The 56,603-nt window shown below is 57.4% G+C and carries 55 protein-coding genes and 1 pseudogene (1 of these 56 cut by a window edge); 36 read left to right on the plus strand and 20 right to left on the minus strand.

Annotated elements, in window-relative coordinates:
- Together OS190_RS05850 and OS190_RS05855 are read right to left on the minus strand one after the other, a co-directional pair.
- A protein-coding gene (locus OS190_RS05850) for a Bax inhibitor-1/YccA family protein (protein ID WP_267157724.1) crosses the window boundary here: on the minus strand, nucleotides 1-33 show its 5' portion. The gene continues 744 nt to the left of window position 1, outside the view; only the first 33 of its 777 coding nucleotides appear in the window; its start codon is at nucleotides 31-33; its stop codon lies beyond the left edge, outside the window.
- Between the two features lie 125 nt (nucleotides 34-158).
- Nucleotides 159-383, minus strand: a complete 225-nt coding sequence (locus OS190_RS05855) for a DUF1127 domain-containing protein (RefSeq protein WP_267157725.1) — start codon at nucleotides 381-383, stop codon at nucleotides 159-161.
- 122 nt (nucleotides 384-505) lie between these two features.
- Between OS190_RS05855 and OS190_RS05860 the strand changes: the two genes are divergently transcribed.
- From OS190_RS05860 to OS190_RS05875, 4 genes are all read left to right on the plus strand, one after another.
- Nucleotides 506-1,381 (plus strand): LysR family transcriptional regulator, encoded by an 876-nt coding sequence (locus tag OS190_RS05860; RefSeq protein ID WP_267157726.1) that lies wholly within the window; start codon nucleotides 506-508, stop codon nucleotides 1,379-1,381.
- 421 nt (nucleotides 1,382-1,802) lie between these two features.
- Nucleotides 1,803-2,177, plus strand: a complete 375-nt coding sequence (locus tag OS190_RS05865) for a helix-turn-helix domain-containing protein (RefSeq protein ID WP_267157727.1) — start codon at nucleotides 1,803-1,805, stop codon at nucleotides 2,175-2,177.
- Nucleotides 2,178-2,231: 54 nt separating this feature from the next.
- The gene (locus OS190_RS05870) at nucleotides 2,232-3,029 is read left to right on the plus strand and encodes an inositol monophosphatase family protein (protein ID WP_267157728.1); all 798 of its coding nucleotides are present in this window, start codon (nucleotides 2,232-2,234) and stop codon (nucleotides 3,027-3,029) included.
- A gap of 102 nt (nucleotides 3,030-3,131) precedes the next feature.
- Nucleotides 3,132-4,463, plus strand: a complete 1,332-nt coding sequence (locus tag OS190_RS05875; RefSeq protein WP_267157729.1) for an 8-oxoguanine deaminase — start codon at nucleotides 3,132-3,134, stop codon at nucleotides 4,461-4,463.
- Here the strand turns inward: OS190_RS05875 and guaD are convergent.
- The gene (gene guaD / locus OS190_RS05880; protein ID WP_267157730.1) at nucleotides 4,460-5,755 is read right to left on the minus strand and encodes a guanine deaminase; all 1,296 of its coding nucleotides are present in this window, start codon (nucleotides 5,753-5,755) and stop codon (nucleotides 4,460-4,462) included. The genes OS190_RS05875 and guaD overlap by 4 nt on opposite strands.
- Nucleotides 5,756-5,907: 152 nt before the next feature.
- Between guaD and mgtE the strand changes: the two genes are divergently transcribed.
- From mgtE to OS190_RS05905, 5 genes are all read left to right on the plus strand, one after another.
- The gene (gene mgtE, locus OS190_RS05885) at nucleotides 5,908-7,308 is read left to right on the plus strand and encodes a magnesium transporter (RefSeq protein ID WP_267157731.1); all 1,401 of its coding nucleotides are present in this window, start codon (nucleotides 5,908-5,910) and stop codon (nucleotides 7,306-7,308) included.
- Entirely contained in the window at nucleotides 7,305-7,871 is a 567-nt protein-coding gene (locus OS190_RS05890; protein ID WP_267157732.1) for a 5-formyltetrahydrofolate cyclo-ligase, read from the plus strand. Before mgtE ends, OS190_RS05890 begins: the two co-directional genes overlap by 4 nt.
- A gap of 85 nt (nucleotides 7,872-7,956) precedes the next feature.
- Complete coding sequence (locus tag OS190_RS05895) at nucleotides 7,957-8,679, plus strand: hypothetical protein (protein ID WP_267157733.1); 723 nt, start codon at nucleotides 7,957-7,959, stop codon at nucleotides 8,677-8,679.
- A gap of 75 nt (nucleotides 8,680-8,754) precedes the next feature.
- A complete protein-coding gene (locus tag OS190_RS05900) occupies nucleotides 8,755-9,567 on the plus strand; it encodes a TIGR00282 family metallophosphoesterase (RefSeq protein ID WP_267157734.1) in 813 nt (270 codons plus the stop codon).
- Nucleotides 9,568-9,656: 89 nt separating this feature from the next.
- A complete protein-coding gene (locus OS190_RS05905; RefSeq protein ID WP_267157735.1) occupies nucleotides 9,657-11,429 on the plus strand; it encodes an SLC13 family permease in 1,773 nt (590 codons plus the stop codon).
- 76 nt (nucleotides 11,430-11,505) lie between these two features.
- Here the strand turns inward: OS190_RS05905 and OS190_RS05910 are convergent, their stop codons facing one another.
- On the minus strand, nucleotides 11,506-13,278 hold the full coding sequence (locus OS190_RS05910; RefSeq protein ID WP_267157736.1) for an SLC13 family permease: 1,773 nt from the start codon (nucleotides 13,276-13,278) through the stop codon (nucleotides 11,506-11,508).
- 139 nt (nucleotides 13,279-13,417) lie between these two features.
- Between OS190_RS05910 and OS190_RS05915 the strand changes: the two genes are divergently transcribed.
- Complete coding sequence (locus tag OS190_RS05915) at nucleotides 13,418-14,173, plus strand: YebC/PmpR family DNA-binding transcriptional regulator (RefSeq protein WP_267157737.1); 756 nt, start codon at nucleotides 13,418-13,420, stop codon at nucleotides 14,171-14,173.
- A 66-nt stretch (nucleotides 14,174-14,239) separates the two neighbouring features.
- Here the strand turns inward: OS190_RS05915 and OS190_RS05920 are convergent, their stop codons facing one another.
- Together OS190_RS05920 and OS190_RS05925 are read right to left on the minus strand one after the other, a co-directional pair.
- On the minus strand, nucleotides 14,240-14,485 hold the full coding sequence (locus OS190_RS05920) for a hypothetical protein (RefSeq protein WP_267157738.1): 246 nt from the start codon (nucleotides 14,483-14,485) through the stop codon (nucleotides 14,240-14,242).
- A gap of 98 nt (nucleotides 14,486-14,583) precedes the next feature.
- Entirely contained in the window at nucleotides 14,584-15,471 is an 888-nt protein-coding gene (locus tag OS190_RS05925) for a LysR family transcriptional regulator ArgP (protein WP_267157739.1), read from the minus strand.
- Nucleotides 15,472-15,563: 92 nt separating this feature from the next.
- On the opposite strand from OS190_RS05925, the gene OS190_RS05930 reads away from it, so the two are divergent.
- The 7 genes from OS190_RS05930 to OS190_RS05960 all read left to right on the plus strand — a co-directional run bounded on the left by OS190_RS05930 (nucleotide 15,564) and on the right by OS190_RS05960 (nucleotide 23,426).
- Nucleotides 15,564-16,163 (plus strand): LysE/ArgO family amino acid transporter, encoded by a 600-nt coding sequence (locus tag OS190_RS05930; RefSeq protein ID WP_267157740.1) that lies wholly within the window; start codon nucleotides 15,564-15,566, stop codon nucleotides 16,161-16,163.
- A gap of 37 nt (nucleotides 16,164-16,200) precedes the next feature.
- Nucleotides 16,201-17,103: a DMT family transporter gene (locus OS190_RS05935; protein ID WP_267157741.1), complete on the plus strand. Its 903-nt coding sequence runs from the start codon at nucleotides 16,201-16,203 to the stop codon at nucleotides 17,101-17,103.
- A 76-nt stretch (nucleotides 17,104-17,179) separates the two neighbouring features.
- Complete coding sequence (gene betI / locus OS190_RS05940; RefSeq protein WP_267157742.1) at nucleotides 17,180-17,755, plus strand: choline-binding transcriptional repressor BetI; 576 nt, start codon at nucleotides 17,180-17,182, stop codon at nucleotides 17,753-17,755.
- Nucleotides 17,752-19,260: a choline-sulfatase gene (betC, locus tag OS190_RS05945; RefSeq protein ID WP_267157743.1), complete on the plus strand. Its 1,509-nt coding sequence runs from the start codon at nucleotides 17,752-17,754 to the stop codon at nucleotides 19,258-19,260. Before betI ends, betC begins: the two co-directional genes overlap by 4 nt.
- A 52-nt stretch (nucleotides 19,261-19,312) precedes the next feature.
- Nucleotides 19,313-20,770 (plus strand): betaine-aldehyde dehydrogenase, encoded by a 1,458-nt coding sequence (betB, locus tag OS190_RS05950; RefSeq protein WP_267157744.1) that lies wholly within the window; start codon nucleotides 19,313-19,315, stop codon nucleotides 20,768-20,770.
- 256 nt (nucleotides 20,771-21,026) lie between these two features.
- On the plus strand, nucleotides 21,027-22,685 hold the full coding sequence (gene betA / locus OS190_RS05955; protein ID WP_267157745.1) for a choline dehydrogenase: 1,659 nt from the start codon (nucleotides 21,027-21,029) through the stop codon (nucleotides 22,683-22,685).
- Nucleotides 22,686-22,766: 81 nt separating this feature from the next.
- Nucleotides 22,767-23,426 carry a thermonuclease family protein gene (locus tag OS190_RS05960; protein WP_267157746.1) on the plus strand — a complete coding sequence of 220 codons (660 nt, stop codon included), beginning with the start codon at nucleotides 22,767-22,769 and terminating at the stop codon, nucleotides 23,424-23,426.
- Nucleotides 23,427-23,515: 89 nt separating this feature from the next.
- Here OS190_RS05960 and OS190_RS05965 read toward each other — a convergent pair whose 3' ends face one another.
- The 8 genes from OS190_RS05965 to OS190_RS06000 all read right to left on the minus strand — a co-directional run bounded on the left by OS190_RS05965 (nucleotide 23,516) and on the right by OS190_RS06000 (nucleotide 29,353).
- On the minus strand, nucleotides 23,516-24,916 hold the full coding sequence (locus tag OS190_RS05965) for a helix-turn-helix transcriptional regulator (RefSeq protein ID WP_267157747.1): 1,401 nt from the start codon (nucleotides 24,914-24,916) through the stop codon (nucleotides 23,516-23,518).
- A 167-nt stretch (nucleotides 24,917-25,083) separates the two neighbouring features.
- On the minus strand, nucleotides 25,084-25,353 hold the full coding sequence (locus OS190_RS05970; RefSeq protein ID WP_267157748.1) for a hypothetical protein: 270 nt from the start codon (nucleotides 25,351-25,353) through the stop codon (nucleotides 25,084-25,086).
- Nucleotides 25,347-25,712 (minus strand): helix-turn-helix domain-containing protein, encoded by a 366-nt coding sequence (locus OS190_RS05975; protein WP_267157749.1) that lies wholly within the window; start codon nucleotides 25,710-25,712, stop codon nucleotides 25,347-25,349. The genes OS190_RS05970 and OS190_RS05975 overlap by 7 nt, the downstream gene beginning before the upstream one ends.
- Before the next feature lie 139 nt (nucleotides 25,713-25,851).
- Nucleotides 25,852-26,793, minus strand: a complete 942-nt coding sequence (locus OS190_RS05980; RefSeq protein WP_267157750.1) for a phage protease — start codon at nucleotides 26,791-26,793, stop codon at nucleotides 25,852-25,854.
- Nucleotides 26,790-27,221 carry a hypothetical protein gene (locus OS190_RS05985; protein WP_267157751.1) on the minus strand — a complete coding sequence of 144 codons (432 nt, stop codon included), beginning with the start codon at nucleotides 27,219-27,221 and terminating at the stop codon, nucleotides 26,790-26,792. The genes OS190_RS05980 and OS190_RS05985 overlap by 4 nt, the downstream gene beginning before the upstream one ends.
- Before the next feature lie 12 nt (nucleotides 27,222-27,233).
- Nucleotides 27,234-28,130, minus strand: coding sequence for a Mu-like prophage major head subunit gpT family protein (locus OS190_RS05990; RefSeq protein WP_267157752.1), 897 nt, complete (start codon nucleotides 28,128-28,130; stop codon nucleotides 27,234-27,236).
- 546 nt (nucleotides 28,131-28,676) lie between these two features.
- Nucleotides 28,677-29,087, minus strand: coding sequence for a regulatory protein GemA (locus tag OS190_RS05995; protein ID WP_267157753.1), 411 nt, complete (start codon nucleotides 29,085-29,087; stop codon nucleotides 28,677-28,679).
- Entirely contained in the window at nucleotides 29,084-29,353 is a 270-nt protein-coding gene (locus OS190_RS06000; RefSeq protein ID WP_267157754.1) for a hypothetical protein, read from the minus strand. The genes OS190_RS05995 and OS190_RS06000 overlap by 4 nt, the downstream gene beginning before the upstream one ends.
- A 592-nt stretch (nucleotides 29,354-29,945) precedes the next feature.
- Between OS190_RS06000 and OS190_RS06005 the strand changes: the two genes are divergently transcribed.
- Nucleotides 29,946-30,473, plus strand: a complete 528-nt coding sequence (locus OS190_RS06005; RefSeq protein ID WP_267157755.1) for a helix-turn-helix domain-containing protein — start codon at nucleotides 29,946-29,948, stop codon at nucleotides 30,471-30,473.
- Between the two features lie 152 nt (nucleotides 30,474-30,625).
- On the opposite strand, the gene OS190_RS06010 is transcribed toward OS190_RS06005, so the two are convergent.
- Complete coding sequence (locus OS190_RS06010; protein ID WP_267157756.1) at nucleotides 30,626-31,861, minus strand: multidrug effflux MFS transporter; 1,236 nt, start codon at nucleotides 31,859-31,861, stop codon at nucleotides 30,626-30,628.
- Between the two features lie 171 nt (nucleotides 31,862-32,032).
- Here OS190_RS06010 and OS190_RS06015 point away from each other — a divergent pair, with 171 nt between their 5' ends.
- From OS190_RS06015 to OS190_RS06045, 7 genes are all read left to right on the plus strand, one after another.
- The gene (locus tag OS190_RS06015; protein ID WP_267157757.1) at nucleotides 32,033-33,565 is read left to right on the plus strand and encodes an acyl-CoA carboxylase subunit beta; all 1,533 of its coding nucleotides are present in this window, start codon (nucleotides 32,033-32,035) and stop codon (nucleotides 33,563-33,565) included.
- Nucleotides 33,566-33,884: 319 nt separating this feature from the next.
- Entirely contained in the window at nucleotides 33,885-34,274 is a 390-nt protein-coding gene (locus OS190_RS06020) for a DUF6497 family protein (RefSeq protein WP_416237374.1), read from the plus strand.
- 214 nt (nucleotides 34,275-34,488) lie between these two features.
- A complete protein-coding gene (locus tag OS190_RS06025; protein ID WP_267157759.1) occupies nucleotides 34,489-34,635 on the plus strand; it encodes a hypothetical protein in 147 nt (48 codons plus the stop codon).
- A gap of 84 nt (nucleotides 34,636-34,719) precedes the next feature.
- Nucleotides 34,720-35,067 carry a hypothetical protein gene (locus OS190_RS06030; protein ID WP_267158309.1) on the plus strand — a complete coding sequence of 116 codons (348 nt, stop codon included), beginning with the start codon at nucleotides 34,720-34,722 and terminating at the stop codon, nucleotides 35,065-35,067.
- A gap of 322 nt (nucleotides 35,068-35,389) precedes the next feature.
- Complete coding sequence (locus tag OS190_RS06035) at nucleotides 35,390-35,596, plus strand: hypothetical protein (RefSeq protein WP_267157760.1); 207 nt, start codon at nucleotides 35,390-35,392, stop codon at nucleotides 35,594-35,596.
- Nucleotides 35,597-35,701: 105 nt separating this feature from the next.
- Nucleotides 35,702-37,747, plus strand: a complete 2,046-nt coding sequence (locus OS190_RS06040; protein WP_267157761.1) for an acetyl-CoA carboxylase biotin carboxylase subunit — start codon at nucleotides 35,702-35,704, stop codon at nucleotides 37,745-37,747.
- Nucleotides 37,748-38,659: a restriction endonuclease gene (locus OS190_RS06045; RefSeq protein ID WP_267157762.1), complete on the plus strand. Its 912-nt coding sequence runs from the start codon at nucleotides 37,748-37,750 to the stop codon at nucleotides 38,657-38,659.
- Between the two features lie 189 nt (nucleotides 38,660-38,848).
- Here OS190_RS06045 and OS190_RS06050 read toward each other — a convergent pair whose 3' ends face one another.
- Nucleotides 38,849-39,304 (minus strand): DUF4174 domain-containing protein, encoded by a 456-nt coding sequence (locus tag OS190_RS06050; protein ID WP_267157763.1) that lies wholly within the window; start codon nucleotides 39,302-39,304, stop codon nucleotides 38,849-38,851.
- A 99-nt stretch (nucleotides 39,305-39,403) separates the two neighbouring features.
- Here OS190_RS06050 and OS190_RS06055 point away from each other — a divergent pair, with 99 nt between their 5' ends.
- From OS190_RS06055 to OS190_RS06080, 6 genes are all read left to right on the plus strand, one after another.
- A complete protein-coding gene (locus OS190_RS06055; protein WP_267157764.1) occupies nucleotides 39,404-40,420 on the plus strand; it encodes a hypothetical protein in 1,017 nt (338 codons plus the stop codon).
- On the plus strand, nucleotides 40,377-42,512 hold the full coding sequence (scpA, locus tag OS190_RS06060; protein ID WP_267157765.1) for a methylmalonyl-CoA mutase: 2,136 nt from the start codon (nucleotides 40,377-40,379) through the stop codon (nucleotides 42,510-42,512). The genes OS190_RS06055 and scpA overlap by 44 nt, the downstream gene beginning before the upstream one ends.
- A gap of 43 nt (nucleotides 42,513-42,555) precedes the next feature.
- Complete coding sequence (locus OS190_RS06065) at nucleotides 42,556-43,170, plus strand: VOC family protein (protein WP_267157766.1); 615 nt, start codon at nucleotides 42,556-42,558, stop codon at nucleotides 43,168-43,170.
- Nucleotides 43,171-43,233: 63 nt separating this feature from the next.
- Nucleotides 43,234-43,914 (plus strand): molecular chaperone DjiA, encoded by a 681-nt coding sequence (locus OS190_RS06070; RefSeq protein WP_267157767.1) that lies wholly within the window; start codon nucleotides 43,234-43,236, stop codon nucleotides 43,912-43,914.
- Nucleotides 43,914-44,942, plus strand: coding sequence for an endonuclease/exonuclease/phosphatase family protein (locus OS190_RS06075; RefSeq protein WP_267157768.1), 1,029 nt, complete (start codon nucleotides 43,914-43,916; stop codon nucleotides 44,940-44,942). Before OS190_RS06070 ends, OS190_RS06075 begins: the two co-directional genes overlap by 1 nt.
- 46 nt (nucleotides 44,943-44,988) lie before the next feature.
- Complete coding sequence (locus OS190_RS06080) at nucleotides 44,989-45,357, plus strand: hypothetical protein (protein ID WP_267157769.1); 369 nt, start codon at nucleotides 44,989-44,991, stop codon at nucleotides 45,355-45,357.
- On the opposite strand, the gene OS190_RS06085 is transcribed toward OS190_RS06080, so the two are convergent.
- From OS190_RS06085 to OS190_RS06100, 4 genes are all read right to left on the minus strand, one after another.
- Nucleotides 45,358-46,953 carry a Ppx/GppA family phosphatase gene (locus OS190_RS06085; RefSeq protein ID WP_267157770.1) on the minus strand — a complete coding sequence of 532 codons (1,596 nt, stop codon included), beginning with the start codon at nucleotides 46,951-46,953 and terminating at the stop codon, nucleotides 45,358-45,360. It abuts the gene before it with no gap.
- Nucleotides 46,954-47,046: 93 nt separating this feature from the next.
- Nucleotides 47,047-49,221 (minus strand): RNA degradosome polyphosphate kinase, encoded by a 2,175-nt coding sequence (locus OS190_RS06090; RefSeq protein WP_267157771.1) that lies wholly within the window; start codon nucleotides 49,219-49,221, stop codon nucleotides 47,047-47,049.
- 63 nt (nucleotides 49,222-49,284) lie between these two features.
- Nucleotides 49,285-49,965 carry a P-loop NTPase family protein gene (locus OS190_RS06095; protein ID WP_267157772.1) on the minus strand — a complete coding sequence of 227 codons (681 nt, stop codon included), beginning with the start codon at nucleotides 49,963-49,965 and terminating at the stop codon, nucleotides 49,285-49,287.
- 1 nt (nucleotide 49,966) lies between these two features.
- The gene (locus tag OS190_RS06100; RefSeq protein WP_267157773.1) at nucleotides 49,967-51,061 is read right to left on the minus strand and encodes an AI-2E family transporter; all 1,095 of its coding nucleotides are present in this window, start codon (nucleotides 51,059-51,061) and stop codon (nucleotides 49,967-49,969) included.
- A 139-nt stretch (nucleotides 51,062-51,200) separates the two neighbouring features.
- Between OS190_RS06100 and pepT the strand changes: the two genes are divergently transcribed.
- The 5 genes and pseudogenes from pepT to OS190_RS06125 all read left to right on the plus strand — a co-directional run.
- A complete protein-coding gene (gene pepT, locus OS190_RS06105; RefSeq protein ID WP_267157774.1) occupies nucleotides 51,201-52,436 on the plus strand; it encodes a peptidase T in 1,236 nt (411 codons plus the stop codon).
- A 174-nt stretch (nucleotides 52,437-52,610) separates the two neighbouring features.
- Entirely contained in the window at nucleotides 52,611-53,951 is a 1,341-nt protein-coding gene (gene proS / locus OS190_RS06110; protein WP_267157775.1) for a proline--tRNA ligase, read from the plus strand.
- A 57-nt stretch (nucleotides 53,952-54,008) separates the two neighbouring features.
- Entirely contained in the window at nucleotides 54,009-54,515 is a 507-nt protein-coding gene (locus tag OS190_RS06115; protein ID WP_267158310.1) for a DUF2937 family protein, read from the plus strand.
- 50 nt (nucleotides 54,516-54,565) lie between these two features.
- Entirely contained in the window at nucleotides 54,566-55,849 is a 1,284-nt protein-coding gene (locus OS190_RS06120) for a lipoprotein-releasing ABC transporter permease subunit (RefSeq protein ID WP_267157776.1), read from the plus strand.
- A pseudogene (locus tag OS190_RS06125) lies at nucleotides 55,842-56,375 on the plus strand (ABC transporter ATP-binding protein); the annotation flags it as partial. The gene OS190_RS06120 and the pseudogene OS190_RS06125, both read left to right, overlap by 8 nt.
- Between the last annotated feature and the right edge of the window lie 228 nt (nucleotides 56,376-56,603).

The following is a 56,603-nucleotide window of genomic DNA, read 5'->3' on the forward strand; positions in this document are numbered from 1 at the left end:
GGCTGCGGTCCGGATTGTATTCACGTCAGCCATTCATGACCTCCAATTGGCAAAAGTGTCGTTTCCCGCGCCAAGTTCACGCGGTCTCCCGTCAAATATCGGAATTCGAGGCACATATTACAAGGTTTAACCTGCCCGTATGACGCAGGAATGTCGGTTTATTTGATCCATTGCGCCGGTGTGTGCCAAAATGGGCGCTTTGCCTCTGTTTTTGCGGTGGTTTCGCTGATCCCGATGTCGTCCAGTTGATGCGGATCCAATGCCGCAAGCTGCCTGCGGCTGCGGGCGACGGCAGATGCGATATTGATGCGCTGGATCAGAGAGGGGCGTGCCGGTTGGCAGATGGCAGTCTGAACGACGACGGACGAAGGGGAGAGCCGCATGGTATGACCTTTCAGTAAATGTGATGTTTTCGCTCTTTTCATTTCGATACTTGATATGTCTTGCAAAAACATAAATAAGGAAAGAGAATGTTTGTTGGATGATGCATCACGAAAGTTGATATATGAGAAATTTGGACATCACGACCCTGCGGTCTTTTGTGGCCGTGGCGGATTCTGGTGGCGTCACACGTGCTGCCGGGTTCCTGCACCTGACGCAGTCGGCGGTGTCGATGCAGCTCAAGCGGTTGGAAGAAATGCTGGATCTGCCGCTGCTGGACCGAAGTGGGCGCACCATTGCGTTGACCGCATCAGGCGAACAATTGTTGGTTTATGCCCGTCGGATGGTGGCGCTAAATGATGAATTGATCAGCCGGTTGACCCATCAGGCCTTTGAGGGAGAAATCAAATTGGGTGTGCCACATGATGTGGTCTATCCGGCCATTCCCCAAGTGCTGAAACAGTTCCACTCCATATATCCAAGGGTCAAGATTCAGCTGGAAGCCTCCTATACCCGTACGCTGAAAGACCAGTTTGCCAAGGGCGAATGTGCAGTGATCGTAACGACGGAAACCGGCGTTGATCAGGGAGGGGAGGTTCTTGGGGCCAAGCCTTTGGTTTGGGTCGGTGCCCCCGGTGGAACGGCGTGGCGCCAACGCCCGCTGCCGCTTGCCTTTTGCCGCTATTGTGTATTTCGCGCCCAGATCGGTGTCGCGCTTGACGCTGCCGGGATTGATTGGGAAATGACAGTGGATACCGAAAGCGATCGCACGATCGAGGCAGCGGTCAGCGCCGATCTGGCGGTGCATGCGATGATCGAGGGAACGCAGCCCCCTTATCTGGAAGTGATCGATCATGGCGGCGCATTGCCCGCCTTGCCGATCCAGCAAATCAACCTTTATGGCGCGTCGGAAGGAGGAGGCGAGGTGCATAACACACTTCTGGACCTTCTCCGCCGTGCCTTTTCAGGTACGGAAGTGCAAAGGATACGCGCAGTCTAGGGGCGAGTCGGGTGCCGTTTCTGCCCAAAATAGCTTGTATCGGCAAATTCCAGCCGATCCCGCCAATCCGCATCAAAGCGCGGGCGCACGCTGGATTGAGAGCGCCGGCTTGCGAAAGGCCACTACCTATGGGAGAAAAGTATCCATTTGAAACAACGCTTGGCGGCATCTTTGAGGGATCTTCCATCTTAGCGGGTACTTTGGTGTGAAACCCCTGAACCTGCGTCGACATCCAATGATAAAGGGTGTCTTAAGGTCCAAAATTAAATTATTGGGACATTTTGATTTGCGCCGCCCATCGTGCGTTGTACAGTGCTCGGAATGGTTAAACCTGTTAACAGTGCGGAGTGGACGATGGTCGTTTCGATAAAACCGGAGTCCACGAGTAAATCGGAAATTTTAGTAAGAAGGTTTGTACGCTATGCCTCATAAGGTTGATGTATTTGTAGGTCAGAAGATCCGGCAACGGCGGTGGCTGACCGGAATGACGCAACAGCGGCTGGCGGAATTGGTGGGTATCAAATTTCAACAGATTCAAAAATACGAAACCGGTGCAAACAGGGTCAGCGCCTCCAGGTTATGGGACATCGCTGACGCCCTGGGCGTTGATGTTTCCTTTTTTTTCGAAGGGATCAAATCTGAAGAGGAACAAACCACTGCGGGCGTTGAAAACGTCCCCGTTGATCTCATGGGGGACAAGGAAGCGATGGATTTGATCCGGTCCTATTATTCCATACCCGAAGATCAGCGCCGGCGCTTGTTCGAACTCGCCCGTGTATTAAGTGATGTGGCCTAGCCCCGGACAGCGATTGCACAACACATCGAATACCTGCCCCGGAACCTGATTTTGATGCCTCACCCTTCCTATGATGCTGATGTACGGCGTGTTGCCTGGATGATGGCCGATGCGGCAAGAAAGGTAATACTGCCCTATTTTCGCGGTTCGGATCTGGCGACGGAAAACAAATTGGCGGGCGGTTACGATCCTGTCACACTGGCAGACCGCGCCGCTGAACAGGTGATGCGTGAGATTCTTGCGGTTGAACGTCCAGATGACGCGATCCTGGGCGAGGAGTTCGGCATCAAGACGGGTACATCCGGCCTGACATGGGTGCTGGACCCGATTGACGGCACCCGCGGTTTTGTTAGCGGTACACCGACCTGGGGGGTTCTGATTGCGCTGTCGGATGCGGATGGACCTTTTTACGGCATTATTGATCAACCCTATATTGGCGAGCGGTTTGAAGGTGGACCGGAAGGTGCGTCCCTGGCCGGTCCATTGGGTGAACGTGCCTTGCAGACACTTGCACCCCGCGATTTGACCCAGGCGATCATTCTGACCACCTTTCCCGAGGTTGGCATGCAGACCGATCATGATGGATTTCATGCCGTCGCCTCAAAGGCTCAGCTGACGCGCTATGGGATGGATTGTTATGCCTATGCGTTGTTGGCGGCGGGGCAGGTAGATCTTGTGATCGAGGCGGGTTTGCAAGCCTATGACATTCAGGCGCCCATCGCGGTGGTGCGGGCTGCCGGCGGGATCGTGACCGACTGGCGCGGCGGCCCGGTTCATGATGGTGGCCGTGCCCTTGCAGCGGCAAACCCCGAGATTCATGCGCAGGCTCTGGCGATCCTGCAAAAATATTGACGCCGCGAGGAGGCGCAAATAAGCTTGCCCTGTGCAGGTTCTTCCCGTTTTCCGTCTGTACGTCAGGTAACCTGAAATGGGCATCGCGGAGAGGTGTCCCTTATGGCTGAAACGCTCATTCGAAATGCAGACATTATCGTTACAATGGACGATAGCCGTCGTGAAATCGCGCAGGCCGACCTTCGGTTGACCGATGGCGTGGTCAAGGAAATCGGCCACGATTTACAAAGCAAGGGTGAAGTGATTGACGCGCAGGGCTGTGTGGTGACACCGGGTCTGGTCAATACGCACCACCATCTTTATCAATCACTGACCCGTGCCGTGCCATCTGGGCAGGACGCCCTTTTGTTCGGCTGGCTCAAGACACTCTACCCCATCTGGGCGCGGATGACGCCAGAACATTTTTTCGTTTCTGCGCAGGTCGGACTGGCCGAACTCGCCCTGTCGGGATGTACGTTGAGTGCTGATCATCTCTATCTGTATCCAAATGGTGCGCGGCTGGAGGATACGATCCATGCTGCAGCGGAGCTGGGTCTACGGTTTCACCCCACACGCGGTTCGATGAGCATTGGGGAAACTGCCGGAGGTCTGCCGCCGGATGACCTTGTCGAAGACGAAAACGTGATTCTTGAGGATTGTATCCGGTTGGTCGATGCCTTTCATGATCCCGGCGAAGGTTCGATGTGCCGTGTTGGTCTTGCGCCTTGTTCGCCGTTTTCCGTCAGTACGGATCTGATGCGAGAGACCGCGCTTCTGGCGCGAGACAAGGGAGTGAGGATGCATACTCATCTGGCTGAAAACACAGAAGATATTTCCTATTCTCAAGAAAAGTTCGGCTGCAGGCCTGGCCATTATGCAGAAAACCTTGGCTGGGTCGGAGAGGATGTCTGGATGGCTCATTGTGTCAAGCTGGACGCGTCTGAAATCGCGCTGTTTGCAGATACAGGGACCGGCGTTGCCCATTGCCCCTGTTCGAATTGTCGTCTTGGTTCCGGCATCGCGCCGGTGCGCGCCATGCGTGATGCCGGGGTGCCTGTGGGGCTTGGTGTCGATGGATCTGCCAGCAATGACGCCGGTAACCTGCTGACTGAAGCGCGTATGGCTATGTTGTTGCAAAGGGTTGCCAATGGCGCAGACGCCATGAGTGCGCGCGAAGCGCTGGAAATCGCGACACGGGGCGGGGCCGACATGCTGGGGCGGCCTGACTGCGGCCGCATTGCGCTGGGATGCCGTGCCGACGTTGCGATCTGGGATGTGAGCGGCATCGAAGCGGCGGGGTCCTGGGATCCGGCGGCCTTGCTGCTTGCCGGGCCAACCACAGTGCGCGACTTGTTTGTTGAGGGCCGCCAGATCGTGCGTGACGGCCATGTCACGATGCTGGATCTGGGCGCAGTCATTGCACGTCAGAACGCCCTGGTGCGGGCATTGGCCTAACCGGTCAGGTCACCTGCGACCCAGACGTCAGCAACGGCGCGGTCATCCCCCATCATGATGGTGGCAAACAGGCTTTCCCAATGGGATTTTGCCTGTGCATGGCGCTGTGCGATCGCGGGGGTCGAGGACAGGTTCAATACTGTTACATCCGCCTCGTACCCCTGTGCGATAGAGCCGATCTTGTCGCTCAGATGCAGGCTGCCCGCCGACCCGGCGGTTGCCAGCCAGATCAGTTGCGCCGCGTGCAACGGCGTGCCGCGAAGCTGGCCAATCTCATAGGCTGCGGCCATGGTGCGCAGCATTGAAAAGGATGATCCGCCGCCGGTGTCCGTGGCCAGGCCGATGGGGATATGACGGGCGGCAAGACCGGCCATGTCAAACAGGCCTGACCCGATAAATGTGTTCGATGTCGGGCAATGCACAAGCGCGGCGCCTGTCTCGGTGATGCGGTCGATCTCGCGGGGTTCGAGATGGATCGCATGGCCAAAGACGGCGCGTTCACCGATCAATCCCTGTGCTTCGTAAGTGTCGAGATAATCCCGTGCCTGTGGGTGCAAATCCGACACCCAGGCAATTTCGTCCGTTTGTTCGCTGAGATGGGTTTGCATCAGACAATCGGGATATTCGCGCCAAAGGGCACCGAGAGCGGCAAGTTGCTCTGGCGTCGAAGTGGGGGAAAAGCGCGGAGTAATCGCATAGGTTGCACGCCCTTTGCCGTGCCATCTGTCAATCAGGGCCTTACTGTCGTCATAGGCGGTTTGCGCGGTGTCGCGCAGGCCTGCAGGGGCGTTGCGATCCATACAGGTCTTGCCGGCGACAATACGCAGGTTGCGTGTTTGCGCCGCCTTGAAAAGGGCGTCGGCGCTATGAGGGTGGATCGTGCAGAAGGAAGCAACCGTGGTGGTGCCATGGGCAAGGGTCAGATCAAGGTAGCGTGCAGAAATGGCGGCAGCATAGGTTGGATCGGACAGCCGCATTTCCTCGGGGAAGGTATAGTCGTTTAGCCAGTCTATCAGGCGTTTCCCCCAGGAGGCGATCATGGCAGTCTGGGGATAATGCACATGTGCATCCACAAAGCCCGGACAGATCAGGTGATCCGCCCCATAGGAGGTCACCGCCGCCTCTGGATAGGCTTGTTTCAGCGCTGCTGCCTGTCCGACCTGGGTGATGATGCCGTTGGCGATCAATACCGCGCCGTCGGTGTCAATGCGCACAACGTCCTCCCAGGCTTGCTGCAAGGGATTGCCGTCGAAACATAAGGTCGGGCCGGTCAGGAGGGTCATATCTGTCATGGCGTGATCTTAGGCGGGGTGCGGGCAGGCGACAATGGGCATGGTGCGCCAGCCTGCACAAAGTCGACATTGGCGGAGCGCCGGTCGGTTAGCACATTGTTCTTTTTCAGGGGCTTGCCTATTGTTCCTGCAACCAGCAGGAGGCACGTAAGATGTTAGATAGTGATACTGAAACGGCTGTAACCTCCGAAGACGAAGACGCAAAGAACTACAAACTGGACCGGCGTACAGTTGCGTCTGTTCTTTATGCTGTCGAAATTGATGATCGTGACCGTTTGATCGAATTGATGGAGCCGCTGCATGCGGCAGACATTGCGGACCTGCTGGAACAGATCAACGCCTATGATCGCAGTCGTCTGATCCGGTTGTATGACATGGAATTTGACGGCGAGATCCTGTCGGAACTTGACGAATCCATCCGCGAAGAAGTGATCGCGGTGCTGACACCGCAGGTGTTGAGCCAGGCAGTGCGTGAGTTGGACAGCGACGATGTTGTTGACCTGATCGAAGACCTTGAGGACCATCAGCAAGAAGCGATTCTGGAGGTTTTGGAAGACGCTGATCGGGTCGCGGTCGAACAATCCTTGTCCTGGCCTGAATATTCCGCGGGCCGCCTGATGCAGCGCGAGGTGGTCAAGGCACCCGAACATTGGACTGTAGGGCAGGCAATTGATTATCTGCGCGCAACCCCGGAAGAAGATCTGCCGGCCCAGTTCTATCACATTGTGATGGTCGATCCGCGCTTTCACCCAGTTGGCAACGTTACACTGGGCAAACTGATGCGCTCCAAACGCGCAACGATGCTCAAGGATATTCTTGAAGATACCTTTCAGATCATTCCTGTGATGCAGGACGAGGGCGATGTGGCCTATGCGTTCAACCAATATCACCTGATTTCGGCACCGGTTGTAGATGACGAAGGGCGGCTGATCGGGATGATCACCATTGATGATGCCATGGCGGTGCTGGACGAAGAACACGAGGAAGACATTCTGCGTCTTGCCGGTGTTGGCGAAAGCTCTCTCTCGGACCGCGTAATCGAGACGACCAAGCAGCGCTTGCCATGGCTTGCGGTGAACCTGCTGACCGCGATTGCGGCGTCGATGGTGATTTCCCAGTTCGAAGTCGCGATTGCACAGATCGTAGCCCTGGCGGTGCTGATGCCGATCGTTGCCTCCATGGGGGGCAATGCCGGCACTCAAAGCCTGACAGTGGCCGTGCGCGCCATCGCAACCAAGGATCTTACCGGATCGAACGTCTGGCGCGTGATCCGGCGTGAATGCCTGGTGGGGCTGATCAATGGCGCGATTTTTGCGGTGGTGATGGGGATCGTCGGCGTGATCTGGTTCGGCTCTCCGGCGCTTGGTTATGTGATCGCGTCTGCGATGGTGATCAATATGGTGGTTGCGGGATTTGCAGGCACAGGCATTCCGATCCTGCTGGAACGGATCGGTATTGATCCGGCGTTGGCGTCAGGTGCCTTTGTAACGACGGTAACGGATGTTGTCGGGTTCTTTGCCTTTCTGGGATTGGCGGCTGCGGTGCTGTTGTGACCGATCTGAAACAGATCAAGGAAGCCGCTCGTAAAGCGGCATTTGCACGGCGCAGGCCCTTGTTTGAAAAGGCAAATGCTGCTCAGGCAGGGTATCTGAGCGAAATTTTGGCGGGGTATCGGGGTGTGCCACTGTCCGGCTTCATGCCGATCCGTACCGAGATTGACCCCGTGCCCGCCATGGCCGAAGCCTCAGCCCATGGTCCTGTGGGTGTTCCCGTGATCGAAGGTGCTGATCAGCCTTTGAAATTTTCGCAATGGACCCCGGACGCGCGAATGGTGCCGGGGGCCTTTGGTGCGCAAATCCCTGATGTCCCAGTGTATTTCGAGCCTGAAATCCTGATTGTGCCGTTATTGGCATTCAACCGTTTAGGCGGGCGTCTGGGCTATGGCGGCGGATTCTATGACCGCACCCTTGAGATGCTGCGCGCCAAACGAGCAACCCTCGCCATCGGCTTTGCCTTTGCGGGACAGGAAGTTACGGATTTGCCTCTGGAAAGGACCGATCAACCGCTCGATCTGATCGTGACAGAAGCCGGTGTGATCGAGGTGCCGGCGCATTGATTGCTCAGCGGTGTCTTGACGGGTGCGGCGGAATTTCATTTCCTGATTGTAAAAAATTAATTTTAGCAACAATCGGAGACTGAAAATGAGCTTTTTTGATGTTTTTATAGATTCAGTTAAGCCGCAAACGGCCAAGGATTTTGAAACTGTCTACAAGGTCGGCAAAGCGCTCGACAAGATGGGTCCCAAGTCCAGCGCAAAGAATGTCGAAGAACTGCAAAGTGTTCTGAAAAAAGGCTGGATTGAGAAGGCCGAAAAACAGATCAAACTTGAGTTGAAACGTTTTCAGACAGCGCTGAAGGCCAAAACCATCTGGCCGGAAGAAAAGATCGATGCCTATGAGAAAAAGGTGATTTCCGCCTACAAGAAAGAAAGCAAGAAAGGCTTGCAACCCATCGATTGCAAGCAGACCATTGCCGCCATTCGTCCCCTGTTGAAAGAGATTTCCAGACACGAGCAGGCGCTGCGCGACATTGCTTATCTGTCCAAGAAATCAATCGCGACAGCCGCCGGCATGGAAAAAGACTATCGCCTGCGCAAGGAATATTCCGCCGAACTTGCCAAGCAGTTCAAGCTGTTGACCAAAGTGGCGGTCTTCGGGGCGATGCAGGCAGAAATGCTTACTTATTATCTACATTGCATCGAACTCAAGAAATTATATGCGGAGGCGGAATCCTGCGCCAAAAAGCTTGGCAAACGCGTGGCGGAGGACGCCAAGGAAGCCAAAAGCCGGGCAGAGATGACCAGGGAACAATTCAACTACACCAGTCGTTCCTGTTATTGGGAAGACCTTGAAGGGCGCATCTGACCACGGGTAAAGGTCTGGGTAACCGCCCAAATCTGTACTTGCGTGCATGCGGGTCTGGCCCTAGCTGTTCTTCTCATGAAAATACTCTTTCTCGGCGATGTCATGGGCCGCGCTGGCAGGCGCGCTGTTTCAGAAAACCTCCCGCGTCTGCGCGACGCATGGAAGCTGGATTTTGTCGTGGTCAATGGCGAAAACGCCACTTCTGGCATGGGGCTATCGGGGGCGCATGCCAAGACTCTGCTGGAGGCGGGGGCGGATTGCCTGACGCTGGGTGATCATGCCTTTGACCAGAAGGACATGCTCAGCTTTATCGAACAGGAACCGCGCATCATTCGCCCACTCAATTTTTCCAAGACCGCACCGGGCAAGGGCGCAAAGCTGTTTACTGCCCGGAACGGACGCAAGGTTCTGGTGACACAGGCCCTGGGGCAGGTGTTTATGAAACGTCCCTATGACGACCCGTTCTCAGCGCTGGATGCGGTGCTCAAGATCCATCCGCTTGGCGGCATGGCTGCGGCGATCATCGTTGACATACATTGTGAAGCGACCTCGGAGAAAATGGCAACCGGGCATTGGTGTGACGGACGTGCCTCTTTGGTTGTGGGGACCCATACGCATGTGCCGACATCGGATGCAATGATCCTCAAGGGCGGCACTGCTTATCTGAGCGATGCGGGGATGTGTGGTGATTACAATTCTGTCATCGGGATGGACACGACCGAACCTTTGCGCCGTTTCATTACCGGCATGCCGAAAGACCGTTTCACACCGGCCAACGGAGAGGCGACCCTTTCGGGAGTCTATATCGAGACAGATGACAAAACCGGCCGTGCCACCCGTATCGTTCCCGTGCGCGAGGGGGGGATGCTTCAAAACAGCGGTCCGTGACTTTGCTTTGACAAGCCGCGTGCTTGTCGCCTAAGCGGCGATGAGCGACATTTCAATCAAGTCGCATAGCGCAGGTCGAGGTTGCATTGATGAATTTTCTGCCCCTTTCGGACACCGGAAACGCGGTTCTTGCGCTCACTGTTGTGGTGATCATGTTCGTGCTTTTCCTGCGCGAGAGCTTTCCAACCGAAGTCGTGGCTCTTGCCGGTGCTGCGGTCCTTCTTGTAACGGGCATATTGCCCTATCAGGACGCGCAGATGGTGTTGTCCAATTCGGCACCCTGGACGATCGCAGCGATGTTCATTGTGATGGGGGCACTGGTGCGCACGGGCGCGCTGGATGTGCTGACGCAACTGGCCGAACGATACGCCCGAACCAATCCAAAGATGGCGGTGATCGGCGTGATCCTGTCGGTGATGGCGGCAAGTGCCGTCATGAACAACACACCTGTGGTTGTGGTGATGATCCCGGTGGTCGTGCAGTTGAGCAAAACCCTGGGTACAAAGGCGTCCAAGTTATTGATTCCGTTGTCCTATGCCGCAATCATGGGCGGATCGCTGACCCTGATCGGCACCTCGACGAACCTGCTGGTGGACGGGGTGGCCCGTTCTCAGGGGATGGAGCCGTTCGGGATCTTCGAGATCATGCCGATTGGTTTGGTGGTCTGTGCCTGGGGATTGATTTATATGGGGCTGTTCGCCCGCAAGCTCTTGCCAGATCGCGACAGTATGGCCTCCATGTTGTCGAACCGGTCGAAAATGAAGTTTTTTACCGAGGCGGTAATTCCTCCGGATTCCAACCTGATCGGGCGTGAGGTGCTGGATGTGAAGCTGTTCAAGCGCGAGGGGGTCCGCTTGATCGATGTGATCCGGGGCGATCAATCCTTGCGGCGTAACCTCAAAGATGTGTCTCTTGAGATTGGTGACCGCGTGGTCCTGCGCACGGAAATGACGGAATTGTTGAGCCTTCAGGCGACCAAGGAATTGAAGCGCGTCGATCAGCTGTCAGCGGTCGAGACCACCACAGTCGAAGTGCTGATTACACCGGGGTGCCGTATGGTGGGACGGACGCTCGGCTCGATCCGGTTGCGGCGGCGTTATGGCGTCTATCCGCTGGCGGTGCATCGGCGCAACCAGAATATCGGCCTGCAACTGGATGATCTCATCGTGAAGGTGGGTGATACGCTGCTGCTGGAAGGGGCGGCTGAGGACATCAACCGTCTGGCGGTTGATATGGATATGGTGGATGTGAGCCAGGCCTCTGCGCGGGCCTACCGGCGCGGCCATGCCCCCATCGCCATTACTGCCCTGGTTGGCATTGTCGTGCTCGCCGCATTCAATGTGGCACCGATCCTGATGCTGGCGGTCATTGCTGTCGCCCTGGTGCTGGTCACGGGGTGTATTGACGCCGAAGAGGCCTTTACCTTTGTTGACGGACGTTTGCTGGCCTTGATTTTTTCGATGCTGGCGGTGGGGGCGGGTTTGCAGAATTCAGGGGCGATTACGCTGCTGGTCAATGGCATTGCGCCGACACTTGGCAACTTGCCGCTGACCGTCGTGATCTTCTGCGTGTTCCTGCTGACCACGGTGCTGACCGAAATCGTCTCTAACAATGCAGTTGCCGTGATCATGACACCGATTGCAATCAGCCTTGCTGCGGCGCTGGGTATTGATGCACGGCCCCTGGTGGTGGCGGTGATGATTGCGGCGTCCTGTGCCTTTGCCACGCCGATCGGATACCAGACCAATACGCTGGTTTATGGTCCGGGTGGCTACAAGTTCACCGATTTCATGCGTATTGGTGTGCCTTTGAACCTGAGCATGTCCTTGCTGGCCAGTGCTGTCATTCCAATGGTTTTCTAGCGCCCTGGTCTGAACGGGAGCGCTTGTCGAGAGTGCGGACGGTATATAAGGCCAAAAAGAGGAGGGGGAAGTGCCCTTAAAGCGGCCAGAACACCAGGATTGCGGGGATCGAAACCGCGACAACGATGATTTCGAGCGGCAGCCCCATACGCCAGTAGTCGCCAAAGGAATAGCCGCCCGGACCAAGGATCAAGGTGTTGTTCTTGTGTCCGATCGGGGTGAGGAAGGCGCTGGAGGCGGCCACTGCAACGGCCATCAGGAAAGGATCCGGAGAAACCCCCAGGGTCTGGGCCATCTGGATGCCGACGGGGGCTGCAACGATGGTTGTCGCGGTGTTGTTAAGGACATCGGACAGGGTCATGGTCACCACCATCAAGACGGTCAGCACGATCCAGGGGGCCATGCCCTGGGTCAGCCCGATCAGCGCCCCCGCGATCAATTCGGTACCGCCGGAGGTTTCAAGCGCCGCGCCAAGGGGGATCATGGACCCCAGGAGCACCACGACCGGCCATTCGATGTGGGAATAGAGTTCGGAGAGGGGCACGATTTTCACGAGCACATAGGCGATAACAACAAGTCCGAGGGCGACCGGCAGGTAAATCAGTCCCACACTCGCAGCCATGACGGCGGCACCAAAAAGACCGATGGCCAGCCATACCTTGGTGTTTTCCGTCACCGCCAGCCCGCGATCCGCAAGGGGGAGGACATCAAGCCACTCCGTCACATCGGCCGCAGTGTCACGTGGCACCAGCAGCAATAGAATATCGCCTGCTTTCAGCTCGGTACCGCGCAAACGTGACGTGATTTTGCGGCCCTGGCGGGAGATGCCCATCAGGACGGTGCGCCGGCGCCATGCCAGGCCGACCGCCTGTGCGGTGCGTCCGTTCAGCCTCGAGGATTCCGTGACGACCACCTCTATGATCTCAACACCTTCGCCCCCTGCCTTCAGGAGTTCCTCGCGGTCAGTATCGGCCAAAGCGAGCTTGAGCGTGCTGCGAAATTCGTCCAGGGCATCCGGAGTCGCGTCCAGCACCAGCGCATCCCCTGCCTGCAGGATCACGGAGCGCGCCTGGCCGTAGCGGCGTTTGCCATCGCGGATGAGACCGAGGATTGACACGTCGGCGCTGTCGGCGTCGGGATAGAGTTCCTTGACCCGTTTGCCGATGTGTTTGCTGTCCTCGGGAATCACCAGCTCGGCAATATATTGCGACAGGTCTTCGGTGCTGATCGAGGCATCATCGCGGGCCGGGATCAACCGCCAGCCGATCAAGGCGACAAACGTCAGCCCGGCGATGGCGGCAACCCCGCCGACGGGGGCGAAATCAAACATGCGAAAGGGTTCGCCCAGTGATTCCTGTCGTATCGCGGCGATGATGATATTCGGTGGCGTGCCGATCAGGGTGACCATGCCGCCGAGGATGGTGGCAAAGCTGAGCGGCATCAGGCTGAGGCCGGGGACGCGGCCCGCCTTGCGTGATGTCTGGATGTCGACGGGCATCAAGAGCGCAAGGGCTGCGACGTTGTTCATGAAAGCCGAGAGGATGCCGCCGACGGCGCCCATCAAGGTGATATGGGCACCCAGAGAGCGGGAGGCATCGACAAGCGTGCGGGTGATCAGCAGCACCGCACCGGAGCGCACAAGGCCGGCGGATACGACCAGCACCAGCGCAACCACCAATGTGGCGGGATGGCCGAAACCGGCAAAGGCGTTTTCGGTCGGGACAACGCCGAGAACGACGCCCAGCATCAGAGCGCTGAAGGCGACCAGATCATAGCGAAACCTGCCCCAGAGCAGCATGCCAAAAACCGCGCCAAAGAGGGAGAATAGGATGATTTGATCAGTGCTCATGCCTGCACCATCTTTGGTATCAACTTCCAGGGCAAGAGGAGAATGGTGTCAGGACACAACGACTTGACTCCGACTTGTCCGCCAAGCGGTGCTGGCCTATAGAGGCGGAAATCGCAGGAAATCCACCAAGAGGTATATCATGGCCGGCCACTCCAAATGGGCAAATATCCAGCACCGCAAGGGGCGTCAGGACAAGATTCGCGCCAAGCTGTTTTCAAAATTCAGCAAGGAAATCACCGTTGCAGCCAAGATGGGCGACCCTGATCCAGATAAGAATCCGCGCCTGCGGCTTGCGGTGAAAGAGGCCAAGTCGGCTTCGATGCCCAAGGACAACATCGACCGTGCGATCAAGAAATCAGTTGCGGGCGAGGGCGAGGATTACAAGGAAATCCGTTATGAGGGCTATGGTCCCAACGGGGTGGCGGTTATTGTCGAGACAATGACCGACAACCTGAACCGGACCGCGTCGACGGTGCGTTCGACCTTTACCAAGAATGGCGGCAATCTGGGGGAAACCGGCAGCGTCGGGTTCATGTTCGACCGCAAGGGCGAAGTCAGCTATCCGCTGGAAGTGGGAGACAATGACACCGTGATGATGGCCGCGATCGAAGCCGGTGCCGAAGATGTGGAAAGCACTGAAGACGGTCACGTGATCTGGTGTGCCGATACGGAACTGAACGATGTGGCCACGGCGCTTGAGGCCGAGCTGGGCGAATCGGAGTCGACCAAACTGGTCTGGAAACCGACAACCACCACCGAATTGGATCTGGAAGGTCTGCAAAAGCTGATGCGGCTGGTGGATGCCCTGGAAGATGACGATGATGTGCAGCGTGTCACAACGAATTTTGAAGCCTCTGACGAGGTGATGATGCAGTTTGAAGAGTCCGCCGGGTGATCATTTGAAACTTGAACTGCCGCTCTTGCGGCGCGGCAGTTCGGGAAGGTGCAGGGCCTCTGGCATCTAGCCAGACAGGCGGGCGCGACCGACCCAGGGAAACCCCCTCCAGCGGCGGCGCGGGTTTTGTTCGGTCGGTTTTTGCTGGGCGAGGCTGGCCAGTACTTTTTTGACCTCATTCAGCCGGCTGCGCGCGGCGGTGCTGCCGGCGGATGCCTGAACATCCAGAATCTTGGATTGGGTATGAAGGGCGGCTTCAATGACGGCCAATTCCTGATCACTGACAATCAGATCATGTTGTTTGCAGAACATATTGTTTTCCTTCATCTCTGGAGCCCATGTAGGCGCTTGCCTGCGCAGATGCTAGGGACAGCAACGCAGATCACATTGATTTGTGGCGGTTTTGTGGTTTAGCGCTGCAATGGGCGTAATTGTTTCAACCCGATGCGCAAAATTTCGCGGGTCAGGGGCGCGAGGGCCGGAGCCATTGCGCGGGTCACTTGCCAATACAGTGGCACATCCATCGGCAAGGTGGCATCGAGCGTGACCAAGCGGCCGCTGGCCAGATGGTCGCGGATCAGGCTTTCGGGGATCATACCCCAGGCCATACCGGTGAGCGCGGCCTTGTCGAAGGCGGGGGTGGAAGGCATCTGATGTGTGGGCGGGTATAGAGACCTGCCGGTTTTTGCCGTAATCCAGCGGGCCTGAAGCTGATCCTTGGAGGTAAATGTCAGCATCGGGGCAGAAGCAAGACATTCGGCAGTTATCCCCGCCGGGAAATAGCGCGCCATGTAGTCAGGGCTGGCAACGGCACTGTAGCGCAGGGCACCAAGGGGGTGGAGATCGCAGCCCGTGACGGCCTTGTTCTTGCCTGTAACGGCGGCGCTGACGGCCCCGCGGCGCAGCCATTCATCTGCGGTATCCTGATCGTCGATGCGGAGATCGAACAACATGGCAGGTGCCGCCGCAAGGGCAGGGACCAGCCATGTGTCCATACAGTCAGCAGGCACGGCAAGGGTCAGCCGGGCGGGCAAGGCGGCCTCTTTGGCGATGTCGCCAAGAGCTGCTGCCTCCAGCAAGGCAACGTCTTCGGCATGTTTTGCCAGCCGCGTGCCCAAAGGCGTCGCCGTGCAGGGCTGGCTGCGTGTGACGAGGGTTGCGCCAATCCGTTCCTCCAGCGCCTTAAGCCGTTGCGAAATGGCTGAGGGTGTCACGTTCAGGCTTGCCGCGGCGGCCTCAAAACTGCCCAGGCGCAGAATGGCGGAGAGGGCGGCAAGCTGTGTGGGGTCGATCGGCATAAGATTTTCTAATCTTGAGTTACTATCTTTAATTTGATTAATGAGCTATCCCCCCGGTAGTCAAGTGGCAGACTTAAAACAGGATTTTGCTGATGCTTGCTTCGTTCCTTCCCGGTTTCGCTCTCAGCTTGACTCTCATCCTTGCTATCGGGGCGCAAAATGCCTTTGTCCTGCGACAGGGGCTGCGCCGCGAGCATGTGTTCTGGGTCTGCCTGACCTGCGGAGTATCCGATGCGCTCTTGATCGCGGGTGGTATCGCGGGATTTGGCGCATTGGCGCAGGCTGTCCCCGGGTTTGAAACCGCCATGCGCTATGGCGGGGCGGGGTTCCTGTTCTGGTACGGGGCGCAGAATGCACTTTCCGCCTGGCGCGGCGGCGAGGCCTTGGACACGTCCGGCAAGGCGTCACATGGTCTTGCCCGCACGATACTGACCTTGCTCGCCATTACCTGGCTCAATCCGCATGTCTATCTTGATACCGTGGTGCTGATCGGCTCGATCTCGGCGCAATATCCGGACAGGATGGTCTTTGGTGCCGGGGCCGTGCTGGCGAGTGTGACCTTCTTCTTCGTGCTGGGCTATGGCGCACGTCTGCTTGTCCCACTGTTTGCCAGGCCTGTCAGCTGGCAAATCCTCGATGGCCTCATCGCGCTCACCATGTGGGCGATTGCCGCAAAACTATTCTTGATGTGACCTTGCCCTTTCTGCGGGCGCGGCTCACTAATAGGACATGACAACTGCCCTACCTCACCGCCCGCTGACCGGCATCTTCTGGATGCTCGTAACCGGATTCTTTTTCATCATGGTCACGGCCCTGGTGAAATTCATGGGTCCGCGCCTGCCTGCCGCAGAAGCAGCCTTTTTGCGCTATGCCATGGGTCTGATGTTCCTGATCCCGGCGTTCGGTGCCTTGAAGGCGGCGCATTTGACGCGGCGGCAATGGACCTTGTTCGGCATGCGCGGTCTGTGTCACGCGATGGGCGTGATCCTTTGGTTCTTTGCAATGACCCGCATCCCCATTGCCGAAGTCACGGCGATGAACTATCTCGCGCCGATCTATGTGACGGTCGGCGCGGCGCTTTTTCTTGGCGAACCGCTCGCCTTGCGACGGATTATTGCGGTGATCCTGGGTTTGCTTGGGGCGGCGATCATCCTGCGCCCGGGCTTTCGTGAGGTCAGCGCAGGCCATATCGCAATGCTGATTGCAGCAGTGGTTTTCGCAGGGTCCTACCTGATCGCCAAGGTGCTGGCAGATGAGGTGCGTGCCGGCGTGGTTGTCGGCATGATGTCGGTATTTGTCACCTTGGCGCTGGCCCCCCTGGCGCTGTCTGTCTGGATCATGCCCACCGGACAAGAGATTTTGATCCTGTTGGTTGTTGCCTGTTTCGCGACGGCGGGCCACTTTACAATGACGCTTGCCTTTGCGGCTGCGCCGGTAACGGTGACGCAGCCGATTACCTTCTTGCAATTGGTCTGGGCCACGGCCCTGGGGGCATTGGCATTTGCCGAGCCGGTGGACATCTGGGTCATTCTGGGCGGTTTTGTGATTCTCAGTTCGGTAACCTTCATCACCTGGCGCGAGGCCATGTTGAAGCGTGAGATCACTCCGAATGCTAACGCGACCAAGGTGTGACGAAACGTTCTTGATTGACTAGTCAATAAAAGCCGAACTACCCTTGTGGCGGAACGCTCAAGGACAGGATTCTCTGATGCCCAAGGTTGGAATGGAACCCATACGCCGCTCGGCTCTGGTGCAGGCGACGATTCAAGAGATCGGCGCAGCGCATTCCCTTGATGTAACCGTCGGCCAGATCGCAAAACGTGCCGGCATGTCGACGGCACTTGCGCATCACTATTTTGGAGGCAAAGACCAGATCTTCCTTGCTGCCATGCGCTTTATTCTGGCGGAATACGGCGACGAGGTGCGTGCCCGTCTGGCCGAAGCCCGCAGCCCGCGGGACCGTGCCGCCGCAATCATCATCGCCAGCTTTGACGAAACCTGCTTTGCCCCGGCCACCGTGACCGCCTGGATGACCCTCTATGCCGCGGCACCGACGAACCAGGACACCAGGCGTTTGTTGCGGCTCTATCAAAGACGCCTGCGTTCGAACCTCACCCATGCCCTGCGCCCGATCAGTGCAACACCCGAAGCGGATTCCGACACGATTGCCGCCTTGATTGACGGGCTGTATCTGCGTGCCGCCCTTTCCGAACGCGGCACAGCCTCGGCGGCGCGGGCAAGTGCCCTTTCCACGCTGCAGCTCTTGCTGGATGCCTCGTCATGAGCAAACCCAACATTCTGATCCTGATGGTGGACCAATTGAATGGCACGTTGTTTCCGGATGGTCCGGCGGACTGGCTGCACGCGCCGAACCTCAAGCGGCTGGCGGCGCGGACTACCCGTTTCGCAAATTGCTACACGGCCTCGCCGCTCTGTGCTCCGGCGCGGGCGGCCTTTATGTCTGGCCAACTGCCAAGCGCCACGGGCGTCTATGACAATGCCGCCGAATTCGCCTCCTCGATTCCTACCTATGCACATCACCTGCGCCGGGCGGGCTATCAGACCTGCCTGTCGGGCAAGATGCATTTTGTCGGCCCCGACCAGATGCACGGGTTTGAGGAACGGCTGACCACGGATATATACCCGGCTGATTTCGGCTGGACCCCTGATTACCGTAAACCGGGCGAGCGGATTGACTGGTGGTATCACAACATGGGGTCGGTGACCGGGGCCGGTGTTGCGGAAATCTCCAACCAGATGGAATATGATGACGAGGTTGCCTATCACGCGACCCGCAAGCTCTACGATCTGTCACGTGGTGCCGATACACGGCCCTGGTGCTTGACGGTCAGCTTCACCCATCCCCATGATCCCTATGTTGCACGCAAGAAATACTGGGATCTCTACGAAGATTGTGCGCAATTGCTGCCCGAGGTTGCGATGATGGCCTATGAGGATCACGACCCACATTCACAGCGTATCCTCGATGCCAACGACCGCGACAATTTCGACATCACCGAGAATGACATCAAACGCGCCCGCCGCGCTTATTTCGCCAATATCAGTTATCTTGACGACAAGATTGGTGAGATTTTGCAAACTCTCGAAGAGACCCGACAGGAGGCGATCATCGTCTTCGTCTCCGATCACGGTGACATGCTGGGGGAACGCGGCCTCTGGTTCAAGATGTCCTTTTACGAAGGATCGGCGCGCGTGCCGATGATGATCTGTGCGCCACAGATGCAAGCCGGCCTGCAAACCACCCCGGTCAGCAGCATCGACATCTGTCCGACTCTCTGCGCGTTGGCCGGCGTATCGATGCAGGAGGTCATGCCCTGGACCACCGGCCAGTCCCTGGTGCCGCTGGGGCAGGGCGGGGCACGCAGCGAACCTGTTGCGATGGAATATGCCGCCGAAGCCTCCTATGCCCCGATGGTCTCCCTGCGCTATGGAAAATGGAAGTACAACCGCTGCGCCCTCGATCCTGATCAACTTTTTGATCTGGACGCAGACCCGCATGAGTTGAGCAACCTTGCCGACCACCCCGACCATCAGGGTACCGTCACCTCGCTGCGCGCCAAATCCGAGGCCCGTTGGGACTTAGCCGTTTATGACGCGGATGTGCGTAAATCGCAGGCGCGCCGCTGGATCGTCTATGAGGCATTGCGTCAGGGGGGCTACTTCCCCTGGGATCATCAACCGCTGCGCAAGGCCTCGGAACAATATATGCGCAACCACATGGATCTGAACGTGCTGGAAGAAAGCAAACGCTTCCCGCGCGGCGAATAACCCCTTCATCTTGCCCCTAAACCTCCCGCCGGAGGCATGAAAGTTCTTACCGATGCCCTATGATACACAACCCCCCGCCAGCCATTTTATCAACGGTTCCTACGTCGAAGACACGGCTGGCACTCCGATCGAGGTGATCTATCCCGCGACGGGGGCAAAAATTGCCACGGTCCATTGTGCGACGCCAGCCATCATCGAACAGGCGATCATCAGCGCAAGGCAGGCCCAGGTGGCTTGGGCTGCGCTCAGCGGCACGGAACGGGGCCGTATTCTGCGCAGGGCCAGCGACATGCTGCGCGCATGTAACCACGACTTGAGCGTGCTGGAAACCTATGACACCGGCAAACCCTATCAGGAAACCTCAGTCGCAGATGCGACTTCCGGAGCGGATGCGCTGGAGTATTTCGGCGGCCTGGCGGCAACCCTGACCGGCGAACATATCCAGCTGGGCGAGAACTGGGTCTATACACGCCGCGAAGCGCTGGGCCTTTGTGTCGGCATTGGTGCCTGGAACTATCCCACCCAGATCGCCTGCTGGAAGGGAGCACCGGCGCTGGCTTGTGGAAATGCGATGGTTTTCAAACCATCTGAAACGACCCCGCTTTGTGCATTGAAGGTCGCCGAGATTCTGCATGAGGCCGGATTGCCGGCAGGGGTATATAATGTCGTGCAGGGCATGGGGGAGGTAGGCCAGGCGTTGGTCACGGACCCACGCGTCGACAAGGTTTCGTTGACCGGATCGGTCCCGACGGGGCGACGGGTCTATGCGGCAGCAGCCGAAGGGATCAAGCATGTCACCATGGAGTTGGGCGGCAAATCCCCGCTGATCATCTTTGACGATGCGGATATTGAAAACGCCGTAGGCGGGGCCATTCTGGGCAATTTTTACAGCTCGGGCCAGGTCTGTTCCAACGGCACGCGGGTATTCGTGCACAAGGCCATCAAGGAGCAATTCTTGACCAGGTTGACCGAGCGGCTGAGCAAGGCTGTGATCGGTGATCCCATGGACCCCGAAACCAGCTTTGGCCCGATGGTATCAGAGCGGCAGATGAGAGTCGTGCTGGGCTGTATCGAAAAGGGACAGGCCGAAGGCGCGCGTCTGGTGACAGGGGGTGGGCGGATAGACCGCGAGGGCTTCTATCTGCAACCTACGGTTTTTGCCGATGTGACCGATGACATGAGCATTGCCCGCGAAGAGATTTTTGGCCCCGTGATGGCGGTGCTGGATTTTGAAGACGAAGACGACGTGATGACCCGCGCCAATGACACCGAGTTTGGCCTTGCGGCGGGTGTCTTTACCAAGGATCTGACCCGCGCTCACCGCGTTGCTGCGCGGTTCGAGGCGGGCACCTGTTACATCAACACCTATAACGATGCGCCGGTTGAGGCCCCTTTTGGCGGGTCCAAGAATTCCGGTGTCGGGCGGGAGAATTCCAAGGCAGCGATTGAACATTATTCGCAGCTGAAATCGGTTTTTGTGCGCATGGATGATGTGGAAGCGCCGTTTTGAGGGGGCGTGACCCAAAGGAGCGCTGACGCGCATTACATTTTGGTGCGGATGAGAGGTGAGCCCGGATTCGAGGGGCCTGTGCGGGGTTTGAGGATTTGGGAAATTTGCTGAGAGGTGCTTGAGGCCACAGTCTGTGGCTCAAGACACCTGATCAATTTTGAAGGTGCGATTCCCCGCAGCCTCAAGGACAAGCCGGGCAAGCCCGGTGCGCGAAGGGCGCATCCTTGACCCTGCGCGGAATCACGGGAGTGGTGAGATGAAGGCGGAATTTTTAATTGTCGGGGCGGGTTCGGCGGGCTGTGCGATGGCCTATCGTCTGGCCATGGCGGGGCGCAGGGTTATCGTGATTGAACATGGTGGCACGGATGCGGGTCCGTTCATCCAGATGCCTGCTGCCTTGTCCTATCCCATGAACATGAAGCGTTACGATTGGGGCTACAAATCCGAACCGGAACCGCATCTGGGCGGGCGGCGTCTGGTCTGTCCACGGGGCAAGGTGATTGGTGGATCCTCCTCCATCAACGGGATGGTTTATGTGCGCGGCCATGCGCAGGATTTTGATCATTGGGAAGCAGAAGGTGCCCATGGCTGGGGCTTTGCCGATGTCCTGCCCTATTACAAGCGCATGGAAAACTGGCATTCGGGTGGTCATGGCGGTGATCCGGCATGGCGGGGTCACGACGGCCCGTTACATGTGAGCCGGGGTAGGCGGGCCAATCCGTTGTTCGAGGCCTTTGTCCGATCGGGAGAACAGGCAGGGTATCAGGTGACGGATGATTACAACGGTGCCCAGCAAGAAGGTTTTGGGCCGATGGAGCAGACCGTCTGGAAGGGACGGCGCTGGTCTGCGGCCAATGCCTATCTGCGGCCGGCGCAAAAGACCGGCAATGTGCAGCTCGTGCAGGGGCTGGCGCAGCGGATCGTGATTGTCGATGGCCGGGCCACCGGGGTTGAAGTGTTGCGGCGGGGGCATTCCGAGGTAATCGAGGCGGAGCGTGAAGTGGTGCTTGCCGCGTCTTCGATCAATTCCCCCAAGTTGTTGATGTTGTCGGGGATTGGTCCTGCGGCGCATCTGTCTGAACACGGCATCGAGGTCGTGGCCAACCGGCCCGGTGTGGGAGCGAACCTGCAGGACCATCTGGAAATGTATATACAGATGGCGGCCTCCCAGCCGATCACGCTCTACAAGCATTGGAACCTTTTGTCCAAAGCCCTGATCGGCGCGCAATGGTTATTTACCAAAACGGGCATGGGAGCGTCGAACCAGTTTGAATCCGCCGGTTTTATCCGTTCGAAAGCGGGGGTGCCCTATCCAGACATCCAGTTTCATTTTCTGCCGATTGCTGTGCGCTATGACGGGCAGGCAGCGGCAGAAGGACATGGGTTTCAGGCCCATACAGGGCCAATGCGTTCGCGCTCCCGCGGGACGGTGACCCTGCGTTCGGCGGATCCTGCCGCAGATCCGGTAATCCGGTTCAACTATATGTCCCATCCGCAGGATTGGGAGGAATTTCGCACATGTATCCGCCTGACGCGTGAAATTTTCGCCCAGGAAGCGTTCAAGCCTTTTGTAAAACACGAAATCCAGCCTGGCGCGGCCTATCAGACCGATGCGGAGTTAGATGAAGTGATCCGCGAGCATGCCGAGAGTGCCTATCATCCCTGTGGCACCTGCCGGATGGGCCGCGCCGATGATCCGCAGGCCGTGGTTGACCCGCAGGCGCGGGTGATTGGCATCGAGGGGCTGCGTGTGGCGGACAGTTCGATCTTCCCGCGCATCACCAATGGCAACCTGAACGCGCCGTCGATCATGGTAGGGGAGAAGGTGTCGGATCATCTGCTGGGGCTCGATCCCTTGCCGCGGTCCAATGATGAACCGTGGAACCATCCCGATTGGAAAACCGCCCAGCGTTAGAGCGTTGCGAAGTTAAGACAGCGTTAATCAACCTTAACAGATGTCGTTGCGGGGGGGCAAATTCTGCTGCACCTTAACGAAATGTTAAGACTTTGTTCCTGCTTTCTTCTTGCCCTTGTCTGGGCAAATTCCGTTATCGCGGCGGAATTCACAGGCAAGGTGCGCGTCATCGACGGTGATACCCTGGATGTCGGTGGCATTCGCCTGCGCCTGCACGGGATCGATGCGCCGGAACGTGACCAGCCCTGTACCACCCTATCGGGGCAGGACTGGGGCTGTGGGGACTGGGTCACGCAGCAGGTCCGTGACCGCTATCAAGGGGCGCAGGCGCGATGCGAAGCGACGGATCACGACAGATATAAGCGCGTTGTGGCACGGTGTTTTGTCGACGGTCTGGACATCGGGCAGGATCTGGTTGCGACTGGTCTGGCCTATGCCTATCGCAAATACACAATGGAGTATGATCTGGAAGAAAAGGCGGCCTTTATTGCGGATCGGGGTATTCATGGCTTTACCCTGAGTTCCCCCGAACGTTACCGTTTGACGCGGACCAGGGGACGCGAGGCACCGGATTCCAAATGTCTGATCAAAGGCAATATCAATGGCACGGGCGCGCACATCTATCATGTTCCTGGGCAGAAATTTTACGAACGCACCGGAATCCGCAGTGAAGCGGGCGAGCGGTGGTTTTGTTCCGAGGCCCAGGCGCGGGCGTCTGGCTGGCGGGCCGCAAGACAATAGCCAATCGCAATGCGGCAACGATCCCCTTGCGCTGTTTTCAACGGCAAATGACCCGAGGTACGATCAGGAAAGCCGGGCCATGGCCGGTCTCATTCAACGCGGTAGGGCAGGATATTGCGCAGGTTGGGATCCACAACAAGATCACGCTCAAGCGGGGGCACCGCCCGTTGATGACAATTCCTGCGTTCGCAAATCCGGCATGAAATACCGATAGGTTCAAAGGCTCGGTCGCGGGTGATGTCGATCCCGTCCGCATAGACCAATTGATCCGCGTGACGCATTTCGCAACCCAGGGCGATGGCAAAACGACGCACGGGGGCACCGAAACGCCCGGCGGGTTTGGAAATATCGCGGGCAAGCGAGATATAGCGCACACCATCGGGCGTTTCGGCCAGTTGCCGCAGAAATCGACCGGGCGTTTCAAAGGCACTGTGCACGTTCCACAATGGACAGGCCCCGCCAAAGCGGGCGAACTGCAGCCGGGTGGCAGAATGGCGTTTGGTGATCGTGCCGGCCTGATCTACGCGGACGAAAAAGAATGGCACGCCCTTGGCCCCGGGACGTTGCAGTGTCGAAAGCCGGTGGGCGACCTGTTCAATCGATGCTCCGAACTGGCTTGAGAGCAGTTCAAGGTCATGACGGCAATCCTGTGCGGCGGCGTGAAAGCGGCTGTAGGGCATCAGTGCTGCACCGGCAAAATAGTTAGCCAAGCCGATCTTCGCAATGTCACGGGCGTCGCTGGTGGTGAAGCGGGCCAGATCCAGTGTCGCTTCGAGCAATGCATCCTGACGGGTCAGGGCAACCTGAAGCAGCAACTGAAAAGTCTGGGTTTCAGGGGGCGCGCGTGTAGAGATATGCAGGGTGTTGCTGTCAGGGTCGAAACGGCGAAGGGCGTCGGTATCGTCAAAGGAAACCGTGACACCCGCGTTCCCCAACGCCGACACGGCGGCCACGCGCATATTGACGGCTGTGCCTTTGCGTCCCGAGAAATGCTCGGCAGCATAGTCGACAGCGTCGATGTAATTATCGCAATAATGAAAAAAATCCCGCACTTCTTCCCAAGGAGAAGGGGAAGTGCGGGCGTCTTCCCGCCCCAGGGCTTCGTCCAAAGAGGCAAGACGCTCATGGGTTTGGCGGTAACTCTGGTGCAGATCGAGAAATGCCCGCGCCAGCGCCGGGGCATTCGAAGCGGTCAGCCGAATATCTGCCAGCGGTGGCAGTTTGCCCTGAAACACCGGATCGGCCAGCGCTTCACGCATGTCACTCACCAGCCGCTCGCTGTCTCCGGCACCAAGTTCGGTAACATCAAGGCCGAATTCAGACGCCAGCGCCAGAACAACGGTTGTGGAAATGGGCCGGTTGTTGTTTTCCATCTGGTTCAGATAGGGCAGCGACACCCCCAGCCGTGCAGCAAATTCTTTTTGAGTAAGCCCGATCTTGGTGCGTAATTCGCGCAGCTTCGCTCCGGCGTAGAGTTTCTGACTTGCCATGGGAGGACCCTTTGCAACTTTGCAATCGAGTCAAACCTAGCTTTGCAAAGGCGGGGTCACAAGCGCAGATTTTGTTAGTTATCATACACTCTGCACCCCCCTTTTCAGGGGTTTGACCCCGGAAGACCCCCGCTGATCGTGGAAGTTCCCGGATGGGAAAGCAGGTTTCAGCCGTGCCGATTGGGCTGACGTTGCCACCATGCATGAATTGCAGACTTGCCCACCCGGCGCTCTGGCGGGAAATGATCCGCGATCTGCGCAGCAAGCGCTTCAAACGTGGTGGTGTCGATCCGCGCCACGACAAAGGCGTGAAGCTCTGCATCTGTGTCGATCTTGGATGGCCTGCCGGGGCGGTGCTTACGGACGTGTTCGGCCTTTTCGAACGGGGGTTCGAACCGCATGTTAAAGCCCCCTTCGAACGCTGAGCGTTTCACCATGGCTTCGCTCCTTTCGGCTCATTGCGACCATGTAGATACTTCCGCACGGTTACGTCTGTGACGCGCAGCCGGCGGGCTATGGCGGCGGTGGATAAACCTTGGACCGAAAGGCATTGCGCCAGCCATTTTGTCCCCAATGGTATGCGGTGTTTGAGCGCGTATGACAGACCGCTGAGCCGTTGCATTTTTTCGAAACCAATGACCCGCTCAACTTCGCTTTTGCCTTTGGGTGTCGTCGGAATGGACAACTCTGCCCCGCCAAAATTCAGGAGAAAATCAATCGTCGTTTCAACGCCCAGCACATCCACGAAGCGCTGCACGTGGGCGGGCGGAATAGGGTACTTCGCTTCGCTGTTCATCCCTCAAGCCTCAGATTTGCGTGGCCCCCTGACGCCATGATCTGCGTCAGGGGACGGGCTTTGCCGCGCATCACCAAAAAACTGCACGGCAAAGGTTCGGCATGGCCTCTGGGGGATGGGCTCTACCTGCCGAATTCAGTTATCCCAGTGCGCTTTCTTCAAGCCCCAACTGGCGACAAATCATGGCCGCATCGTCTTTGCGTTCGACGGTCAAAGCGCTGGCGTTAGACGGCGGCAAGCCGGAGGTATTGGTGGCCTTTGTCAGATGCCCGAATTTCGCCGGAGACTGACCGATAAAGGCGTCAAAGCTCGCTGGGTTCTGGGTGCAAAGTGCCGTTGCCCAATTCACCATGGCAGGCGTGATGTGACCCTCAGCGAGCGCCGCTTGCACCTTCGCCTGCGCATTGGCCTCCGCCTGCGCGCTGGCCTGCTCGTTGCGATCATCCATGGCGCTTTTCATGGCCTCAATCGGCACGTACTTTTCAGGATCAGGCATGGCGTCCAGCGCCTTATCCAACGCCTGCGCAATCTCGTCATCGCTGGCAGTGTCAGACAAACCCAGCATCTTTATGATGCGCTGGGTCAGCGTCATGTCATCCGGCTTGGTGCCGGGGGTGTTCTTGTCCATGGTGAAGTCCTCTGAGGCGAGTGCGGTAAGGGTGAGATTGGGGTGGTGAACAAGGCCTGCGCCGTTCAGCCAGCGGACCTCGGTTTCGCCGGGGCGGTGCATCAACACCGGGCTGAGATAGCGGTACGCTTTCTGCGCGATCAACTCGCGCGCTTTGGCGGTCCAGTCTACACGGCCCCAGATGCCATCGGCACGGGCCTGCAACTCCTTGATCCATCCGGCGGCGGGTACGGGGCCGCTGCGCTTTTCAGACTGGGTTTCCGACTGGTGTTCATAGTCGATGGGCAGGTCTGTGCCACGGGCGTTGAACGTGTCGACAATGCCTTGAGGGTTGCTGACCGTCCACGCACGGCCGTCACGCCCCTGCGCCCGCACGGCGGGCAACAAGTGGACCCATTCCGGCGCGTCTGCGCTGACCTCTTGAGCGCAAAGATGGGCGGAATAATGGGTCATAGGTTTCGGGCCATGGCCTCGTCAAACCGGACCCACACGCCACGGGGTTCAACGTCTGCGATAAACCCGGCCACTGAGCGGGTGCCAGTGCCATCCGTCTTTGCGACTGTCTGATCATCCACGGCATAGCAGACCGCGCCAATGTCAGCCGTCGCGATCAGGTCAGCCGCTGCGCTGTTCGCCAGCAAAAACGTGCCCGCCTGATATTCACCCTTTGTGGTGCCATTGGCAGCGCCTGTGTCCGCAATCGCGGCCATCGCGATCCCGACGCCCACCGCGCCGACAACAGGCTGCCCGATGGTCAGAAAGCCGTCGCCCCGACGCAAGAGCATTGCCCCGACAAACACGGTCTCGCCGGATGCCATAGGGCCAAGCATGTTATCGCCAAGGCGTTGAAGGGTGTTGCGATCTTTGATCAGTGCTGTCATCGCCTTGCCCCCCTACGCCGCCAGATACGGTGTGACGAGCAAGTCAGCGGTCTTGCTCCAAGGGTTTGTTCCCCCACCGTCATTGAATTCGGTGTTGACGATTTTCAGGGCCGCTTCTTCGAGTGCAGGCGGCACCACCAACATCATCGGTTTCACGCCCAGAATGCGCCCCGTGTCGCTCTTGAAGTTCATCATCGCGGCGCGCGCGGCGGCATAGTTGGCGGCAGTCAGTTCGGCCTTGGACCCAAAGCCCAGTTGCCACAGGCCAAAGCCCGCGTTGACCCGTGCGCGAACGCCGTAGAGATACTCGTCGTTCTTGAAGACGTGTTCATCGGTCGGGCGATCCATCGCCTCAAACTCGTATTTCTCGCGCTCTTGCCAGATGATGGGCCGCACGGCCCGCGACGTGTCCAGCAGGAACCATGGCGGCTCAGCGCCTGCCTGCATGTTGCTCACGCTGACCACCTCGCCTTCCGGGTTCAGTGTCGGGTGATCCGTGTCGAAGAAATATTGGCCGTCATAGCACTCGGTCTCGAACCCGGATGCCAAGAGGTTGAACACCAGTTCTTCGGGGTGGTTCGTGGCCAGATGGCCCATCTCGGAAAACGCGGGCTTGAAAACACCCAGCTTGTCGTCGCTGATATGGTCCCGGCTGACCTTGACCGTGCTTTCAAACTTGCGGTTCACGATCTTGAAGCCATGGGCCTCAAGATTATGGATGACACGCGGTCCCAGCCATTCGCGCAGCTGAGGGAATTGTCCCATCCAGCCATAGGTTTCATCTGCCCCGACGCTGGTCGATTGCATGGCAATCTTGTCCCAATTCGGTTCGGCTTTCAGAAAGGCGTCTGTGTAGACGGTTTTGAAGCCCTGAAAGACGAGATCGAGGGTCTGCGCGTTGACGAGCATGGTGGCGGTCCTTTTGAGGTTGGCAAGGCCCGGAAAGCAATCCCGGACGGTTGCGGATAACGTAGGACGGCACCGGATGGCCGGACATCCACAAGCATATTGCGGGGAAGGGTTTGGGGGGGTGCTGACTGGCCCCAAGCCGGACGTCCAAAACGACCGAGTTAAAAGCAAGGCACCTGATGCGCAGCCAGTCCCCTATCGCTATTCAAACGCGCCGATTTGGTCAAGTTGAGCGGTCGCCTTGCGGGGGATGCGGGCAGGTTTCGATTCTTAAACGGTTTTCCGCGCCGTTTAAACGGTCTGTTCGCTTTTCATGGGGTAGGATGGCCCCCAAGCATAGGGCGGCGCTATACGGGCATTTTTTCGGGGTGTTGGAAAGGAAAGCGGCGGGCAATCTGGCCCGCCGCTTATTTGATCACTTTTCCGGTTTCTTGCTAGGAGGATCGTCCAGCGCCGGAAGATGCCCCTGCTGAATGAGTTCCCGAATTTGATCTGGGGTCAATTTCAGCAAGCGCTCAATGACTTCAATCCTATCTCTCAGCATGTCTACGCCGCCCGCGCTTTCATCGCCTTGAGCGCGGTAATGACCTTCTGAGCGGTGTCCTTTCTCAGGAACCGCAGGCTTGAGATTTTCCACGTGCCCAGAAGCCATTTGTTCAACTCGTCTTCACCAGCCTTGCCGCCTGTGTACTCGTGCCACAGAGCGCGGACCAATTCGAGTTGTGCAAAGCTCGCCATGCCAGGGCGATTGCCGTAGTCGGCCCCGGTTGCGACCAGCGGCGCAAAGCCCAGGTATTCGAAGAACCCCATGACCGCGTTAAAACCGTCCCGATCCAGTTCGGTCGAGCTGGTCACGCCCGCTATGTGAACAAGCGTAGCCCGATACTCGGCCTCGCTCAGGTTCAGCTTGCCCTTGGCGACGTGCAGGAGGGCCTTCTGTTTGTTGGTCAGTTTCATGCGGTGGTCTCCTTTTGGGCCATGGTCGCTTCAAGTGCGCGGCGTTCTTGCATGACGAATTGCACCGCCTCGTTAGCGTGCCCTTCCGTCAGCGCCTCCAATGCGATCCCGGCGAAGTAGGTGGCGGCGTGGGCTTCGATTCGCTCGATGCGCTCGAAGTGGATGCCATCCACCAGAATCTTTGCGTAGTGAAGCGCGCTTTGAAGGTCGTTCAGGCGTTCCTCTTGGGCGGCGAGGGCGGTGAGTGTGTGTTGCTCTGCCATCATGCACCGCCTTTCTTCACGCCGCGCGGCGCAAGCTGCATATCCAGAATAGCCGCTTTCAGATGGGCGGTTGTAGGAAAGCAGCTTGCGCGGTATCGTCGTATTCGCCCAGCTCTAACTCTGCCTCCAATACCGATTGAGCAAGGTATGCTTGGCGTTCTTCCTCGGGGAGGTCTGCGATAACAACGTGGGCGCAAGGCCCGCCTTCACTTCCCAATTTTACAACGGCAACGTTTTCACGATCCAACCAAAGCCGTGCATTTTTCCTACATGTTGGAATGCGGCCTATGCCAGTGAGTTTGCTTACTCTTACGAGCATCAATTCCCCTCACCCAATTCGCTTGAAATCTTGTCGAGAATTTCAGTTGCCTTCGGCCCTTTCCATATACCAAGAACGGCTTTTCGGGCATTGTGGGGGTCGATGTTGTTCAATTGACACCACGCATGGAAACTTGACCCGCGAGCGATGAAAGCTGCGCGAACCTTGTTGTTCCTCTGGATATTACCTTTAGGCACTGCTACCCTCTTAGGAGTTATATATGTTCCTGATTGGGGTATTTGTAATTCCTTTTTTGGGTAAAGCAAGGGGAAACGCATGTCTGGCGATTTATCTTATCGGTTGCGCTCATTGCGCGATAAGCGCCAATGGACTGTCGCTGACATGGCTGAGCGGACTGGCATTCCGAAGCGGACCTTGGATAAGTACATGCTTCGAAACAATCCTATACTGCCCGGATATGAGGCTCTTTTGTCTTTGTCCAAAGGCCTCGGTGTCTCGCTAGATTGGTTGGTTTTTGGTGCTGAGACTGTCAGTGAAGTCTCGAAGCTGATCGCTGAAATGGCCGCGACAAAAGTTAGCCAGCAACACTTTGAAACGATACTACGCGAGCTTCAAAAAGTAGGTGCCATAGAACCGTCGGAGGAAATTCTTGTGGGCCTATCTCCAGAAATGTGGGCGTGTGATCTGGGGTCGCGAGTTGGCGAGGCAGTTCAAGAAATCGCTGCGGGCGGCATCACCTTAGAAGAGCTATTGCATTGGTCTGACCGAAACACTGAGCGGCAAGGTGAACTGGTTCAAGACATGGCGAACCGATTTTTGTACCCTGTCAAAAGTGGTGCCTGACTACATCCTTTGGGACGTGTAGCGTTGGGCGATTTCGCGCCACACCTTTTGATATACGACCATTGAAATCATTGGATAATTTTTTGCCACCCTCACCTGAATAGCCCTGAAATGGGCTTGGGGGGTGCAAACCGTTTGATAGCGCTCAGGTTTCACTGTCTGCGCAGGGAGAGGAACCTTTCGCGCCGGATCACCAGAAGGATCGACAACATTCCGGCGATCGCCGAGGCAAGCATCAACAGGATCAGCGGATAGGCACCGGTTTCCGGCGTCAGCAGCAAACCAGCCAGAACTGCAAGGGCCGCCCCGCCGCCGATCATGATGGCCCCGCCAAGACCCGAAGCAGTGCCTGCCAGATGCGGGCGCACGGACAACATGCCCGCGGTGGCATTGGGAATGCATAACCCGTTGCCCAAACCGATAAATGTCATCATGCCAAAGAAGATTTCAGGGGTGCCATAACCAATGAGAAATGCAAGCAGAGACAGGCCGCTGCCCGCCGTGGTGCCGATACATCCCCATAAAATCATGGCGTTGACACCAAAGCGTGTCGCATAGGCCCCGGTCAGCCAGTTACCGGCAAAATAGCCAATGGCTGGTGCCCCGAAATACAGGCCAAGCCAGAACGGGTCGAGACCGAAGACTATGGAGCCGACAAAGGGTGCCCCACCCAGATAGGCAAAAAACGTGCCCGAACAAAAGGCCGTGGCAAGAGCATAGCCCCAGAACCGAGGCGAGCGCAGCAGCTCTGGATATTCGCGAAATTGGCCCATGAGGGTCTGATTGCTGGGTTTCGCTGTTTCGCCCATGTCAAAATAAACCAGCGCCAATATGGCGGTGGCAACGATCAGCATGAGCCAAAAGGTGGCATGCCATGTGAACACCTGTTCCATTGCCCCTCCGATTGCGGGAGCGATCATGGGTACAACAGCCATGCCCATCGCGACATAGCCGATTTTCGATGCTGCCTGGTCCTGTGTGTAAAGGTCGCGCAGAACGGCACGGCTCAACACCATTGCAGTGGCGATAATCGCCTGGGCGATACGGAAGGCCAGAAAAACACTGGCCGTTGGTGCCATGATGCAGCCAAGGGTGGCCAGCATGAACAGGAGCAAACCACCGATCATCACCCGCCGTCGTCCCAGATTATCCGAAATCGGCCCGACAAACAGCTGGATCACGGCGCTGAACAGCAGATACAGCGGAACGGAAAGTTGCATCGTTGCATAGGTCGTTCCGAAATATTCGGTCATTTGTGGCAGGCTTGGCAAGAAAACATTCATCACCAAAGCCGACAATCCCGCCAGCAGGATCAGGGTCAGTAGGGTGGGGGGGGTGCTGCGGTCCAGGAAACGAACGACAGGCACGGGGGAGGGGGACCTATTCATGCAAATGCAACTAAACCGATCAGTGCACCTTGTCCATGGCGCGAGGCATTATTTGCATATTTGCAATTTGCATAGTTAATCCTGAATACACTTTGCAAATATTCACAATCACTCTTCCATAAACGACCCTCTTTTCGGTATTGTCGCTCAAATATTAAGCAGGGGTGAGTCATGAAAGATATTCTTGAACAGCTGGAAGAACGCCGTGAAACGGCGCGCATGGGCGGCGGGCAGGGGCGCATTGACGCGCAGCATGGCCGTGGAAAGCTGACGGCAAGAGAACGGGTCGACTTGCTGCTGGATGAAGGGTCGTTCGAAGAGTTCGACATGTTCGTGAGTCACCGTTGTACCGATTTTGGTATGGAAAATCAAAAACCTGCCGGCGATGGCGTGGTCACGGGCTGGGGTACGATCAATGGGCGGCTGGTCTATTTGTACTCGCAGGATTTCACCGTCCTGGGCGGTTCGGTATCTGAAACCCACGCCAGGAAGATTTGCAAGATCATGGATATGGCAATGCAAAATGGTGCCCCCGTGATCGGGCTGAATGATTCAGGTGGCGCGCGGATTCAGGAAGGTGTGGATTCGCTGGCCGGATACGCCGAAATCTTTCAACGCAACATTATGGCTTCGGGTGTGATCCCGCAGATCAGCGTAATCATGGGCCCTTGTGCGGGGGGCGCGGTTTATTCGCCTGCAATGACTGACTTTATTTTCATGGTCAAAGACAGTTCGTACATGTTTGTCACCGGCCCAGAAGTGGTCAAGACCGTCACCAACGAAGTGGTCACCGCCGAAGAACTGGGCGGGGCAGGAACCCATACCAAGAAATCCTCTGTTGCGGATGCCGCGTTCGAAAATGATGTCGAGGCTTTGGCCGAGGTGCGCCGTTTGGTGGACCTGCTCCCTGCCAACAATCGCGCTGAATTACCGGTACGCCCGTTTTTTGATGACCCGGAACGCATCGAACCTTCTCTTGATACGCTGGTCCCGGCCAATGCCAATACGCCCTACGACATGAAGGAGTTGATCCTGAAGCTGGGGGATGAGGGCGATTTTTATGAAATTCAGGCGGAGTTTGCCAAGAACATCATCACCGGTTTCATTCGGATCGAAGGTCGCACCGTTGGTGTCGTCGCCAATCAGCCGATGGTGCTGGCGGGTGTTCTGGACATCGACAGTAGCCGAAAGGCGGCGCGGTTTGTGCGCTTTTGCGATTGTTTTGAAATCCCGATCCTGACGCTGGTCGATGTGCCCGGCTTTCTCCCCGGCACGTCACAGGAATATGGCGGCGTCATCAAACACGGCGCGAAGTTGCTGTTTGCCTATGGTGAGGCGACGGTGCCGATGGTCACATTGATCACACGCAAGGCCTATGGCGGCGCTTATGATGTGATGGCCTCCAAGCACCTGAAATCAGATTTCAACTATGCCTGGCCGACAGCCGAAGTGGCAGTGATGGGTGCCAAGGGGGCCTCGGAAATCATCCATCGCGCGGACCGTAATGATGTAGAGAAGCTTGCCCAGCATACTGCGGATTACGAAGCACGCTTTGCAAACCCCTTTGTGGCGGCCGAGCGCGGGTTTATTGACGAGGTGATCCAGCCCCGCACAACGCGCAAGCGGATCGCCCGCGCCTTTGCCTCTTTGCGAAACAAGAAAGTAACAACCCCGTGGAAGAAGCACGGTAACATTCCGTTGTGAGGGGCGCCTCTTGTGGATGCTTCGCCTTGGTTCATGTCTTTCGTTGATGAAGGTCTGTTTCCGAACGGTGCAGAGACGCGGAAACTGAGGGTCACTGAGGGGTCTATGAGCAGCATCATGAATGGCCGGACGAAAACGTCCGTCGATGCGCTGCTGAAAGCGCAGAGAAAGTTGAAAGAAGATCAATGACGTCGTCCTTTAATACCCAGTGCTTTACCATTGGCCACGAGGTCTCCGACACCTTGAGGGGGCCGGGGATGTCTATTGTGGATGCCTCCTGCCCCCAGCACGGGCAGGCCGGGCACCTTGTTCGCAAGGGATGTGCCCTGTGAAACCATTGCTTGCAGCCCTCCTTTTTGTTGCCAGCCCCGCTTTGGCCGTAGATGTGCCTTCTGGTCAGCCCTTGGATCTGCATGAGGTTCTGGTGGACCGAGTGGAGAGTGAAACCTGGATCCGGTTCCGCTTTATTGCGCCTGACATCACGCGTGATGGCGATGCGATGGATTATGACGCCGCCGCAGGGGATATGATGCACCTATGCACCGAATTGGCCTTGCCATACATTCAGCACCATGCTCTCGCGGGGGAGGTCATCGTGATCTCACTGGCCGACCGCGCCACGGAATTCGGGATCCCCGACCCCGAAGCGACACAATTCTTCGAGGCTTTTCGTCCTGTGGATAACACCTGCATCTGGGAGGATTTGTAATGCAACCACAATATCTTGCGGCTGACGGCTCATGTGAATGCTTTACTGAGGCTTTAGCGTCACAAATTTGCCGATTGCGCAGGGCTGGATATGTTTTCGAAACGGACTACTCTATGGTGACGACAAGGACTACCCAAGTATTCCTTACCTCAGTAACGGGACGTGCGAGGCAGTATAAGAATGCACGTGCCACCCACATAAACAGGAGACTCAGATGTCAAAGAGCATCAAATTCCTGGCAGCCATTGGTTTCATCACCACTGTCGCTGCCTGTACATCCGGCCAGACGGAAGAAGAATACGTTGTTGTCGAGCCCGAGCCCATCTCGGTTGAGCCAACATACACAGGCAAGTACAAGTAATCGTACTATGGGACAGGCGGCGACGCCTGTCCCAGCCGATACCCGATGGCCCTTTGAACGGAGGGCCGTTTGATGCCAGCTTATATGTTGAAACATCGCGGGTTTCCGGGCCGTTTGCCCAGCACTGATTTTCAATTCACCATTCGCCGTCCCAATCCCAAGGGAGTAACGCCGATTACCCGGCGCGAACGGCGATCTGACCGTCGTCCGCCGGATCGTCGCGCGGACGCGGCCTTCATGAAGGCACTGTGGGACCATTTCGGCCCGCATCCTTTCGAACGCGGCAATCTCGATGCCGGCCGATTGTCCTGGCTCTTTGGTCGCGAGGTCCTGCCCGCGTCCGATCCTTTTGACCCGGCACATTATGAATCTCTTTTGGTGATTGACGAGGCTGCAGCACGTGCGGCATTCCCCGAAGCATTCGAGGAGTGATCGGCATGATTTTGCCCGTTTCCCTCGTGCACCGGCGGTGCTTGGCCGAAATCGGTCAGGACAGCGGCGAAGGCTTGGCTGGTGCCGCGGCATTGCGGAATGTGGTTGGTGTCGGCAGCGATTCTTCTTCAGCGTCGCCGCTGACAGTCCTAAACCATACCCCTTCCCCTCAGGGGCCGCAGGGCATTTCCCCAAACCCGCGGCCCCCTTTTTTCAAAGCATTTGCTTTCGGCGGGATTGAAAAATCTTCCTGTCGCGACACGCAGCCATTGCCCCTGTCGCGGCTGGCAAGACCAGAACAGAGCAGACAGGGAACAGAAACATGTTCGTCACCAGAAACCTCATTGTCATTACCTTGTGTACCGGCCTTGCGGCCTGTGGCAGCACGATTGCCGAACAGAGCCTTGGCGGCGCTGCGATCGGCGCGGGCGCGGCAGCCCTTACCAGTGGCAGTCTTGCACAGGGCGCCGCCGTCGGTGCCGCGGGCAACATCACTTACTGCAAGTTCAACCCCGGCAGATGTAACTGATCCATCATATGCGGCGCCTGCGCGTCGCATGTCGTTTCACACCCCCGCGCAACATCTGTTGCGACGGGGCTTTTGCGTTTTTTCAAGACCTCAGAAGGACACCCCATGTTCAAGAAAATCCTGATCGCCAACCGGGGCGAGATTGCCTGCCGCGTTATCAAAACAGCGAAGAAAATGGGGCTGACCTCGGTCGCGATTTATTCGGATGCCGATGCGCAGGCCTTGCATGTACAGATGGCGGATGAGGCAATCCATATCGGACCACCCCCTGCGAACCAATCCTATATCGTGATCGACAAGGTCATGGCAGCGGTCAAGGAAAGCGGCGCGGAGGCGGTGCATCCCGGTTATGGTTTCCTGTCTGAAAACAGTAAATTCGCCGAAGCGCTGGATGCCGCTGGTGTCGCCTTTGTCGGCCCGCCCGTGGGTGCCATCGAGAAGATGGGGGACAAGATCACCTCCAAGAAAATCGCACAGGAGGCAGGCGTTTCAACGGTCCCCGGTTACATGGGGCTGATTGAGGATGCGGAGGAGGCGGTCAAAATCTCGAACGAGATCGGCTACCCGGTCATGCTCAAGGCCAGCGCCGGGGGCGGTGGCAAGGGCATGCGGATCGCATGGAACGACGATGAAGCCCGAGAAGGGTTTCAATCTTCCAAGAACGAAGCGGCGAATTCCTTTGGTGATGACAGGATATTCATTGAAAAATTCGTCACGCAGCCACGCCACATCGAAATCCAGGTGCTCTGCGATGCTCATGGTAACGGTGTTTATCTTGGCGAACGCGAATGTTCCATCCAGCGACGCAATCAGAAAGTGGTTGAGGAAGCCCCCAGCCCCTTTCTGGACGAAGCGACACGCAAGGCCATGGGCGAGCAGGCCGTCGCCCTGGCGCAGGCAGTCGGATACACCAGCGCCGGTACGGTTGAGTTTATCGTCGACGGTGACAAGAACTTCTATTTCCTTGAGATGAACACACGTCTTCAGGTGGAGCACCCTGTTACCGAACTTATCACCGGTGTTGATCTGGTTGAACAGATGATCCGCGTCGCCAATGGCGAAAAGCTGAGCATCAAACAATCCGATGTGAAACTGAACGGCTGGTCGATCGAAAACCGCCTTTATGCGGAAGATCCTTATCGTGGGTTTCTGCCCTCCATTGGCCGTCTGACGCGTTATCGTCCGCCACAAGAGGTTGCCGCTGGCCCGTTGTCGGATAACGGCAAATGGGCTGATGATGCGCCCACCGGCGCGATGGCCGTGCGCAATGACACCGGCGTCTATGAGGGTGGAGAGATCTCCATGTATTACGACCCCATGATCGCCAAGCTGTGCACCTGGGCCCCAACCCGTGCCGAAGCGATTGAACAGATGCGTGTCGCGCTGGACAGTTTCGAGGTCGAAGGTATCGGCCACAACCTGCCGTTCCTTTCTGCAGTCATGGACCATCCGATCTTTATCGACGGCACCATGACAACAGCCTTTATCGAAGAGCAATATCCCGATGGGTTCGAAGGCGTCGAACTGCCCGAGCCAGAGCTGCGCCGCATCGCGGCTGCATGTGCCGCCATGCACCGTGTTGCCGAAATTCGCCGCGCGCGGGTGTCGGGACGGATGGACAATCACGAGCGGAAGGTTGGCAGCGATTGGAATGTTGCAGTGCAGGGACACTCCTTTGATGTGATCATCAGTGCCGACCACAACGGGGCGACGATAAGATTTGACGATGAAAGCGCAATGCGGGTTGCCGGCGACTGGACCCCGGGTGATCAACTGGCCAAGATGCGCATAGACGAGGCACCTTTGGTGATGAAGGTGGGCAAGATCTCAGGTGGGTTCCGCATCCGTACACGTGGTGCGGACCTCAAGGTACATGTCCGCACGCCACGCCAGGCAGAGCTGGCCCGTATGATGCCGGAAAAAGTGGCACCTGACACGTCGAAAATGCTGCTCTGCCCAATGCCGGGACTGATCGTGAAAATGGACGTCGCCGTCGGTGACGAGGTTCAGGATGGTCAGGCGCTTTGCACCATCGAAGCAATGAAGATGGAGAACATCCTGCGTGCGGAACGCAAGGGTGTGGTGTCAAAAATCAACGCCGGAGCGGGGGACAGTCTGGCGGTCGATGATGTGATCATGGAGTTCGAATAGGTGTCAGTACCTGATTTCGAATCTCTCATGAAGCCGGTTCTCGTTTCTGCGAAAGACAGTGAACGAAAAATTTCAGAAGTGGTGGAGGAGCTGGCTCTCACCCTCGGTTTAACCGAGGACGAAAGGAATCAGACTCTTCCTAGCGGTAAGCAAACTAGATTTGCAAATAGGGTTCATTGGGCGAGAAGCTATTTGAAGCAAGCAGGATTGGTCAAGAGCATCAAGCGTGGTGTTTTTGAAGTGACCCAAGCTGGCCGTGCAGTCCTAGAAGAAAATCCGGTGCGTATCGACAAAGCGTATCTAGAACGCTTTGAGGAATACAGAGATTTCAAATCACGTTCAGGTACGAACGTAGAAAATGCAGAGTTGGGAATAGTTGTTGAAGCTGAACGCGGCTCAACGCCGGATGAAGTTCTCAATAGCGCCTATGAAGAAATAAACGCTACTCTGCGACAGGAGTTGTTGAGTAAATTGCGGGACAGTGATCCTGCATTTTTTGAAGATATTATCGTACGGCTGTTGCTTAAGATGGGCTACGGATATGATGCTAAATCCGGTCAGGTAATCGGGCAAAGCGGCGATGATGGAGTAGACGGAGTCATTAACCTCGACCGGCTTGGTGTTGATCAGGTGTACGTACAAGCCAAACGATATGCGCTTGGTAACGTCATCGGGTCAGGGGCAATTCGTGATTTTTACGGTGCTCTTGGCATGAAAGATGTAACCAAGGGAATCTTCGTTACAACGTCAGCTTTTTCTACCGATGCTGTCCGAACGATAGAAAAACTGGGCGCTAGGATTGTGCCAATAGATGGAAACCAGCTTGCCCAACTGATGATTGATCACGAAGTCGGTTGCCGCGTTAAGCAAGTCTATCCGATATCTGAAGTTGACGACAGTTTTTTCGAATGAATATCGTGATGTTCAAAGGACAGCCAAAAAATTTTGGCTCTGAACCCTATTTCAATAGCCGGGCCGCGGCCCAGTCCGACCCGTCACAGGAATCGGAGTAAAGGGCGGGATGTCATCATATTTGTCCATATCCTTCTCCTTTGCCTCTATTTCCTTTAATATAGGTGACTCCGGCGGTGCACGCAGCACTCAGCGCGTGCGCGCCGCGTCCTTGTTTTCGCGGATCTCGCGTTGGCGCATGGGCATCTTGTCAATGCTGCGGGTGATCTCGCGCACGCTCCACGGAAAGGGTTTGCGCAGCCTGTTGCCACCGTCCTTACCAACCAGAACCAGCATGAAACCCCGCGGGCGCATCTGTAAACGCAGCGCTGAACGCGCGGCGGGATCAGTATCGCTCAATACAATGACATCGCGTTCGAACAGTTCCTCCATACGGGCATGTAGCAATGCCATCTGCTCGATATATGCCGGATCATCCGCGCTGTCGGCAAAGACCAGTACGGGCCGCTTTTTCCAACGAAATTCGCTCAAATCGTCCATATCTGCCGGAAGAAAAAGCATATCTGCCTGCGGGCTGGCGGTTTCTTCGGCAAGAGGGGCAGTGGCGATTAGTCCAGCAATAACAATGGGAATTAGGCGTTTCATGGTCTCTCCTGTTGAGACAGATATAAGCCTGATTTGCGCAATTGCGATGGCTAAACTGCATCTTGGACGGATTAAGCAGGTCGCAAGGGGTTGTGCGCTATGACGCTGTCTCTCCCTGCTGAATGGCCGAACGGGGCGGCGCGACTGCAAAGACTGGGCCGAACTGTCATGGATGTTATCTTGCATTTGGGTGCGCATCGCACCGCGACGACCACTTTTCAACATTACATGCGCGACCAGGCCGATGCGCTGTCGGCGCAGGACATCGAATTTTGGGGACCACGCCGGTCACGCGATTCTGTGTTTCCGGGGCTGTTTCGCAATTCCACTGCGCCAAGGGGGCGCAATGTCGCCCTGCGTGCCGTGGGACGGATCCGCATGTTTGCCACCCAGGCTCGCGCAAGGGGCGTGAAACAGCTCTTGATCAGCGATGAAAACCTGCTGGGCAATTGCATCCAGAATATCAGAGCCGGCCGCCTGTACCCTGCCGCCGGGGAACGCACGGCGCGCATTTCCTTCGCTTTCGGGGGACGTCTGCGCCGTATTGTCCTGTCGATCAGATCGCAGGATTTATGGTGGGCTTCTGCCTGTGCACTGACCGTGTCACGCGGTCACCCTGTACCCGGAGCTGCACAGTTCGATGCAATCTTGCGCGCCCGCCGTACCTGGCGGGATGTGATCATGGATTTGTCCTGTGCCGCACCCGGTGCCGAGATCGAGGTGCTGGCGTTCGAAACGATGCAGGGACAGCCGGAGGGGATTTTGCGTACCGCCCTTGGGATCGAGGCACCAAAGGATTGCAGAGGGCGCTGGCTGAACGGCTCCAGAGACTTGCCAGGCCTGCGGGCGGGATTGGTCGATCGGGGGCAAAACCCTGATCTGTTGCCTGAAGGTACAGGTCGCTGGATGCCCTTTACATCGGAACAATCCGCAGAATTGCGGGAACAATACGCGGATGATCTGCACTGGCTGATCGCCGGTGCCGATGGTTTGGCAACATTGACAGAGGAGTCACACCCGACAAGAGCGGACCCAAGTCTGCCGATGGGTGCACAAACAAAAGGACAGATGCATGACCAAGGACAATTCGAAAGATACATGGCGCAGCACCGCTGAAGCGGAGTTGCGGGGCCGCGGCATTGACGAACTGACGTGGAAGACGCTGGAAGGCATCGACGTACAACCGGTCTATACCGCAGCCGACCTTGAAGGCGTGACCCATCTGGACTCCATGCCCGGAGAAGGGCCTTTTACACGGGGGGTCAAAGCCACGATGTACGCGGGTCGACCCTGGACGATCCGGCAATATGCGGGCTTTTCGACGGCGGAAGAATCAAACGCTTTTTACCGGCGCAATCTGGCTGCGGGGCAACAGGGTGTTTCTGTCGCTTTTGATCTGGCCACCCACCGTGGCTATGACAGCGACCATCCCAGGGTCGAGGGCGACGTGGGCAAGGCCGGTGTCGCGATCGACAGTGTCGAGGACATGAAGATTCTCTTTGATGGCATCCCCCTGGACAAGGTCAGCGTCTCGATGACGATGAACGGTGCAGTGATCCCGATCCTCGCCAGTTTTATCGTGGCGGGTGAAGAGCAGGGCCATGACAAATCCGTCCTGGCCGGCACAATTCAGAATGACATTCTGAAGGAATTCATGGTGCGCAATACCTATATCTACCCGCCCGAACCCTCGATGCGGATCATCGGCGATATTATCGAATATACTTCTGACAACATGCCGAAATTCAATTCTATTTCGATTTCGGGCTACCATATGCAAGAGGCCGGCGCGAACCTTGTGCAGGAACTCGCCTTTACCTTGGCGGATGGTCGCGAATATGTGCGCACCGCCATTGCCGCGGGTATGGATGTTGACCGTTTCGCGCCGCGTCTGAGCTTTTTCTTTGCCATCGGCATGAACTTTTTCATGGAAGCCGCCAAGCTGCGTGCCGCCCGTTTGCTGTGGCACCGGATCATGTCTGAATTCGAACCCAAGAACGCCAAATCCTCGATGTTGCGCACCCATTGCCAAACGTCGGGCGTGTCTCTGGCAGAGCAGGATCCCTATAACAATGTCGTGCGCACCGCCTTTGAAGCGATGAGCGCGGTGCTGGGCGGGACCCAAAGCCTGCATACCAATTCACTGGATGAAGCCATTGGACTGCCCACCGAACATTCTGCGCGTATCGCGCGCAATACACAGTTGATCCTGCAGGAAGAAACCGGCGTGACCAAGGTGGTCGATCCTCTGGCGGGATCCTATTACGTTGAGAAACTGACTCATGATCTGGCCGAAGCAGCCTGGAAAATGATCGAGGAAGTCGAAGCTATGGGGGGCATGACCAAGGCTGTGGCCTCTGGCATGCCCAAGTTGCGTATCGAGGAAGCCGCGGCAACCCGTCAGGCCAACATCGACCGCGGTACCGAAGTGATTGTCGGTGTGAACAAATATCGCCGCGACAAGGAAGAACCGATTGATATTCTGGATGTGGACAATGTGGCGGTGCGCGAAAGCCAGATTGCACGCCTCAAGGCGATCCGTAGCAGCCGTGACGACAGCGCCTGCAAGGCCGCGCTACAAGAATTGTCACGCCGCGCTGCTGAGGGCGGCAACCTTTTGGAGGGGGCTGTTGAAGCTGCCCGTGCGCGTGCGACCGTAGGAGAGATCAGCATGGCAATGGAAGAAATTTTTGGTCGCCATCGCGCCGAAGTGAAAACCCTCGCAGGGGTTTATGGTGCGGCTTATGAAGGAGACGCGGGCTTTGCCACGATCCAGAAGTCTGTCGAACAGTTTGCCGAAGAAGAAGGCCGGCGACCGCGTATGTTGGTTGTGAAGATGGGGCAGGACGGTCATGATCGTGGCGCCAAGGTGATTGCGACGGCCTTTGCGGACATCGGGTTTGATGTCGATGTCGGTCCTTTGTTCCAGACACCTGCCGAAGCGGCTCAGGATGCAGTCGACAATGATGTACATGTGATTGGCATTTCTTCGCAGGCCGCCGGGCATAAAACGCTTGCTCCGCAATTGGTGCAGGCGCTGAAGGACGCAGGTGCCGAAGACATTCTGGTGATTTGTGGTGGTGTGATTCCGCAGCAGGATTATCAATTTCTCCATGATGCAGGCGTCAAGGCAATTTTTGGCCCTGGCACCAATATTCCCGCTGCCGCTGAAGAGATACTAAAACTCATACGGGCGGCGCGTGGTTGAGAATGCGGACGGTATATAAGGCCAAAAAGAGAAGGGGCAGGCTGTGATCGAGTTTGACCATATCGCCGTTGCCGCGGAGACGCTGGCGGTGGCACAGGCCCATGTGGAGGGCGTTCTGGGTGTTGCGATGCAGGCTGGAGGGGAGCATGCGGTGTTCCATACCCACAATATGTTGCTGGGTCTGGAGGAGGGACTGTACCTCGAATCGATTGCCAACAACCCTGATGCGCCCAGGCCTGACCGGGCGCGCTGGTTTGATCTCGACCGTTTTGTCGGGCCGGCGCGTCTGAGCAACTGGATTTGCCGCTGCGCCGATCTTGACGCCACTCTGGCAGCATTGCCGGAAGGGTTCGGTGCCCCGGTTTCGCTGCAACGCGGTGATCTGCGTTGGCGCATGGCAGTGCCTGAAAGTGGCATTCTGCCTTTTGACAATTGTGCGCCGGCCCTGATGGAATGGGAGGGCAGTCAGCATCCCGCCGCCGCATTGGCAGCATCGGGGGCGAGATTGGAAAACCTGCATGTCAGCCATCCCGAAGCCAACGCGCTTGAGGCCCTGCTCGCACCCCATCTGAGCGATCAGCGCATTCAATTTTCCGCAGGCCCGGCTGCGCTTGCCGCGGCATTGCGCGTTGACGGGGAAGTTCGGATGCTCCGCTGAAATTGCACCGATCCGGCGGGATTGCGGCCTGACTTCCTTGTGCGGCTCGGTTAGACTCTGGTCATGTCGATCTGGTTACGCATCACCGAAGCGCTTTCTGCGCTGACCTCAGGGGAGGGTCTGTCAGCGGTCTTTGACCGGTTGCGCAGCCCGCCGGAACGTTCTGTTGCCTTTACCATTGCAGTGATTGCGCTGGGGGCAAAAATGGCCAAGGCCGACGGTCAGGTTACCCGTGACGAGGTGATGGCCTTTCGTGAGGTTTTTCAGATGGCCGAGGGTGACACCGAAGGAGCCGCGCGTGTTTTCAACCTTGCGCGTCAGGATGTTACCGGATTTGACGGATATGCCCGCCGGATTGCAGCGATGTTTCGCGGTCAGCCGGAAATGCTCTGTGATGTGATGGAGGGCTTGTTTCACATTGCCATGGCGGATGGCACCTATCATCCGAACGAGGATGCGTTTCTTGAAGATGTGGCGCGCATATTTGGCATATCGGATACGCGGTTTCATGCCCTCAAGGCGCGGTTCGTGCCCGATACCACGCCGCTGCCGCATATGGTTCTGGGCATCGCCCCCAACGCCAGCCTTGCCGAAGCGCGCGCGGCCTGGCGACAATTGGTGCGCGACAATCATCCGGACGCATTGGTTTCGCGGGGGCTACCGGCAGAGGCGATCCGCATGGCCGAAAAACGCATGGTTGATATTAACCGGGCCTGGGCGACGTTGTCTGGCAAAGCGGCCTGATGCGGATCGCAACCTATAACGTCGAGTGGTTTTCTTCCTTGTTTGACGATGCAGGGGGGCTGTTTGATGACGCCGGCTGGTCCGCGCGTCACAATGTCACCCGCGCCGAACAAACCGCAGCCCTGGGCACTGTGTTTCAAGCGCTGGATGCCGATGCGATCATGGTGATCGAAGCCCCTGATGACAGCAAGAGCCGTTCGACGATTGCTGCACTTGGCACCTTTGCGGCGCATTTCGGCCTGCGCGCCCGCACCGCCGTCATCGGATTTCCCAATGATACCCAGCAGGAAATCGCGTTGTTGTATGATCCCGATGTCCTGAGTGCGCGTCATGAACCGGGCGGTGCCCTGACCGGGGTGTTGGGGGAGCAGGGGATGCCGCGTTTTGACGGCAAGTTGGCAATTGATCTGGACATTGATGCGGCAGAGGACCTGGTGGTTTTTTCAAAGCCGCCGCTGGAACTGGCGATTGAAACCAGATCGGGTTTCGGTTTTCACATGATCGGTGCACATTTGAAATCAAAAGCGCCTTTTGGAGCGCGCAGCCCGGCGCAGGCCTTGCAGATCAACATCGCCAACCGCCGCAAGCAATTGGCTCAGGCGATCTGGCTGCGCGGCCGGATCGAGGAACATCTGTCAGCAGGCAGGCCCCTGATGGTGCTGGGGGATCTGAATGATGGCGTCGGGCTGGACGAATTCGAGAACCTGTTCGGTCGCTCCTCTGTTGAGATCATTATGGGGCACGGCGGGACCGCCCCCTTGTTCGATCCGCACGCACGGCTGGCACTTTCACGTAAACTGGGCGCGATGCCAACCTCTGCACGGTTCTGGATCCGTCAGGAGAACCGGTTTTTACAAGCTTTGCTGGACTATATCATGGTCACCGATGATATCCGCGCCAGGCAGGCACGCTGGCGCATCTGGCATCCTCTTGATGATCCGGGGTGCTGGCACACTCCGGCCTTGCGTGATGCGCTTGTCCTGGCATCGGATCATTTTCCGGTAACGATTGATTTTGAGGACGGCTGATCGGCTCCCCCTCGCAATTTCGGTGTATTCATCCTATAGTGGATCCATGAAACAGATCATTTCCCATGCTGTGATTGCACTGTTCTTTGCCACCGTGGCTCAGGCGGAAGAGGCCGATGGCCTGTCCTTGATAGAACGGGGCGCACAAATGTTCCTTGAGGGGATCCTCAAGGAAATGGAGCCAGCAATTGATGAATTTCAAGGGCTTGCAGATGAGATGGGGCCGGCCCTGAAGCAGTTCGCAGACGAAATGGGCCCGAAACTTGCAGACCTTCTGACCGAGATCGAGGACTGGAGCGCCTATCAACCGCCGGAAGTCTTGCCCAATGGGGATATCATCATCCGGCGCAAACCCGACCATCCGATGACACCGCCCGATACACCGACGTTGCCCGCGCCGCAGGTTGATCTTTGATCATGACCGGGATCTTGACGTTTTTGGGGAGTTGACTGTCTTGATCTCGACCGTCGCCCCCAGAGAGGCAGCAAGGGATTCAAGCCGCGCCTGAGCCACCTCACCAAACAGCGGTAACATGTCCCGTGTCAGCCGCAGCTGAAGTTGCTTCTTCTTGGAGAACCAACGCAGTTCCCCGCGATCTTCGTCGGGATTCATCCACATCATCGCGCCGAACCGCATGGCTTTGCCGACGATTTCCGCATCGGCGCGTTGTTTTTCGTCCAACATTTCATAAAGATCGTTGAACCGCTTGTTCTCGCGTTTGTTGGAATAGCGGTGCAGCAAACTCAGCCCCAAGAAAATACGTTCGGAATGTTTCAGCCCACCCAGATTGGCCCGCGTGGCATTGTCAAAGCAGACCTCGGCCCGGTAATCGGGATGGGCACGCCAGCTGACATCATGTAACAGGCAGGCCGCCTTGATCAGCCGTTTACGCGGGGCGGGAGCGGATTTGAACAATGGCAGGATGAAGTTGTTCAGGATCTTGCCAAAGCCCGGCATGCGGGCATCTTTCGCCTCGGCAAAACGGCAGGCTTCGATCAGGGGATCACGGTCGCGCAGGCGCTGCGGCATTTGTTCATAGAGCATGCCCTCGCGAATACCGTAACTTGATACTGCTATGTCCTTGGGCCGGAATGTTTTTATCAAGCGACCCAGAACTTCGGCGGCATAGGGAACCAGCGCCATCCGATTGGAAGAGACGCCGGAAATCTGGCGCAATTCTTCGGGATCTGTTTGCTTGATGTATTTGACCGTCGCTGAAACCGCGCGCGACGTCATGCGGTATTCATGCAGCACTTGCAGGGGATAGCCGCGTCGTGCCATGTCGATACGGGCGATGGCACGCCATGATCCACCGACCAGAAACAGTCGGTCCCGCTGTGCGCCCATGGCGTCTTCGAGACCTGCCATCACCTCTGCGATATGGGCTTTTCGGGCCTTGGCACCGCCCTTGATGTCGCGCAGTTTCAGCGGACCAAGTTGCGAAGTCTCGCGCCGCCCGACGCGCCCGCCCGAGATTTCGGCAAGTTCCATCGAGGAACCTCCGATGTCACAGACCAGCCCATAGGCTCCGGGCCAGCCCAGCAATACACCCTGGGCGGAGAGGCGCGCTTCTTCCTTGCCGTCGATGACCCAGATCCGCAAACCTGTTTCACGCAGCACTTCGTCGCGGAAATCGCGCCCGTCGCTGGCATCACGCACGGCAGCAGTGGCAACGACCGACAGTTCGGACAAGCCCATGCCATCGGCCAACTTTTTGAAGCGGCGCATGGCCGACATGGCACGCACACGCCCCTCTGGCGACAGATGTCCGGTTTCCGCCATACCAGCACCAAGGGCGCACATGATTTTTTCGTTGTAGAAATAGGCAGGCGAGCGCGCCGCGCCGTCAAATACTACCAGACGGACAGAGTTTGATCCGACATCAACCACACCGACACGCGCCAAAGCACGGGCCGAGGGATCTTGAAACAGAGGTTTGCCAAAAAGACCCAGATCGGCGACTCCGGTTTCTGGAACCGCCGTGGGGCTCGTTTCGGTCCGGTCTGCCATGCGCTCTCCTCGTGCGGCCGGTCACTTGGGCAAGATGTGCCAGCAATAGGGTGGGGTCAATCGTTAACCCCTGTTTTCTACAGTGTTATCCGATCAGTCGTCGGTATGGGTTAACTTTGGTACATCCGATGCGCCCGCCGACCCACGCCCCGAAAGCGAGGGGTTCTCCATGAAAAAGCGGTGGCAACTAAAGGTGAACTGCCCTTCCTGATAGGCGGGGCGCGTGAATTTCCCATCCGGTGACATGACCCAGCTCTGCGCCACGTCCGCCAGATTGGCGGCCATGATCTGGCTGACGATCTGTGCCTTGACGGTCGGGTTTTCGATTTCGACCAAAGTTTCGACACGCCGGTTCAGGTTGCGCCCCATCCAATCCGCTGAGGAGATAAAGACACGCGCCTTTTTGTGTGGAAGGCCAGAGCCGTTACCAAAACAAACGATGCGCGAATGTTCAAGGAAACGGCCAACGATGGATTTGACGCGGATATTTTCAGACAGTCCCATCACACCGGGGCGCAGTCCGCAAATGCCACGGATCACCAGACTGATCTGCACCCCGGCTTGTGATGCGGCATATAGCGCGTCGATCACCTCGGCGTCGATCAGCGAATTCATCTTGGCCCAGATCACTGCGGGTTTGCCTGCACGGGCATGATCCGCTTCGGCAGCGATCATGGCCAGCAGCCGGGGTTTCAGGGTTGTTGGGGAAATCGCTAGGTTATCAAGGCTGTCAGGCTGTGCATACCCGGACAGATAGTTAAAGACCTTTGTCGCATCGCGCCCCAGTTTCTGATCGCAGGTGAACAAGGATAAATCGGTATAGATCCGCGCCGTGATCGGGTGGTAATTGCCGGTGCCATAATGGGTGTAAGTGACCAGTTGTCTGCCTTCACGTCGCACGACAGTAGAGATTTTCGCGTGTGTTTTCAGATCGATGAAACCATAGACCACATGTGCCCCAGCGCGTTCCAGGCGACGGGACTGACGGATATTGGCCGCCTCGTCAAAGCGCGCCTTGAGTTCGACCAGGGCGGTGACGGATTTGCCATCTTCCGCCGCTTCGCACAAAGCTTCGACAATCGGGCTGTCGCGCGATGTGCGATAGAGTGTCTGTTTGATCGCCACCACATCGGGGTCACGCGCAGCCTGGTTGATAAAGCGCACAACCATGTCAAAGGTCTCGTAGGGGTGATGCAGCAACATGTCCTTTTGACGAATGGCCTTGAACATGTCGCCATCATGGTCGGTCACACGCTCGGGAATGCGCGGTGTGAATACCGGCCACAGCAGGTCCGGACGTGCGTCGGTGACCAGTTCAGACAGGTCATCTACACCGATCATGCCGTCAATCTCGATAACGTCGCGCTCATGCACCCCAAGTTCGGCCATGATCACCGACTTCAGTTTTTCCGGCGCACCGGAGGAATGGGTCAACCGCACAACCTCGCCTCGCCGCCGCCGTTTCAGGGCAACCTCGAATTCGCGCACCAGGTCTTCGGCCTCGTCTTCGACTTCCAGATCGCTGTCGCGCAAGACACGGAATTCAAAGTGGGATTTCAATTTGTATCCTGGAAAGAGGTCAGGAATGTGAATGACCAGCAAATCTTCAAGCGGGAGATAACGCAAACTGTCGTCGGGGGCGGGCAGGGCGACGAAACGGTCGATCTGCGCCGGAATCGGCAACAAGGCTTGCAAGGGACGTTTGTCGCTGGTCCGTTCAAGCTGCAATGCCAAAGCGTAACCGGTATTGGGGATAAATGGAAACGGATGCGCAGGGTCGATCGCAAGAGGTGACAGAACCGCAAAGACCTGATTCAGAAAGACATCCATCAGATAGGTCAGGTCATGCTCTGTCAGATCCGCCGTGCGCTCCAGAAAGATGTTTTGCGCGTCCATTTCTGCCATCAGGTCAACCAGCACACGCTGTTGGTTCATCATCAGACTGCGGGCATCCTCGTTGATCAGCACCAATTGCTCCGCAGGTGTCAGCCCGTCAGCCGCAGGTGTGGTATTGCCCGCCTGTGCCAGTTCACGCAAACCTGCAACACGGACGGTGTAAAATTCATCCAAATTATCCGCTGAAATCGACAGGAACCGTAACCGCTCCAACAGGGGGACGCGGGGGTTTTCGGCTTCTTCCAGCACGCGCCAGTTGAAGTCGAGCCAGCTCAACTCGCGGTTAAAGAAACGGCCGGGGCCGTTCAGGTCAAGCGCAGGTATCTCGACAGCGGGTGGAAAGCGACCCGTCAGAAAATCGGTTTGAGTCATAGCGGCCTTATGGGGCTGGAATGTAAAAGATTTGTGATAGTTCGAGCGCGATCAAACCCAGTATCACGCGTCCGGGGTAGTATTGTCCAGCACCCTGGCCGCGAGTGCAGTTGTAATGGGTTTTTGCCGCGCAAGGCTGGCAGCATCGAGGCGCGCAACCAGTTCGATGGCACCTGCATAGGACCGGTCCATCCGTTTGAGCAGATAACTGATCAGGGCTGGCTTGGGTACGAGTTGCCGGTCGGCCATCAGCTTGACCAACAGGGCAGACAAAAGCGCATCGTCAGGGGCTTCGACCGCGCAGGAAGTGGTCCCTTGAAGACGGCTCATCAAATCGGGCAGGTGCAGTCCCCACCCGGTGACGGGCGGTCTCCCGGTCATAAGCAGGCTTTTGCCTTCGGCCAATGTCAGGTTGTGCAGGTGAAAGACTGCAGTCTCGGTCTCTGAATCGCCCGCAATTTCGGGCAGGTCTTCCACAACGACATGATGTCTTGCAAGCCTGGGTACCTCCGCCTTGACCAGATCAGAGGCGGCAATGATTTGCGCCCCGGTAACGCGCGCCCACACATGCGCAAGGTGGGTCTTGCCTGCCCCCTTGGGACCACAGAGCACCAGTTTGCCTCCGGCCCAGGCGGGCCATGTGTCAATCATCGCAAGTGCGACGGCATTGGAAGGCGCGACAAAAAATGCATCCCTGTCCAGCGCCGTGCGGCTGGGCAGGTCAAAGCCGAGTTGCTCTGCCATGTCAGATCCCGTCAGAGTTGGTCGAATTCTGGGATTGCTCGGGGCTGTCCACGCCGCGATAGAGCAGACTTTGACGGTATTGTGCGACGCCAAAGCGCGCGAGCACCCCCAATGCGGCGGCCAGGGGTACGGCAACCAACATACCGACAAAGCCGAAAAGCGTACCAAAGACCGAAAGTGAAAGAATCAACCAGACTGGATGCAAGCCCACTGAGTTGCCCACCAATTTGGGAGTCAGGATATTGCCTTCGATCACCTGTCCCAAGGCAAAGATACCCGCAACCAGGCCGATCGACAGCCAGTCACCCCAGAACTGAAACAGCGCCAGCCCGATCGCCAGGGCCCCGCCCAAAAGGGCACCCAGATAGGGAATAAAGGTCACAAGACCGGCAATAAAGCCGACAACCAGTCCGAATTGCAGCCCCACGACCATTAACGCGATGGCATAATAGGTGCCAAGCACCAGGCAGACGGTGCCCATTCCACGAATGAACGAGGCGAGAGTCTTGTCGATCTCGCGCGCCAGATGGCGGATCGTGGGTGCATGATCGCGCGGGATGAGCGTATCGATCGAGGCAACCATACGGTCCCAGTCCAGCAGCAGATAGACAGCAACAACCGGGACAATGACAAACAACACAACGATGTTCAGGATCGATGCAAAGGACGAAAGCGCGGTTTCAAGCAATTTTCCACCGCGTTCCTGAATGGTGGCACCCAGTGAAGTAAGCGAGGTGCTGAGTGTCGAGCTTTCATCAAGCAGGGCAGGAAAACGCTTGGTCAGAAAGGCGGTGAAATCGGTGAACAATTGCGGCGCGGTTTTGACCAGATTCACCGCCTGGGAACTGAGTGTCGGAACGATCAACAGGGTGATCACGACAAACATCAGGATGGCCACCACCGTGATCAGGGCGGTAGCAAAGGTGCGGCTGAGCCCCAGCCGCTCAAGCCGGTCGGCGACAGGATCAAGGAAATAGGCAATGGCCCCCCCCAGCAGGAAGGGCATCAGGACATCGCCCAGGAACCACAGGATGACCAGAAACACCGCCATGGCGATGCCCCAGTATTTCAGTTGGTCGCGGATCGGCAATGCCATGAGGGTTCTCCGTTAGCTGCAGGCCTCACATTGCGCGAACAAGGCTGCATTTCAAGGGCCGAACCGTGAAAACATCTGCTGGACCGGTCTTGACTTGGCGGTACGAAAGTCTCCACATCGGCGAAAAGGAGAGCCATTCATGCATAGCGAATTTGACCGTGAACTCGAAGAACGTCTGGTCCGTTACGCCGCCATCGACAGCCAGAGCGATGCGGCATCCCCAAGCCAGCCCAGCACTGCCATCCAATTGGACATGTCGCGCCTGTTGGTGGCTGAACTGGAAGAAATGGGGGCCAAGGATGTTCAGTTGACCGATTATGGTGTTGTCCTGGCCACGATTCCCGCAACGGCAGAAGGTCCGTTGATGGGCTGGTGCGCCCATGTGGATACAGCACCGCAGTTCAATGCATCCGGGGTAAAGCCCGTGGTGCATCGTGGCTATAACGGTGGCGACATCACCTTTGCCGATGCACCTGAATTGAAACTGTCGCCGGAAAACTCGCCCCATCTGGCGGGAAAGCAAGGCGAGGATATCATCACGGCAAGCGGTCTGACGCTCCTGGGTGGAGATGACAAGGCAGGGGTTGCCATTGCCATGACCGCCGCGCGACATTTGCTGACTAACCCCGAGATCAAACATGGTGGCATCCGGCTGGCCTTTACTCCGGATGAGGAAATCGGACGTGGCGTGGATCCACGGTTGCCGGCGGATTTTGGTGTGGATTTTGCCTATACCTTTGACGGCGGCAAACCCGGAGAGATCGAATTCGAGACCTTTTCGGCGGATGGGGCCGTGATCAAGGTGGTGGGGGTCTCGGCGCATCCGGGCTTTGCAAAAGGCAAGATGGTCAATGCCCTGCATCTTGTTTCCAAGATCGTTATGATGCTGCCGCAGGTCGCGCTTACCCCAGATACAACCGATGGCACGGAAGGCTTTATTCACGTGTCCGAGATCAACGGTGGATCGTCAGAAGCCGAGATCACCCTGATCCTGCGTGATTTCGAACTGGACGGACTTGCGGCCAAAGGGGATCTGTTGCGCCGGATCTGTGACACCGTTGCAGCGACGGAACCACGGGCGCGCATCACCTGCGACATCACTGCACAATATCGCAACATGCGCTACTGGCTGGAAAAAGACATGACACCGGTCGACCTGGTGCGGGCCGCGGTGGCCGATGTGGGGCTGGACCCGGTATCCGTGCCGATCAGGGGGGGGACGGATGGGTCGCGCCTGACCGAGATGGGTGTACCCTGTCCCAATGTCTTTACCGGGATGCAGGAGATTCACGGGCCGCTGGAATGGATTTCGGTGCAGGATATGGCTTTGGCTACCCGTGTTGCCCTGGCCCTTGCCCAGCGGGCTGTGAGCTAAAGGCGCAGGCAGAGCCTGCATATGATTGATTGATTTTCCTGGCGGAAAATCTGTTGGAGGCTCTGCCTCCAAACCTCCGCGGTATTTGCCGGCCAAAAAGAGAAGATCGTTGTAGCGGGCGTGGCTTTGAATTAGTCAACGCGGGATATGAAATGTGTTTCGAGGAATGTTCCCATGCGAATGAGCCGTTATTTCCTGCCTGTGCTGAAAGAGAACCCTTCCGAGGCGCAGATTGTCAGCCACCGGCTGATGCTGCGGGCGGGATTGATCAAGCAGTCGGCGGCGGGGATTTATTCCTGGTTGCCGATGGGGTTCAAGATTTTGCGCAAGCTTGAAAACATCGTGCATGAAGAGCAGGCACGGGCAGGGCATCTGGCGATGTTGATGCCGACGATCCAATCTGCCGACCTGTGGCATGAAAGTGGCCGCTATGATGCCTTTGGGGATGAAATGCTGCGGCTCAAGGACCGCGGCGGGCGCGAGATGTTGTTCACGCCGACCGCCGAAGAGTTGATCACGGATATTTTCCGTTCGCATGTCAGCAGCTACAAGGACCTGCCGCTGACGCTCTATCAGATCCAGTGGAAGTTTCGTGACGAAGTGCGACCGCGCTTCGGTGTGATGCGGGGGCGCGAATTCCTGATGAAGGACGGCTATAACTTTGATCTGACCAAGGAAGATGCGCTGCACAGTTACAACCGTCATCTGGTGACCTATCTGCGGACCTATGAGCGTATGGGCTTGCAGGCGATTCCGATGCGGGCGGATTCGGGTGCCATGGGTGGTGATAACACCCATGAGTTTCTGGTGCTGGCGGAGACCGGTGAATCCGAAGTGTTCTACGACAGTGCAGTGACGGATCTGAGCTTTGGCGACCGCGAGATCGATTATGGCAGTGTAGCGGATTGTGCCGCGGTGATGGAGGAATTCACCACGAAATACGCCCGCACCGACGAAACCCATGATGAGACCCTGTTTAACGCGGTACCCGAGGAGCGCCGCCGCAGGGCCCGGGGCATCGAAGTGGGACAGATCTTTTATTTCGGGACCAAGTATTCCGAAGCGATGGGCGCGACTGTTCAAGGCCCTGATGGCAAGTCAACTGCGGTGCATATGGGCAGTCACGGCATTGGCGTCAGCCGCCTGTTGGGGGCGATTATCGAAGCCAGCCATGACGAGAAAGGCATCATCTGGCCCGAAGGGGTGACGCCATTCCACGCCGGAATCGTGAATTTGAAACAGGGAGATGCCGAAGCCGATGCAGCTTGTGACGCGCTTTATTCGGCGCTGGAACTGCTGGGGCTCGACCCGCTGTATGATGATCGCAAGGAACGTGCGGGCGGCAAGTTTGCCTCGATGGATCTGATTGGTTTGCCATGGCGGATAACGGTCGGGCCGCGCGGATTGAAGAATGGTGTCGTGGAACTGACCTGTCGGCGCACGGGGGATAGCGAGGAATTGCCACCAGAGGCCGCAGTGCAGAAACTGGCGCAAATCTATGCCGGTATCGCCTGAGGTGTCGATCCGGCCGGAGGCACGGGAGGGGTGGCCCCCGATCGGGAGCCGGTGCCGATGATCTTGCGCGTGTTGACCCTTGCCGGCGGTATTGCCGGTGCGGCGGCAACGTCGCAATTTCCGGAGTTTTCGCAGCAATACACCCAACGTCTGGGCGGTGCGGTTGATGCCCTGGCCGATGTGGTGGCGGATTTCGATGCTTCTGCGGCGGCGGTTGGTCTTAGCCGCGAGGCAGCCCTGACTCAAATGGTAGGCAGTGATTTTCTCGAACGACGGCGGGTGGATATGACCGTGACCTTTGCACGTCATGCCCGGTTGAGCGCGGATCTGGCGGCACTGGAGGGCCAGGGCCCATTCATGCGCGCCTATCATCTGCCACGGCTTCGGGATCGGCAGATCGCACAGGCAGCCTGGCATGCCTATCAACCTGCATTGCCGCTGAATTTTGCCGGGATCAGTTTCGCCCTGACCGGTTTCCTTGTGGGTGGCGGGTTTTCAGCGGTGTTGTTCCGGTTGCTACGCTGGCCGTTTCGCCGCCGGTCCGCCGGGGCCAAGACCGCTTGACCGCCCCACGTCAAACCGCCACCTTGCGCGGTACCTCTGAGGACTTTTATATGGCGCAGACGCCCCCTTTTGCAGCTTTTGAATGGATGATCGCCTGGCGCTACCTGCGCGCGCGGCGTGCCGAGGGCGGCGTCAGCGTTATGACATGGATCAGCCTGATCGGCATCACATTGGCGGTGTTTGCCCTGATCGCAACCCTGTCGGTGCGTTCGGGGTTTCGGGCGGAATTTGTTGACACCATTCTGGGCGCGAATGCCCATGTGACTGTCTATCAGATGGGCGAGGTGGCGGCCAACGGCCAGATCGATCGCAGCATTGCCGACTATGAAAGCCTGGCCGCAGAGGTCGCGCAGGTGCCTGGCGTGACCCGTGTTGCACCCCTGGTGCGCCAACAGGTGATGGCGAACAGTGGACAGTCCAATGCGGGCGTCGAGGTATTCGGCATTGCGACTGATGATCTCAAGACCATCCCGCGCATTGCGGTGTCGGAACAGGCAGAGGGTGACATCAACCGTTTTGACGAAGGCATTGCCATCGGCATCGGTGTGGCCCGCACCCTGGGGGTGACGGTGGGGGACCGCGTCAAGCTGATTTCGCCTAATGGTGTGAAAACCGCGTTTGGCACCAGCCCGCGTGTGAACGCATATGAGGTGGTATATATCTTTGCGGCCGGGCGGTATGACATCGACCGAACCCGTGTTTATCTGCCTCTAAGAGAGGCACAAATATTTTTCAATCGTGAAGGGTTGGCAGATGAACTTGAAGTCATGGTCGAAGATCCGGAAGCCGTCGATGATATGGCAATGCAACTGTTGCAGGCCGCTGGCCCAGGCGGCCAGATCTGGACCTGGCGGGATGCATCGGGGTCTTTCCTGAGCGCTCTGGACATCGAAGACCGCGTGATGTTCGTGATCCTGTCAGTGCTGGTCTTGATCGCTGCGATGAACATCGTGTCAGGGCTGATCATGCTGGTCAAAAACAAGGGCCGCGATATTGGTATCCTGCGCACGATGGGCCTTACACAGGGGTCAATCATGCGGGTATTTTTTATCTGTGGTGCCTTTACTGGCATCATTGGCACGGGTTTGGGTGTTGTGTTCGGTTGTCTGTTTGCCGTTTATGTCGACCAGATTTTCGGGTTTGTGAACTATCTTTCAGGGGGCACGGCATGGGATGCCTCGATACGTGGCATCTATTTCCTTCCAGCCAAGCTGCAATTGGGGGATGTGCTGTCGGCCATCAGCCTGTCTTTGGGCCTGTCCTTTGTCGTGACGATCTTTCCGGCGCGGCGTGCGGCGCGGATGAACCCGGTGGAGGCATTGCGGTATGAATGATCCGGTTCTCCAGCTTGAAAACATCACCAAGGTCTATAACCTGGGTAAACCGAACGAAGTGCAGGTCCTGCGCGGCATCGACCTGACGCTTGCGGCGGGCGAGGTGGTGGCACTGGTCGCGCCATCGGGAGCGGGCAAATCGACACTGCTGCATATCGCGGGGCTGTTGGACACACCTGACAGTGGCACCGTGCGGATCGCAGGGGATGATATGACAGGACAATCAGACCGGCGGCGCACCCGTATACGCCGGTCTGATGTCGGATTCATCTATCAATTCCACCATCTGCTGCCGGAATTTTCGGCACTTGAAAACATCCTGTTGCCGCAACTGGCAAATGGAGTTCCCCGTGCTCAGGCCGGGATCCGGGCCTTGGCATTGCTTGAAAAAGTCGGAATTGCCCCTCGCGCCGATCACCGTCCCGCTGCGCTCTCGGGTGGAGAACAGCAGCGGGTGGCATTTTGTCGCGCACTTGCCAATGCGCCGCAATTGCTCCTGGCGGATGAACCAACCGGCAACCTTGATCCTGCGACTTCGGATCAGGTGTTTGCCGCATTGCTTGATCTGGTTCGGGAAACCGGGCTTTCGGCGCTGATCGCCACCCACAACCTTGATCTTGCTGCCCGTATGGACCGTCAGATCAGGCTCGACTCAGGGCAGCTGGTGCCGGTGTAAAGCGCAGATAGTCTTGACGCAGGATACACCCTTGCCCACAGTTTGCTTTGGGGGTTTCAAATCCTCGCAGACAAGGGT

Source organism: Sulfitobacter sp. F26204 (genome assembly GCF_026410305.1).
Classification (GTDB): Bacteria; Pseudomonadota; Alphaproteobacteria; order Rhodobacterales; family Rhodobacteraceae; genus Sulfitobacter.

Coding starts and splice junctions, on each gene's coding strand:
- OS190_RS05855 (WP_267157725.1), bottom strand. CDS start 383: ATGCGGCTCTCCCCTTCGTCCGTCGTCGTTCAGACTGCCATCTGCCAA.
- OS190_RS05860 (WP_267157726.1), top strand. CDS start 506: ATGAGAAATTTGGACATCACGACCCTGCGGTCTTTTGTGGCCGTGGCG.
- OS190_RS05865 (WP_267157727.1), top strand. CDS start 1,803: ATGCCTCATAAGGTTGATGTATTTGTAGGTCAGAAGATCCGGCAACGG.
- OS190_RS05870 (WP_267157728.1), top strand. CDS start 2,232: ATGCCTCACCCTTCCTATGATGCTGATGTACGGCGTGTTGCCTGGATG.
- OS190_RS05875 (WP_267157729.1), top strand. CDS start 3,132: ATGGCTGAAACGCTCATTCGAAATGCAGACATTATCGTTACAATGGAC.
- guaD (WP_267157730.1), bottom strand. CDS start 5,755: ATGACAGATATGACCCTCCTGACCGGCCCGACCTTATGTTTCGACGGC.
- mgtE (WP_267157731.1), top strand. CDS start 5,908: ATGTTAGATAGTGATACTGAAACGGCTGTAACCTCCGAAGACGAAGAC.
- OS190_RS05895 (WP_267157733.1), top strand. CDS start 7,957: ATGAGCTTTTTTGATGTTTTTATAGATTCAGTTAAGCCGCAAACGGCC.
- OS190_RS05900 (WP_267157734.1), top strand. CDS start 8,755: ATGAAAATACTCTTTCTCGGCGATGTCATGGGCCGCGCTGGCAGGCGC.
- OS190_RS05905 (WP_267157735.1), top strand. CDS start 9,657: ATGAATTTTCTGCCCCTTTCGGACACCGGAAACGCGGTTCTTGCGCTC.
- OS190_RS05910 (WP_267157736.1), bottom strand. CDS start 13,278: ATGAGCACTGATCAAATCATCCTATTCTCCCTCTTTGGCGCGGTTTTT.
- OS190_RS05915 (WP_267157737.1), top strand. CDS start 13,418: ATGGCCGGCCACTCCAAATGGGCAAATATCCAGCACCGCAAGGGGCGT.
- OS190_RS05920 (WP_267157738.1), bottom strand. CDS start 14,485: ATGTTCTGCAAACAACATGATCTGATTGTCAGTGATCAGGAATTGGCC.
- OS190_RS05925 (WP_267157739.1), bottom strand. CDS start 15,471: ATGCCGATCGACCCCACACAGCTTGCCGCCCTCTCCGCCATTCTGCGC.
- OS190_RS05930 (WP_267157740.1), top strand. CDS start 15,564: ATGCTTGCTTCGTTCCTTCCCGGTTTCGCTCTCAGCTTGACTCTCATC.
- OS190_RS05935 (WP_267157741.1), top strand. CDS start 16,201: ATGACAACTGCCCTACCTCACCGCCCGCTGACCGGCATCTTCTGGATG.
- betI (WP_267157742.1), top strand. CDS start 17,180: ATGCCCAAGGTTGGAATGGAACCCATACGCCGCTCGGCTCTGGTGCAG.
- betC (WP_267157743.1), top strand. CDS start 17,752: ATGAGCAAACCCAACATTCTGATCCTGATGGTGGACCAATTGAATGGC.
- betB (WP_267157744.1), top strand. CDS start 19,313: ATGCCCTATGATACACAACCCCCCGCCAGCCATTTTATCAACGGTTCC.
- betA (WP_267157745.1), top strand. CDS start 21,027: ATGAAGGCGGAATTTTTAATTGTCGGGGCGGGTTCGGCGGGCTGTGCG.
- OS190_RS05960 (WP_267157746.1), top strand. CDS start 22,767: ATGTTAAGACTTTGTTCCTGCTTTCTTCTTGCCCTTGTCTGGGCAAAT.
- OS190_RS05965 (WP_267157747.1), bottom strand. CDS start 24,916: ATGGCAAGTCAGAAACTCTACGCCGGAGCGAAGCTGCGCGAATTACGC.
- OS190_RS05970 (WP_267157748.1), bottom strand. CDS start 25,353: ATGGTGAAACGCTCAGCGTTCGAAGGGGGCTTTAACATGCGGTTCGAA.
- OS190_RS05975 (WP_267157749.1), bottom strand. CDS start 25,712: ATGAACAGCGAAGCGAAGTACCCTATTCCGCCCGCCCACGTGCAGCGC.
- OS190_RS05980 (WP_267157750.1), bottom strand. CDS start 26,793: ATGACCCATTATTCCGCCCATCTTTGCGCTCAAGAGGTCAGCGCAGAC.
- OS190_RS05985 (WP_267157751.1), bottom strand. CDS start 27,221: ATGACAGCACTGATCAAAGATCGCAACACCCTTCAACGCCTTGGCGAT.
- OS190_RS05990 (WP_267157752.1), bottom strand. CDS start 28,130: ATGCTCGTCAACGCGCAGACCCTCGATCTCGTCTTTCAGGGCTTCAAA.
- OS190_RS05995 (WP_267157753.1), bottom strand. CDS start 29,087: ATGAAACTGACCAACAAACAGAAGGCCCTCCTGCACGTCGCCAAGGGC.
- OS190_RS06000 (WP_267157754.1), bottom strand. CDS start 29,353: ATGATGGCAGAGCAACACACACTCACCGCCCTCGCCGCCCAAGAGGAA.
- OS190_RS06005 (WP_267157755.1), top strand. CDS start 29,946: ATGTCTGGCGATTTATCTTATCGGTTGCGCTCATTGCGCGATAAGCGC.
- OS190_RS06010 (WP_267157756.1), bottom strand. CDS start 31,861: ATGAATAGGTCCCCCTCCCCCGTGCCTGTCGTTCGTTTCCTGGACCGC.
- OS190_RS06015 (WP_267157757.1), top strand. CDS start 32,033: ATGAAAGATATTCTTGAACAGCTGGAAGAACGCCGTGAAACGGCGCGC.
- OS190_RS06020 (WP_416237374.1), top strand. CDS start 33,885: ATGTGCCCTGTGAAACCATTGCTTGCAGCCCTCCTTTTTGTTGCCAGC.
- OS190_RS06025 (WP_267157759.1), top strand. CDS start 34,489: ATGTCAAAGAGCATCAAATTCCTGGCAGCCATTGGTTTCATCACCACT.
- OS190_RS06030 (WP_267158309.1), top strand. CDS start 34,720: ATGTTGAAACATCGCGGGTTTCCGGGCCGTTTGCCCAGCACTGATTTT.
- OS190_RS06035 (WP_267157760.1), top strand. CDS start 35,390: ATGTTCGTCACCAGAAACCTCATTGTCATTACCTTGTGTACCGGCCTT.
- OS190_RS06040 (WP_267157761.1), top strand. CDS start 35,702: ATGTTCAAGAAAATCCTGATCGCCAACCGGGGCGAGATTGCCTGCCGC.
- OS190_RS06050 (WP_267157763.1), bottom strand. CDS start 39,304: ATGAAACGCCTAATTCCCATTGTTATTGCTGGACTAATCGCCACTGCC.
- OS190_RS06055 (WP_267157764.1), top strand. CDS start 39,404: ATGACGCTGTCTCTCCCTGCTGAATGGCCGAACGGGGCGGCGCGACTG.
- scpA (WP_267157765.1), top strand. CDS start 40,377: ATGACCAAGGACAATTCGAAAGATACATGGCGCAGCACCGCTGAAGCG.
- OS190_RS06070 (WP_267157767.1), top strand. CDS start 43,234: ATGTCGATCTGGTTACGCATCACCGAAGCGCTTTCTGCGCTGACCTCA.
- OS190_RS06075 (WP_267157768.1), top strand. CDS start 43,914: ATGCGGATCGCAACCTATAACGTCGAGTGGTTTTCTTCCTTGTTTGAC.
- OS190_RS06080 (WP_267157769.1), top strand. CDS start 44,989: ATGAAACAGATCATTTCCCATGCTGTGATTGCACTGTTCTTTGCCACC.
- OS190_RS06085 (WP_267157770.1), bottom strand. CDS start 46,953: ATGGCAGACCGGACCGAAACGAGCCCCACGGCGGTTCCAGAAACCGGA.
- OS190_RS06090 (WP_267157771.1), bottom strand. CDS start 49,221: ATGACTCAAACCGATTTTCTGACGGGTCGCTTTCCACCCGCTGTCGAG.
- OS190_RS06095 (WP_267157772.1), bottom strand. CDS start 49,965: ATGGCAGAGCAACTCGGCTTTGACCTGCCCAGCCGCACGGCGCTGGAC.
- OS190_RS06100 (WP_267157773.1), bottom strand. CDS start 51,061: ATGGCATTGCCGATCCGCGACCAACTGAAATACTGGGGCATCGCCATG.
- pepT (WP_267157774.1), top strand. CDS start 51,201: ATGCATAGCGAATTTGACCGTGAACTCGAAGAACGTCTGGTCCGTTAC.
- proS (WP_267157775.1), top strand. CDS start 52,611: ATGCGAATGAGCCGTTATTTCCTGCCTGTGCTGAAAGAGAACCCTTCC.
- OS190_RS06115 (WP_267158310.1), top strand. CDS start 54,009: ATGATCTTGCGCGTGTTGACCCTTGCCGGCGGTATTGCCGGTGCGGCG.
- OS190_RS06120 (WP_267157776.1), top strand. CDS start 54,566: ATGGCGCAGACGCCCCCTTTTGCAGCTTTTGAATGGATGATCGCCTGG.